At 67.4% G+C, this 56,064-nt stretch carries 53 protein-coding genes, 1 tRNA gene and 1 pseudogene (1 of these 55 only partly in view); 17 read left to right on the top strand and 38 right to left on the bottom strand.

Going from position 1 to position 56,064, the window contains the following annotated elements:
• From hisB to hisS, 6 genes are all read right to left on the bottom strand, one after another.
• Positions 1–287, bottom strand: the beginning of a protein-coding gene (hisB, locus tag WDC87_RS08960; RefSeq protein ID WP_252744941.1) for a bifunctional histidinol-phosphatase/imidazoleglycerol-phosphate dehydratase HisB. Its footprint begins 787 nt before the window's first position; 287 of the gene's 1,074 nt are visible here — the first part of the coding sequence; the start codon lies at positions 285–287; its stop codon lies off the left edge, out of view.
• Complete coding sequence (hisC, locus tag WDC87_RS08955) at positions 284–1,378, bottom strand: histidinol-phosphate transaminase (RefSeq protein ID WP_188241337.1); 1,095 nt, start codon at positions 1,376–1,378, stop codon at positions 284–286. Before hisC ends, hisB begins: the two co-directional genes overlap by 4 nt.
• A complete protein-coding gene (gene hisD / locus WDC87_RS08950; RefSeq protein WP_252744940.1) occupies positions 1,375–2,670 on the bottom strand; it encodes a histidinol dehydrogenase in 1,296 nt (431 codons plus the stop codon). The genes hisC and hisD overlap by 4 nt, the downstream gene beginning before the upstream one ends.
• Complete coding sequence (hisG, locus tag WDC87_RS08945) at positions 2,667–3,578, bottom strand: ATP phosphoribosyltransferase (RefSeq protein WP_049438529.1); 912 nt, start codon at positions 3,576–3,578, stop codon at positions 2,667–2,669. Before hisG ends, hisD begins: the two co-directional genes overlap by 4 nt.
• A gap of 34 nt (positions 3,579–3,612) precedes the next feature.
• Entirely contained in the window at positions 3,613–3,921 is a 309-nt protein-coding gene (locus WDC87_RS08940) for a YerC/YecD family TrpR-related protein (protein WP_088497315.1), read from the bottom strand.
• Positions 3,922–4,361: 440 nt separating this feature from the next.
• The gene (gene hisS, locus WDC87_RS08935; protein WP_072169064.1) at positions 4,362–5,756 is read right to left on the bottom strand and encodes a histidine--tRNA ligase; all 1,395 of its coding nucleotides are present in this window, start codon (positions 5,754–5,756) and stop codon (positions 4,362–4,364) included.
• Positions 5,757–5,883: 127 nt separating this feature from the next.
• Between hisS and WDC87_RS08930 the strand changes: the two genes are divergently transcribed.
• Positions 5,884–6,636 (top strand): helix-turn-helix domain-containing protein, encoded by a 753-nt coding sequence (locus WDC87_RS08930; RefSeq protein ID WP_005416324.1) that lies wholly within the window; start codon positions 5,884–5,886, stop codon positions 6,634–6,636.
• 57 nt (positions 6,637–6,693) lie between these two features.
• On the opposite strand, the gene thrC is transcribed toward WDC87_RS08930, so the two are convergent.
• The 6 genes from thrC to WDC87_RS08900 form a co-directional block, all read right to left on the bottom strand.
• The gene (thrC, locus tag WDC87_RS08925; protein WP_252744528.1) at positions 6,694–7,980 is read right to left on the bottom strand and encodes a threonine synthase; all 1,287 of its coding nucleotides are present in this window, start codon (positions 7,978–7,980) and stop codon (positions 6,694–6,696) included.
• A gap of 29 nt (positions 7,981–8,009) precedes the next feature.
• Positions 8,010–8,924, bottom strand: a complete 915-nt coding sequence (locus WDC87_RS08920) for a homoserine kinase (RefSeq protein ID WP_072169062.1) — start codon at positions 8,922–8,924, stop codon at positions 8,010–8,012.
• Positions 8,921–11,425 (bottom strand): bifunctional aspartate kinase/homoserine dehydrogenase I, encoded by a 2,505-nt coding sequence (gene thrA / locus WDC87_RS08915; protein ID WP_252744529.1) that lies wholly within the window; start codon positions 11,423–11,425, stop codon positions 8,921–8,923. The genes WDC87_RS08920 and thrA overlap by 4 nt, the downstream gene beginning before the upstream one ends.
• Before the next feature lie 84 nt (positions 11,426–11,509).
• A complete protein-coding gene (locus tag WDC87_RS08910; protein WP_172412145.1) occupies positions 11,510–11,647 on the bottom strand; it encodes a hypothetical protein in 138 nt (45 codons plus the stop codon).
• 137 nt (positions 11,648–11,784) lie between these two features.
• Entirely contained in the window at positions 11,785–12,735 is a 951-nt protein-coding gene (locus tag WDC87_RS08905; RefSeq protein WP_252744530.1) for a DMT family transporter, read from the bottom strand.
• 167 nt (positions 12,736–12,902) lie between these two features.
• A complete protein-coding gene (locus WDC87_RS08900; protein ID WP_252744531.1) occupies positions 12,903–13,598 on the bottom strand; it encodes an AraC family transcriptional regulator in 696 nt (231 codons plus the stop codon).
• A gap of 81 nt (positions 13,599–13,679) precedes the next feature.
• Here WDC87_RS08900 and WDC87_RS08895 point away from each other — a divergent pair, with 81 nt between their 5' ends.
• Entirely contained in the window at positions 13,680–14,459 is a 780-nt protein-coding gene (locus WDC87_RS08895; RefSeq protein WP_227837194.1) for a DUF6491 family protein, read from the top strand.
• On the opposite strand, the gene WDC87_RS08890 is transcribed toward WDC87_RS08895, so the two are convergent.
• The 3 genes and pseudogenes from WDC87_RS08890 to WDC87_RS08880 all read right to left on the bottom strand — a co-directional run.
• Entirely contained in the window at positions 14,456–15,520 is a 1,065-nt protein-coding gene (locus tag WDC87_RS08890) for a linear amide C-N hydrolase (RefSeq protein ID WP_252744532.1), read from the bottom strand. The two genes, WDC87_RS08895 and WDC87_RS08890, sit on opposite strands and share 4 nt — an antisense overlap.
• Positions 15,521–15,563: 43 nt before the next feature.
• Positions 15,564–16,001 carry a DUF6691 family protein gene (locus tag WDC87_RS08885; RefSeq protein ID WP_252744533.1) on the bottom strand — a complete coding sequence of 146 codons (438 nt, stop codon included), beginning with the start codon at positions 15,999–16,001 and terminating at the stop codon, positions 15,564–15,566.
• Positions 15,998–16,444, bottom strand: a pseudogene (locus WDC87_RS08880) (hypothetical protein); the annotation flags it as partial. The pseudogene WDC87_RS08880 and the gene WDC87_RS08885, both read right to left, overlap by 4 nt.
• A 77-nt stretch (positions 16,445–16,521) precedes the next feature.
• Here WDC87_RS08880 and WDC87_RS08875 point away from each other — a divergent pair.
• Positions 16,522–16,842 carry a metalloregulator ArsR/SmtB family transcription factor gene (locus WDC87_RS08875; protein WP_252744535.1) on the top strand — a complete coding sequence of 107 codons (321 nt, stop codon included), beginning with the start codon at positions 16,522–16,524 and terminating at the stop codon, positions 16,840–16,842.
• A 15-nt stretch (positions 16,843–16,857) separates the two neighbouring features.
• On the opposite strand, the gene WDC87_RS08870 is transcribed toward WDC87_RS08875, so the two are convergent.
• The 5 genes from WDC87_RS08870 to WDC87_RS08850 form a co-directional block, all read right to left on the bottom strand.
• On the bottom strand, positions 16,858–17,286 hold the full coding sequence (locus WDC87_RS08870) for a BLUF domain-containing protein (RefSeq protein ID WP_252744536.1): 429 nt from the start codon (positions 17,284–17,286) through the stop codon (positions 16,858–16,860).
• Between the two features lie 83 nt (positions 17,287–17,369).
• Positions 17,370–18,503, bottom strand: a complete 1,134-nt coding sequence (locus WDC87_RS08865) for a hybrid sensor histidine kinase/response regulator (protein ID WP_252744537.1) — start codon at positions 18,501–18,503, stop codon at positions 17,370–17,372.
• Positions 18,500–19,075 carry a chemotaxis protein CheB gene (locus WDC87_RS08860; protein ID WP_252744538.1) on the bottom strand — a complete coding sequence of 192 codons (576 nt, stop codon included), beginning with the start codon at positions 19,073–19,075 and terminating at the stop codon, positions 18,500–18,502. Before WDC87_RS08860 ends, WDC87_RS08865 begins: the two co-directional genes overlap by 4 nt.
• The gene (locus WDC87_RS08855) at positions 19,075–19,899 is read right to left on the bottom strand and encodes a CheR family methyltransferase (protein WP_053499919.1); all 825 of its coding nucleotides are present in this window, start codon (positions 19,897–19,899) and stop codon (positions 19,075–19,077) included. The genes WDC87_RS08860 and WDC87_RS08855 overlap by 1 nt, the downstream gene beginning before the upstream one ends.
• Entirely contained in the window at positions 19,896–23,003 is a 3,108-nt protein-coding gene (locus tag WDC87_RS08850) for a response regulator (protein ID WP_088497308.1), read from the bottom strand. The genes WDC87_RS08855 and WDC87_RS08850 overlap by 4 nt, the downstream gene beginning before the upstream one ends.
• A 178-nt stretch (positions 23,004–23,181) precedes the next feature.
• Here WDC87_RS08850 and WDC87_RS08845 point away from each other — a divergent pair, with 178 nt between their 5' ends.
• Positions 23,182–24,318 (top strand): PAS domain-containing sensor histidine kinase, encoded by a 1,137-nt coding sequence (locus WDC87_RS08845; protein WP_072168927.1) that lies wholly within the window; start codon positions 23,182–23,184, stop codon positions 24,316–24,318.
• Positions 24,308–24,667 (top strand): response regulator, encoded by a 360-nt coding sequence (locus WDC87_RS08840; RefSeq protein WP_069139920.1) that lies wholly within the window; start codon positions 24,308–24,310, stop codon positions 24,665–24,667. Before WDC87_RS08845 ends, WDC87_RS08840 begins: the two co-directional genes overlap by 11 nt.
• A gap of 26 nt (positions 24,668–24,693) precedes the next feature.
• Here the strand turns inward: WDC87_RS08840 and WDC87_RS08835 are convergent, their stop codons facing one another.
• Both WDC87_RS08835 and WDC87_RS08830 read right to left on the bottom strand, forming a co-directional pair.
• A complete protein-coding gene (locus WDC87_RS08835; protein ID WP_072168928.1) occupies positions 24,694–25,158 on the bottom strand; it encodes a GNAT family N-acetyltransferase in 465 nt (154 codons plus the stop codon).
• Positions 25,159–25,234: 76 nt separating this feature from the next.
• Positions 25,235–25,311: transfer RNA gene (locus WDC87_RS08830), tRNA-Arg, on the bottom strand.
• 183 nt (positions 25,312–25,494) lie between these two features.
• Here WDC87_RS08830 and WDC87_RS08825 point away from each other — a divergent pair.
• From WDC87_RS08825 to WDC87_RS08795, 7 genes are all read left to right on the top strand, one after another.
• On the top strand, positions 25,495–27,027 hold the full coding sequence (locus WDC87_RS08825) for an aldehyde dehydrogenase family protein (protein ID WP_252744539.1): 1,533 nt from the start codon (positions 25,495–25,497) through the stop codon (positions 27,025–27,027).
• Complete coding sequence (locus WDC87_RS08820) at positions 27,027–27,866, top strand: SDR family NAD(P)-dependent oxidoreductase (protein ID WP_072168929.1); 840 nt, start codon at positions 27,027–27,029, stop codon at positions 27,864–27,866. The genes WDC87_RS08825 and WDC87_RS08820 overlap by 1 nt, the downstream gene beginning before the upstream one ends.
• A 160-nt stretch (positions 27,867–28,026) precedes the next feature.
• The gene (locus WDC87_RS08815) at positions 28,027–28,311 is read left to right on the top strand and encodes a DUF4190 domain-containing protein (protein WP_005413144.1); all 285 of its coding nucleotides are present in this window, start codon (positions 28,027–28,029) and stop codon (positions 28,309–28,311) included.
• A gap of 4 nt (positions 28,312–28,315) precedes the next feature.
• Positions 28,316–29,086: a class I SAM-dependent methyltransferase gene (locus tag WDC87_RS08810; RefSeq protein ID WP_252744540.1), complete on the top strand. Its 771-nt coding sequence runs from the start codon at positions 28,316–28,318 to the stop codon at positions 29,084–29,086.
• Between the two features lie 8 nt (positions 29,087–29,094).
• Positions 29,095–30,150, top strand: coding sequence for a quinone-dependent dihydroorotate dehydrogenase (locus WDC87_RS08805; protein WP_061477858.1), 1,056 nt, complete (start codon positions 29,095–29,097; stop codon positions 30,148–30,150).
• A gap of 8 nt (positions 30,151–30,158) precedes the next feature.
• Positions 30,159–31,220, top strand: a complete 1,062-nt coding sequence (gene murB / locus WDC87_RS08800) for a UDP-N-acetylmuramate dehydrogenase (protein WP_252744541.1) — start codon at positions 30,159–30,161, stop codon at positions 31,218–31,220.
• Between the two features lie 29 nt (positions 31,221–31,249).
• The gene (locus WDC87_RS08795) at positions 31,250–32,137 is read left to right on the top strand and encodes a DMT family transporter (RefSeq protein WP_005416295.1); all 888 of its coding nucleotides are present in this window, start codon (positions 31,250–31,252) and stop codon (positions 32,135–32,137) included.
• 141 nt (positions 32,138–32,278) lie between these two features.
• Here the strand turns inward: WDC87_RS08795 and WDC87_RS08790 are convergent, their stop codons facing one another.
• The 3 genes from WDC87_RS08790 to WDC87_RS08780 all read right to left on the bottom strand — a co-directional run bounded on the left by WDC87_RS08790 (position 32,279) and on the right by WDC87_RS08780 (position 35,007).
• A complete protein-coding gene (locus tag WDC87_RS08790) occupies positions 32,279–33,286 on the bottom strand; it encodes an aminoglycoside phosphotransferase family protein (protein ID WP_252744542.1) in 1,008 nt (335 codons plus the stop codon).
• 99 nt (positions 33,287–33,385) lie between these two features.
• Entirely contained in the window at positions 33,386–34,420 is a 1,035-nt protein-coding gene (locus WDC87_RS08785; RefSeq protein ID WP_252744543.1) for a heparan-alpha-glucosaminide N-acetyltransferase domain-containing protein, read from the bottom strand.
• Entirely contained in the window at positions 34,417–35,007 is a 591-nt protein-coding gene (locus WDC87_RS08780; protein WP_252744544.1) for a TetR/AcrR family transcriptional regulator, read from the bottom strand. The genes WDC87_RS08785 and WDC87_RS08780 overlap by 4 nt, the downstream gene beginning before the upstream one ends.
• Positions 35,008–35,151: 144 nt before the next feature.
• Between WDC87_RS08780 and WDC87_RS08775 the strand changes: the two genes are divergently transcribed.
• Positions 35,152–35,577 (top strand): DoxX family protein, encoded by a 426-nt coding sequence (locus WDC87_RS08775; RefSeq protein WP_252744545.1) that lies wholly within the window; start codon positions 35,152–35,154, stop codon positions 35,575–35,577.
• Here WDC87_RS08775 and WDC87_RS08770 read toward each other — a convergent pair.
• Complete coding sequence (locus tag WDC87_RS08770) at positions 35,550–36,353, bottom strand: APH(3')-II family aminoglycoside O-phosphotransferase (RefSeq protein WP_072168935.1); 804 nt, start codon at positions 36,351–36,353, stop codon at positions 35,550–35,552. The two genes, WDC87_RS08775 and WDC87_RS08770, sit on opposite strands and share 28 nt — an antisense overlap.
• A gap of 278 nt (positions 36,354–36,631) precedes the next feature.
• On the opposite strand from WDC87_RS08770, the gene WDC87_RS08765 reads away from it, so the two are divergent.
• The gene (locus tag WDC87_RS08765; RefSeq protein WP_072168936.1) at positions 36,632–37,348 is read left to right on the top strand and encodes an SDR family NAD(P)-dependent oxidoreductase; all 717 of its coding nucleotides are present in this window, start codon (positions 36,632–36,634) and stop codon (positions 37,346–37,348) included.
• 96 nt (positions 37,349–37,444) lie between these two features.
• Positions 37,445–39,391 (top strand): EAL domain-containing protein, encoded by a 1,947-nt coding sequence (locus WDC87_RS08760; protein ID WP_252744546.1) that lies wholly within the window; start codon positions 37,445–37,447, stop codon positions 39,389–39,391.
• On the opposite strand, the gene WDC87_RS08755 is transcribed toward WDC87_RS08760, so the two are convergent.
• Positions 39,388–39,999 (bottom strand): TetR/AcrR family transcriptional regulator, encoded by a 612-nt coding sequence (locus tag WDC87_RS08755; protein ID WP_252744547.1) that lies wholly within the window; start codon positions 39,997–39,999, stop codon positions 39,388–39,390. The two genes, WDC87_RS08760 and WDC87_RS08755, sit on opposite strands and share 4 nt — an antisense overlap.
• 104 nt (positions 40,000–40,103) lie before the next feature.
• Here WDC87_RS08755 and WDC87_RS08750 point away from each other — a divergent pair, with 104 nt between their 5' ends.
• Complete coding sequence (locus WDC87_RS08750) at positions 40,104–41,180, top strand: MBL fold metallo-hydrolase (protein WP_252744548.1); 1,077 nt, start codon at positions 40,104–40,106, stop codon at positions 41,178–41,180.
• Positions 41,181–41,207: 27 nt separating this feature from the next.
• Here WDC87_RS08750 and WDC87_RS08745 read toward each other — a convergent pair whose 3' ends face one another.
• Together WDC87_RS08745 and WDC87_RS08740 are read right to left on the bottom strand one after the other, a co-directional pair.
• Positions 41,208–41,705 (bottom strand): hypothetical protein, encoded by a 498-nt coding sequence (locus tag WDC87_RS08745; RefSeq protein WP_005416285.1) that lies wholly within the window; start codon positions 41,703–41,705, stop codon positions 41,208–41,210.
• Between the two features lie 34 nt (positions 41,706–41,739).
• The gene (locus tag WDC87_RS08740; protein ID WP_252744555.1) at positions 41,740–41,952 is read right to left on the bottom strand and encodes a hypothetical protein; all 213 of its coding nucleotides are present in this window, start codon (positions 41,950–41,952) and stop codon (positions 41,740–41,742) included.
• Positions 41,953–42,220: 268 nt separating this feature from the next.
• On the opposite strand from WDC87_RS08740, the gene WDC87_RS08735 reads away from it, so the two are divergent.
• Positions 42,221–45,340: a discoidin domain-containing protein gene (locus WDC87_RS08735; protein WP_252744549.1), complete on the top strand. Its 3,120-nt coding sequence runs from the start codon at positions 42,221–42,223 to the stop codon at positions 45,338–45,340.
• Between the two features lie 59 nt (positions 45,341–45,399).
• Here WDC87_RS08735 and WDC87_RS08730 read toward each other — a convergent pair whose 3' ends face one another.
• The 9 genes from WDC87_RS08730 to WDC87_RS08690 form a co-directional block, all read right to left on the bottom strand.
• Positions 45,400–46,377: an ABC transporter substrate-binding protein gene (locus tag WDC87_RS08730; protein WP_252744550.1), complete on the bottom strand. Its 978-nt coding sequence runs from the start codon at positions 46,375–46,377 to the stop codon at positions 45,400–45,402.
• Positions 46,378–46,393: 16 nt separating this feature from the next.
• Entirely contained in the window at positions 46,394–48,145 is a 1,752-nt protein-coding gene (locus WDC87_RS08725) for an amino acid ABC transporter permease/ATP-binding protein (RefSeq protein WP_301655200.1), read from the bottom strand.
• The gene (locus WDC87_RS08720) at positions 48,142–48,693 is read right to left on the bottom strand and encodes a GNAT family N-acetyltransferase (RefSeq protein WP_065185134.1); all 552 of its coding nucleotides are present in this window, start codon (positions 48,691–48,693) and stop codon (positions 48,142–48,144) included. The genes WDC87_RS08725 and WDC87_RS08720 overlap by 4 nt, the downstream gene beginning before the upstream one ends.
• A complete protein-coding gene (locus WDC87_RS08715; RefSeq protein WP_088497294.1) occupies positions 48,690–49,910 on the bottom strand; it encodes a M20 aminoacylase family protein in 1,221 nt (406 codons plus the stop codon). Before WDC87_RS08715 ends, WDC87_RS08720 begins: the two co-directional genes overlap by 4 nt.
• Before the next feature lie 4 nt (positions 49,911–49,914).
• Positions 49,915–51,258 (bottom strand): LLM class flavin-dependent oxidoreductase, encoded by a 1,344-nt coding sequence (locus tag WDC87_RS08710; RefSeq protein ID WP_252744551.1) that lies wholly within the window; start codon positions 51,256–51,258, stop codon positions 49,915–49,917.
• 19 nt (positions 51,259–51,277) lie between these two features.
• Positions 51,278–52,255 (bottom strand): MsnO8 family LLM class oxidoreductase, encoded by a 978-nt coding sequence (locus tag WDC87_RS08705; RefSeq protein WP_252744552.1) that lies wholly within the window; start codon positions 52,253–52,255, stop codon positions 51,278–51,280.
• Between the two features lie 14 nt (positions 52,256–52,269).
• On the bottom strand, positions 52,270–52,632 hold the full coding sequence (locus tag WDC87_RS08700; RefSeq protein ID WP_061477874.1) for a DUF3088 family protein: 363 nt from the start codon (positions 52,630–52,632) through the stop codon (positions 52,270–52,272).
• Between the two features lie 156 nt (positions 52,633–52,788).
• Positions 52,789–53,370 (bottom strand): FMN reductase, encoded by a 582-nt coding sequence (gene msuE, locus WDC87_RS08695; RefSeq protein ID WP_252744553.1) that lies wholly within the window; start codon positions 53,368–53,370, stop codon positions 52,789–52,791.
• A gap of 116 nt (positions 53,371–53,486) precedes the next feature.
• Entirely contained in the window at positions 53,487–56,063 is a 2,577-nt protein-coding gene (locus WDC87_RS08690) for a TonB-dependent receptor (protein ID WP_301655199.1), read from the bottom strand.
• Between the last annotated feature and the right edge of the window lies 1 nt (position 56,064).

The raw sequence follows: 56,064 nt of genomic DNA, 5'->3' as shown, positions 1-56,064 counted from the left end.
TGCGGCCAGCTGCAGTCGATCAGCACGTCACGGAAGGTGATGCCCTGGCTCTCGAAGATCTGCAGCATCAGGTCGTTGGGGCCATCGAAGCTGGCGCGTGGGTAGCTGTCGCTGCCCAGGCCGTCCTGGTTGGTGACAATCACGAACTGGTAGCCGGCATCACGCAGCTTCAGCAGCGCCGGGATCACCTGCGGCACGAAGCGCAGCTTCTCGTAGGCATCGATCTGGAAATCGGACGGCTCCTCGATGAGGGTGCCGTCGCGGTCTATGAACAGGATCGGGGTCATGCTGCGGCCCTCCGCGCCGACAGGGTCGCAAGCACGCGGTCATTCTCTTCGGGGCTGCCGATGCTGATGCGCAGCGCATCACCCAACTGCGGCGCGGCGCGCTGGTCCCGCACCACCACGCCCGCAGCCAGCAGCGTATCGAACGCGGCCTGGGCATCGGCTAAGCGGACCAGCAGGTAGTTGCCGGATGAGCGGTAGACGCGACGCACGCCGGGCAGGCCCAGCAGCGCCACGCGCAGGCGTTCGCGCTCGGCAATCACCGTGGCTACGCGTTCGGCGGTCCTGGCCAGCGTGGCGGGTTGCAGCGCCTGTACCGCCAGTTCCGCGCACGGCGTCGGCACCGGGTACGGCGCCTGGCAGCGGCGCAGCACAGCAATCAGCTCCGGGGCGGCCATCAGGGTGCCGATACGGGCAGCAGCCAGCGCGTGCGCCTTGGACAAGGTGCGCAGTACCGCCAGGTTGGCGTGTGCGGCCAGAAGCGTGGTGGCCGATGCGCGCCCTGCGTACTCCACATAGGCCTCGTCCACCACCACCAGCGCCTGCCCGCGCAGCGCAACCGCCACACGCTCGACCTCTTCCAAGGCGATGTCACTGCCGGCCGGGTTCGACGGTGCGCACAGGAACACCAGCTTGGCACCCTGCGCCTTGGCCGCATCGATCACCGCATCCAGATCGGCGCGCAGGCCATCCTCGCTGTCCACCAGCGGCACTTCAATCAATGCGGCACCCTGCAGGCGCGCGCAGACGGCGTACATGCCGAACACCGGCGGCGTGACCAGCACGCCATCGCGACCCGGCACGCACAGCGCGCGTACCAGCAGATCAATGGCCTCGTCGCTGCCGCGGCCGACCAGCAGCTGCTGCGGCGTCACGCCGTACAGCGCCGCCAAGCCTTCGCGCAACGCCAACGGTTGCGGCTCCGGATAGCGCCGGCTGCTGCCAGCCGCATCGGCCGGATTGGCCCAGGCCGACTCGTTGGCGTTCAACCAGACCTCGCCCTGCACCGCCGCACTGCGTGCCGAGCTGTAGCCGGCGAACGCCTGCAGATCCGGGCGTACCAGCGCCAGCACATCCTCGATAGCCGCGCTCATGCCGCCACCTCCATGCGCAATGCCACCGCACGCTCGTGGGCATCCAGGCCTTCGGCGCTGGCGATGATGCGCGCGCAGCCGCCGATCGCGGCCAGGCCGGCGGCACTGGCGCTCTGCACGCTGATCAGGTTCTGGAAGCTGGCAACACTCACGCCGCTGTAGGCACGTGCGGCACCGGCGGTGGGCAGTACGTGGTTGGTGCCGCTGCAGTAGTCACCCAGTGCTTCGGGGGTGTAATCACCCAGGAACACCGAGCCGGCCGCCTGCACCTTGTCCAGCCACGCACGCGGATCACGCAGCGCCAGGATCAGGTGCTCCGGCGCATAGCGGTTGCTGATCGCGAAGGCCTCGTCCAACGAATCAACCTGGATCAGGCGCGACGCTGACAGCGCCTGGCGCGCAATCTGCTCGCGCGGCAGCAGGGCCACCTGGCGCTCGACCTCAGCCTCGACCGCCGCCAGCATCCCGGCATCGTCGGTCAGCAGCAGCACCTGCGAATCCGGGCCGTGTTCGGCCTGCGACAGCAGGTCGGCGGCCACGAACGCCGGATTGGCACCGGCATCGGCAATCACCAGCACCTCCGAAGGACCGGCCGGCATGTCGATGGCGGCGGCGCCCTCCTGTGCGACCTGCTGCTTCGCTTCGGTCACGAAGCTGTTGCCCGGCCCGAACAGCTTGTCGCAGGCGGGAATGCTTGCGGTGCCATGGGCCATGGCAGCGATCGCCTGCGCGCCGCCCAGCTTGAACACGCGCTGCACGCCGGTCAGCCGCGCCGCCACCAGTACGGCCGGGTCTGCGCTGCCATCGGCTCGCGGCGGCGTGCACAGCACCACCTGCGGGCAGCCGGCCAGCTGTGCCGGAACGCCCAGCATCAGCGCGGTAGACGGCAGCGGTGCGCTGCCGGCCGGCACGTACAGGCCGACGCGGCCGATCGGCCGCAGCATGCGCTCGCAGACCACGCCTGGCGCGGTTTCAACTGCGTATCCCTTGCCCATGCCGGCGGCGTGGAAGCGGGCGATGCGCTCGGCGGCTTCCACCATGGCCTGGCGCAGTTCGGCGGGGACAGCGGCTTCGGCCGCCGCGAACTCGGCTTCGCTCACTTCAAAGGACCACAGTTCGACACCATCGAAGCGTGCGGTGATCGCACGCAGCGCGTCGTCGCCCTGCGCGCGCACCTGTGCAATCAGCGTCGCCACCGCGTCGCGGGTCTGCTGCGCCACGGTCTGCACCGGGCGGGTCAATGCCGCGCTGCGCGCGGCCTCATCAAGTCGGGACCAGATCAGACGGTTCATGCCAGCGACCGCTCCACGCTCAGTACCATCAGGCCCTGCGCACCCGCGCGCTCGAGTTCCTCCATGCGCTGCCAGCTCAGCGGGCCGGGGCACATGGTCTGCAGGCGCAGCGCACCGCCATCGGCGGGCAACCGCACCAGCGGCTCGGCATCGGCCAGCAACTGCGCCAGCGCGTCGACGCGATCCTCGCTGGCGCGGAACATCAGCAGCTTGCGGTCCTGGCGCTGCACCACGCCATCGAGTCGGCGCAGCAGCATCGCGCGCAGCGAAGCGCGTGCATCATCCGGCACTCGTACTGCACCGGCCAGCACCGCCTCGCTGTCGAGCAGGTTGTGTACCGGGGTCAACTGGTTGGCGCGCAGCGTGGCACCGCTCGAGACCAGATCACAGATCAGGTCGGCAGTGCCCAGGCGCGGGGCGATTTCCACCGAACCGGACAATTCGACCACCTGCGCGTCCACGCCCTGCTCCGCCAGCCACTGCGTGAGGATGGCCGGGTAGCTGGTGGCGATGCGGGTACCGGCCAGCTGCGCCGGACCCTGCCACTGCCATTCCTCCGGCACCGCCAGCATCAGCCGGCACTGGCCGAAGCCCAGCCCGCGCAGCGCCTGATAGGCGTCAGGCAGGCCGATCTGGCGGCGTGCCGCGGCCTGCTCGTCCAGTTCATTGCGGCCGACGATGCCGAGGTCGCAGACGCCGTCAGCGATCAGGCCGGGGATGTCGTCGTCGCGCACCAGCAGGAGGTCTACCGGCAGCGATTCACCGTAGCAGAACAACTTGTCACGGCTTTCGCGCCAGCTCAGGCCACAGGCGCTGAGCAGGTTGCGGGCGGGCTCGGCCAGCCGGCCACTCTTCTGGATGGCGATACGCAGCCGGTCTCGTGCCGGCGCTGCCTGGGTTGCACTCATGGGGGAGGTCTCGAAGTTCGGAACGGGGCGCGGATCAGCGCGAAGCAAGGCGGTCGATGGCAGCGGCATAGCCTCGATGGCCATGCTCAAGCGTGCGTGCCACCCGTCCGGTGGTGGTCACGCTCACGCCGGTGCGCTCGTGGATCTCGCGATACGGCACGCCCTGCTGCAGCAACGGCACCACTTTCCAGCGGTCGGCCATGGCTTCCAGTTCGGCCGGCGTGCACAGATCGCGCAGGAAGGCTTCCACCTGCTCCGGCTCGCGCAGGGCGGCAAAGGCCAGGGCCAGGGCTTCCAGGTCGGCCTTCGGGTCTTTGGCGGCAATCTCGGGGCGGGCTTTCACGGGGCTGTTTCCATGCATCAATGTAATAGCGCGTTAGTACATTAGCGCATTCTTGCGCAGTGCGTCAAATCGTCAGTTGGGGTACGGCAGGGCTGCTGCCCTGCACCCGCAGAGGCAAGAGCCAGAGCAACAGCAAAGCTGGTTTCCGAGGGTTGGCGGGATGGATCCGCTTGAGGGGGGCGCTGCAAGTACCCCTCCGGGGCCCGGCCCAGCCGCTGGCGGCTGGGCGTTCGGGCGCTTGCGAAGCAGTGCTTCGCAAGCAAAGCGCCCTCACCCATGTAAGCTCGGTCGCCGCATTTATGCGGCTCACGCCCCCTCAACCGGACCCACCCCGCCTTCGACGGTTGGCCGCGAGCTGTCGGGACGGCCGGGGCCCGGAAACGAAAACGCCCACCGGTTGGTGGGCGTTTCCTTGAAGTGTTGCATGCTGCCAGTGGCCGTTACATCACCTTGGACTGCTCCAGCTCCACCTGCAAAGTGCTCGCCAGCTCATCGCGGGAGACTTCGAACTGCTGCTCGCGCACCAGGTCCTTCACCGCCACCACGCCGCGCGCCAGCTCGTCCTCACCGGCCAGCACCACGAAGCGGATGCCCGCCTTGGCGGCATACTGGAACTGCTTGCCGATCTTCTTCGGCTCCATCTGCACTTCGGTATTAATGCCACCGGCGCGCAGGCGGCGGGCGATGTCCAGCGACTGCGGCATGCCCTGCTCGTCCATCAGCGCCACCAGCGCCTGCACGCTGCTGGCCTCGATGCCATCGATCAGGCCGGCCTCGCGCAGCTGCCAGAACAGGCGCGACAGGCCGATGGAAATGCCCACGCCCGGCAACTTGGACTTGCTGTAGTGGCTGGCCAGGTCTTCGTAGCGGCCGCCCGAGCAGATCGAGCCGATCTGCGGGTGGTCGGTCAACGTTGTCTCGTAGACGGTGCCGGTGTAGTAGTCCAGGCCGCGCGCAATGGAGAAGTTCAGGCAGTACGCGCTCTCCGGCACACCCAGCGCCTGCACCAGCTGCAGCACTTCGCGCAGCTCGGCCACGCCGGTGCGCAGGATTTCCGAAGAGCCGCCGTCGGCTTCAAGCGTGGCCAGCTGCGCCAGCGCATCGGCATGGCCCTGCGAACGCACGGCCACAAAGGCCAGGATCTTCTCGACCTGCTCGCCCGGGATGTTGAAGCCCTCGCCCACCAGCGTCTCGCGCACGTAATCGGCGCCGCGCTTGTCCAGCTTGTCCACTTCACGCAGCACCGCCAGCTGGCGCTCGCCTTCGGCCACGCCCAGGCTCTCGAAGAAGCCGCGCATGAGCTTGCGGTTGTTCAGCTGGATGCTGAAGTCACCGATGCGCAGTTCCGAGAACACGGCGTGGATGACCGCCAGCACTTCGGCATCATAGCGAACGCTCAGGCTGTCCTTGCCGATCACGTCGATGTCGCACTGGTAGAACTCGCGGAAACGGCCGCGCTGGGCACGCTCGCCGCGGTAAACGCGCTGCATCTGGTAGCGACGGAACGGGAAGGTGAGTTCGTGTTCGTGCTCGGCCACGTAGCGTGCCAGCGGCACGGTCAGGTCGAAGCGCAGCGCCATCTCCGGCAGCGAACGGTCGCCCGATTCGGCCGCATTGGCCAGCGCACCGGTGGACTGCACGAAGTACACCTGGCGCTCGGTCTCGCCGCCGGACTTGGTCAGCAGCACGTCGGACAGCTCGAACACCGGCGTCTCCACCGGCAGGAACCCGAAGCGCTCGTAGTTGCGGCGGATCACGTCCAGCATGCGCTGGAACGCAATCTGCTCGCGCGGCAGCAGTTCAAGGGTGCCGGGCGGGGTACGGGGCTTGATCACGGGTGGAACTCCTGCTGGAACGGGACGTGGGAGGGGGCGACATTCTAGCGCCCCCGCCTCGGGCAGGGTCGAACGGCCGCTTGAAGTATCATAAGGCCCTCCCCCGCCCGCGATACGCCCCCGCAACATGTCACGGCCTTCCGGCGCTCCGCCCGCCACCAACGATCCCGCCTCGCCGTCCTGCACCACGCTGGACTGCCTGCACTGCTCGGTTCGCCACCTTGCGGTGTGCTCGGCGCTGTCGCCCGATGAAGTGCAGGCGCTGGAACAGGTCACCGTTTCGCAGCAGGTCAGCATGGGCAGCACGCTGGCCCGCACGGGTGAAGAACGCGACCATGTCTATACATTGACTGCCGGCGCACTGCGCCTGGTACGCACCCTGGCCGACGGCCGCCGCCAGATCAACGGCTTCGTGTTGCCCGGCGACTACCTGGGCCTGAGCGGCAGCGACCATCACCGCTACGACATCGAAGCCATCGCCGACAGCCGTGTCTGCCGCGTCGCGCTGCCACAGATGAAGGCGCTCCGCAGCCGCTTCCCGCACCTGGAGCGCAAGCTGCTGCAGCGTGCCTGCCAGGAACTGGATGCCGCGCAGGACGCTGCACTGGCGCTGGCACGCCTGCAGCCGGCCGAGAAGCTGGCTGATTTCCTGCTGCGCCTGGCCGCGCGTGAAGCCAGGCTGGGCGGCGACGGCCTGCGCGTGTCGCTGCCGATGGGCCGAGGCGACATCGCCGACCATCTGGGCCTGACCATGGAAACGGTCAGCCGCACCTTCACCAAGCTGCGCCAGCAAGGGCTGATTGCCCTGCCCCACCTGAACGTAGTGGAGATCCTCGACGAGGACGGGCTGCGCACGCTGGCCGGTGAAGGGTTGATCTGACCGCACTGCGGTTGCTGGGATTGCCGGCCAGCGGCCGGCAATCCCATCCATCTCCGATCAACGCAACAACACCTCGCGCAACGCCGCGTAATCGGCGGCCAACGGTTCGGCGTGCGCCGGCCGTTGCAACAACGCATCCAATGCCGGCGGCACGGCCACAGGTTCGCCGATCAACGGCTCGACCACGGCCTCGAACTTGGCCGGATGCGCAGTGGCCACCACCGCCCAGTCGCCCTTGGCACCACGGGCGCGCAGGTCCTGCAGCACCTTCACCGCCGTAGCCGTATGCGGGCATAACAGCTCGCCCCTGCTGGCATGCGCGGCGGCAATGGTGGCCCGGATGGTCACGTCATCCACGGCAAACGCCCGGAAGGCAGCACGCAGTTCGGCATCGTCGCCCTGGTAGAGCCAGCGCAGGCGCTCGAAGTTGCTGGGCGCCCCCACATCCATGGCATTGGCCACGGTCGCCACGCTGGCCTGCGGGTGGTACTCGCCACCGTTGAAGTACGCCGGCAATACGGCGTTGGCATTGGTGGCCAGCACGATCTGTCCGATCGGCACGCCCAGCGCGCGCGCCAGCACTGCGGCCATTGCGTTGCCCAGGTTGCCGGTCGGTACCACCAGGTTGAGCCGGCGACGATGCAACGCGTAGTGGCTCAGTGCCGTATGTGCGTAGTAACTCATCTGCGGCAGCAGGCGACCGAGGCTGATGCTGTTGGCCGAGCTCAGCGGCACCTGTGCCTGCAGTTCGCGGTCGGCCAGCGCCTGCTTGACCATGGCCTGGCAGTCGTCGAAGGCACCGGCCACGCGCAGCGCCTGGATGTTGTCACCGAAGCAGCCGAGCTGGTGCGCCTGGCGCGGTGACACGCGGCCATCCGGATACAGCACCACCACGCGTACGCCTGGCTGGCGATGGAAGGCCGCGGCAACGGCGGCGCCGGTATCGCCAGAGGTGGCGACGACGATGGTCAGTTCGCGGTCCTTGCCGGCCTGCAGCCGCGACAGCGTACCGGCCAGGAAACGCGCACCAATGTCCTTGAACGCCGCCGTCGGTCCATGGAACAGTTCCAGCACGTGGTCACCGTCGCCGAGCGCGCGCAGCGGCACCGGGAAGTCGAACGCCTCGCGGCAGATCGACGGTAATCCGGCCTCCAGCGCATCCCCGGCGAAGAACGGTGCCAGCAGGTCTGCAGCGGTATCGGCCAGGGTCGCACCGGCTTCCAGCTCACGTGGCGCCGGCAGTACCTGGGGCACGTACAGGCCACCATCGGGCGCCAAGCCTGCAGCAATGGCCGCGCTGAGGCCAACGGCCGGGGACCGGCCGCGGGTCGAAACGAATTGCATGGGTTCAGTATCCAAAGAGGGAGAAGGATTCAGCACAGCCGGGCTCCCGGCGCATCCAGCGGCGACACCCAGGCATCGCTGTCGAAGCCGGCAGCAGCGAATGCGGCCTGCACCGGCGCCGCGGCAGCGTGGGCCTGGTCGGCATCTTCGAACCAGGCGAATACGCTGGGGCCGGCACCGGAGATGCCCGCGCCCATTGCACGGGCTGACAACGCCGCATCGCGAGCCATCTCGAAGCCGCCGATCAGACCCGCCCGTCGCGGCTCCACCAGCACATCGCGCAGGCCAGCGCGCACCAGCGCCGCGTCGCTGCGATGGCAGCCGCTGAGCACCAGCGCAAGATTCGCACTCTGCGCCACGAATTCACCCAGCGCATAGCTGCCTTGCAGCGCCTGGCGTGCCAGACGGGTTTCCAGCACCGCGTGCGGGTGCACCAGCAGGCTGTGCCAACTGGCTGGCACAGGGATCGTCAGCAGGCGGTCAGCCGTGCACAACGCCAGCCCGCCGAGCAGCAGCGGCCCCACGTTGTCACCATGGCGGCCCCCACTGGCCACGGCCTCGCCATCCAGTGCAAACGGGTACAGCGCCTCGCGCGAGAGCGGCGCATCCAGCAATGCATTGGCAGCAACCAGCGCAGCGACGGACGAGGCTGCCGAGCCCCCCATGCCGGAGCCGAATGGAATGCCCTTGTCGATCTCCACCGCGAAGCCGAAGTGCAGGCCCAGCCCTGCGCGCAGCGACATCAACGCCGCACCTGCCGTGTTTCCGGCCGCCTCCAGCGGCAGTTCGACCGCACTGCCGCGGATCGCCTCGATGCGCACCACCGGCTCATCGATACGCCGCACGCTCACCGTATCGCCAACGCCTGCAATGGCATGCCCCAGTATGTCGAAGCCCACCGCCACATTGGCCACCGAGGCGGGCGCAAATGCACGTGCGATCACAGGCGTGCTCCCTCGCCAGCGGCTACCCGCAGCAGGTCGGCGAACACGCCCGCCGCCGTCACTTCCGGTCCAGCGCCCGGTCCCTGCACCACCAGCGGGTTGTCGCAGTAGCGGCGGGTACGGAACTGCACCACGTTGTCGGTCAGCCGCAGGTTGGCGAAGGCATGGTCGGCCGGCAGTTCCTGCAGGCCCACCGAGGCGCCGTCGGTGCCCAGCCGTGCCACGTAGCGCAGCACCGCGCCACGCGCCCGTGCATCCTGCAGGCGCTGCAGCAGGCTGGCGTCGGACTCGCCCAGCCGTGCCATGAAGTCATCCACGCTGCCGTCGCGCAGCAGTGCCGGCACCAGGCTTTCCACCTGTACCTGTTCCAGGCCGAGCGCGTGGCCGGCCTCGCGTGCAAGGATCACCAGCTTGCGTGCCACGTCCACACCGGACAGATCATCGCGCGGATCCGGCTCGGTATAGCCCATCGACCGCGCCTGCGCGACCAGCTGCGAGAACGGCTGGCTGCCATCGAAGCGGTTGAACAGCCAGGCCAGCGTGCCGGAGAAGATGCCCTCGATGGCCAGCACCTCGTCACCGGTATCGACCAGATCGCGCAGCGTGGTGATCACCGGCAGGCCCGCGCCCACCGTGGCCTCGTAGCGGAAGCGCGCACCACTGGCCGCTGCGGCGGCGCGGATGCGCTGGTAGCGCGGCAGCGGCCCGGCACCCGCCTGTTTGTTCGGGGTGACCACATGGATGCCTGCCGCCAGCCAGCCCTCGTAGCGCTCGGCCACCTCGGCACTGCCACTGCAGTCGATCACCACCGCATGCGGCAGGTGCGCAGCCAGCAGGTGCTCGGTGAAACGATCAAGATCGCTGGATTCACCCGCGTCCCGCAGGGCCTCGCGCCAGTCCGCATGCAGGCCGTCCACTTCCAGGCGCATGCGCGAACGCGAGGCCAGCGCACGCAGGCGAAGATCCACATTGGCCTTGGCCAGCAGCTGCGGGCGCGCGGCCAGCAACTGGTCCAGCAGTGCGGCGCCAACGTTGCCGGGCCCGATCACACCGACCGCGAAGGTCTGCGGCGACAGCCAGAAGCCTGCATGCGCCGCGCGCAACGCACGGGTGGCATCGGCACTATCCACGGCGACCGAGATGTTGCGTTCGGACGAGCCCTGCGCGATCGCCAGGATGTTCACCTGCGCACGCCCCAGTGCCTCGAACAGGCGCGCCGCCACACCTGGCTGCCCGGCCATGCCGTCACCGACCGCAGCCAGTACGCTGACGCCCTCACTGACCTGCACGCGCTGCACCTGTCCCGCTGACAGCTCGTGCGCAAATGCGTGCAGCAGTGCCTCGCGGCCGCGCGCAGCTTCGGCGGCGCGCACCACGCAGCAGATCGAATGTTCCGAGGAACCCTGCGAGATCATCACCACAGAGACCTGCGCCTGGCGCAGGGCGGCAAACACACGCTCGGCGGTACCCGGCACGCCGATCAGGCCAGTGCCCTCCAGGTTCAGCAGCGCCAGCCCGGGACTCAGGGTCAGGCCCTTCACCGGCCCGCGCGGCGAGCGCTCGGCGCTGATCCGCGTACCCGGATGCGCCGGCTGGAACGTATTGCGGATGAAGATCGGCAGGCCGAGTCGGATCGCCGGCGACATCGTCTGCGGATGCACCACCTTGGCGCCGAAGTACGCCAGTTCGCAGGCCTCGTCGTAGCTCAGCGCTTCCAGCTGCACCGCCTCGGGCACCAGCCGTGGGTCCGCCGACAGCACGCCATCGACATCGGTCCAGATGTGCAGCTCGTCAGCGTTGAACAGCGCGGCAAAGATCGCACCGGAATAGTCGCTGCCGTTGCGACCGAGGGTGGTGATGCGGTCATCGCGATCGCGTGCGACGAATCCGGTGGCAACCAGGCGCGACTGCGGATGCTGCAGGCGCCACTTGGCCAGGCGGTCGGCACTGGCTTCCCAGTCGACATCCACGCCGAGTTCGCCATGCCCGACCACCAGCACATCGCGCGCGTCGAGTACCGCGCAGTCTTCGCCCAGCGCGCGCAGATGCGTGCCGAGCAGCTGTGCGGAAAACACTTCGCCCAAGCCCTGCACACGGTCCAGCACCTCGCGCGGCAGCTCGCCGATCACTTCCAGCGCGGCCAGCACTTCGGCCAGCTGATCGAAGCGGGCGTCGATCCATTCGACCGTCTCGCCCACCTGCTCGCCCAGCAGCGCCACGGCAGCGCCGCGATGGCGTGCGCGCAGGGCATGCCAGGCCTCACGCCAGCCTCCATCGCCCTTGGCCGCCAGCTGGGCCAGTTCGATCAGCGCGTCGGTGACGCCCTTCATCGCCGAGACGACAGTGACCTGCAGCGATTCGGGACGGGCCAGCAACAGGCCGCCCACATGGCGATAGCGTTCGGCATCGGCCACCGAGGTGCCGCCGAACTTGTGCACGACGGTGAACGCGGCAGCCAGGTCGGCCGGGGCAACGGAATGAGCGGGGGCGTGGGGAGACATGCAGACCTCGGTAGGAGGCCCCGTCGCATGCAGGTGTCGAGTTTCCCCGCCACCTGTAGGGTGCGGGGCCGTGGTTTTCGGGAGTTACACGAAGACGACGGGCCGCACCAGGGCAGTGGTGGCGGTGGTGGTGGTAATGGTGGTGATGGTCGCGACCGGCGCAGTCGAACGGCCCGCAATGGCGGGGGCGATCAGGCTGGCGTGGGCGGCATCAAGAACCATGGCGCACAGAAAACACCGTGCGCCTGCCGCTGTCAAGTGCTGCGATGCAAAAAACCGATGCAGCGATCATCGGCCAACGTGCCGACATTTGGTTGCAACTGAGACAAAGCCGGCATCAGCACGCTTGACGACTGCATTCAGCCGGCATGTTCGGCGATCGCCCGTGGTGTGCGATGCGCATGCGCGCACAGCATCACACCGGCCACCAGGAACACGATCGCCAGTGCTTCCAGCAGCGAGGGCCAGCGCTGCTGCCAGGCGAAGGCATAAAGCAACGCGAACAAGGTCTCGAACACGATCATCTGGCCGGTCAGGGTCAGTGGCAGCAGGCGGCTGGCGCGGTTCCAGAATGCGTTGCCGAGGATCGAGGCCACCACTGCCACGCCGGCGCTGATCGCCCAGAACCCGCTCCATTGCGCCGCCGTATGGCTGCCGGTGTGCCCGCTGAAGGCCATCGGCACCAGCAGCAGGGCCAGGCCGCCAGTGGTGACGCCGGTCAGCAGCGACCAGTCATGGCTGGACAGGTCTGGCCTGCGCGCCAGCCAGCGGCTGTTGCCGATCGAGTACAGCGCCCACGAGAACAGCGCACCGAACGCGCACAGCAGCCCGATCAGGCGCTGCCGCCACGGGGTGACCAGGTGCTCGGACATCAGCGCTTCCCAACCCACCAGGGCGACCCCCAGCACGCACAGCCCCAGTGCCGGCAGCAGCTGTTTCAGTGGTACAGCGCCCTGCTCGCGCACGCCAACGAGGGTGACCACCACCGGAATCAGGCCAACGATCAGCGATGCCGCAGCGCCACCGGCCCACTGCACGGCGGTCGCCAGCAGCAGGAAATACACCAGGTTGCCTGCCAGGCTCAGCCACAGCAGGCCGAGCCATTCGGCACGGCCCAGCCGCGGTGCCAGCCGCTTCCATCGCGGCAGCAGCAGGGCGACTGCCATCAGGCCATAGACCAGGTAGCGGCCGGCGGACAGTTGCAACGCATTGAACGACTGAAGCACGGCAGGCGCGAGAAAGACCACGCCCCACAGCGCGCCAGCGGCCACGCCATTGGCGATGCCCACGGCCATCGGGTTGTTGCGCATTCGGATTGTCCGGGCGGATGGAACGGGCCGCGCAGTGTAAGCGCTGGCCGCTGGGCGCTCTTGACCGAGGCTGCTGCCTTGTCACCTCTGTAGAGCCGAGCCCATGCTCGGCTGCGATTCACCGTTGTGCAGACAAGGGCAGCCGAGCATCGGCTCGGCTCTACAACTCAGCCGGCACCCCTGCGCCACGCAGCGGGGGTCTGGCCACATTCGCGGCGCAGCGCACGGGTCAGTGCGCTCTGCTCGGAATAACCTGCAGCCAGTGCGATATCGCTGATCGGCGCGGCAGTGGTGCGCAGCTGATGCTTGGCCCAACGCAAGCGGCACGCACTGAGCCAGGCCTGCGGGCTCAGCCCGAACTCGCGCTGGAACAATGCGTGCAACCGGCCCTCGCTGATACCGACAAATCCGGCCATCCGGGCAACCGGCCAGGCCCGGCCGGGATCGGCCTGCACCGCCGCGCACAGGCCCTGCATGCGCGCCCCACTGCCCGCCGGTGCAAATACCTGCAGCAACTGCGGCAGCAACGCCGGCATCGGCTGCCCTGCCTGCACCTCGGCCAGGCGCCGACGCAATGCCAGCGGCAGATGCAGCCAGCGCTGGCGGCACAGATGCTCCTGCGTGCCGTCATCCAGCACGCCTGGAGGACAATCAACGATCACGAAACCATTGGGGCCGTCCGCCATCTGGTCATGTGCTTCGCCGGCGGCGACAAATGCCCCCTGCAGCAGGTCCAGCCGGCCGCCGCGCCCTTCCATCTCGAACTGCAGTTCGCCCTGCAGCGGAAGCACCCACTGCGCGTAGTCATGGCGGTCCAGGCCGGTGGCCTGCCCGTAGTGCCGCAGATGGAAGATGGCGCCCATCCGGGCAGTGTGCGCGTGTAACAACGGCCGTGCAAACCGCTGCTATAGTCGATGCGTCATCCAACGCAGGGAGTGCAGGTCATGACCCATCAGCAGCTGTCCCTGGTGCTTGCCACCAGCCTCGGCCTGGCGCTCACCGCCTCGGCCTCCGCGCAGGAACGTACGCCACCGGCCCCGCACTGCATGGACGCGGTCGGCGTCCAGGAAGTGGAGCAGGCGTCATCGCGTTCAATCGCCCTGCGAGCCGCCTCGGGCCAGGCCTATCGGATCGACTTCAGCGAAGAGTGTCCCGGCGTCCGCGGTGCCACCACGCTGAAACTTGAAGCACCCGCCGGCTGGGCCTGCGGTCGCCCCAGCGAGCGTTTGGTGGTCGATGGCCGCAGCTGCGCGATCAGCGCGGTGACCCCCGTGCAGGATCGCGACTACGCCAGCGTTGCCCGCGACAGCGATCGCCTGCGCATGGCCACCCTGCCCGCCCTGACCATCCGCGAGCGCAGGGACATCCGCCGCAGTTTCGGTGGTTCGCCGTCGTACTGCTTTGCCACGCGCAACGTGCGCGCGTGGTCGTCCGACCCGCAGGGCATGCTGGTGGAGACCAATCCGCATCGCAATGGGGGTCACCGCTACTATCGCGTGGAGCTTGGCAGCCACTGCCGCCAGCTCGACCGTGCGCCACAGCTGAGCTTCCACTCCGGCATGCAGAACGGCCTGATCTGTGGCAATCCGGGCGATCGCATCCTCACCGCCGGATTCGAGAATGGTGACCTGCGCAACGACGCGCTGGCCCCGCTGCCGCAGTACACCCGCGGCGGCTGCACGATCCAGGCGGTCTATCCGGCTTCCAGCCAGGCGTCGAACTAACCGTCGACGCCGAGGAACGCAAACGGTGCGCTGGGCACGAAGTGGCCCAGCGCGTCGCCGGAAAAGGTATTGCGCTGGTCCGGACCGAGATCGAGCTTGAGCACCTTGCCGCCGAAATCGACCTTGTTCAGGTCGACCCAGAAGGTGTTCGGTGTCAGTGCCGATTCGAAGAAGTACAACCGCCGCTTGTGGTCGGCCACGGTGCGCCAGCGCGTGGATGAAATATTCGGTTCGCCCGGGGTGGTGATGCCATACGGTACCGAGGCGTTGCGGATCACGCTGAACACACTGGCCAGCGCCACCACCGGGTCTTCCGCCTTGGGAATGGCGTTGATGTAGAACGAGGCGCGCGCGAAACGGTCGGCTGAGCGGTTGGTGCCCGGCAGCATCACCGTGCCGCCGATCTGCTGCCAGTAGCTGTTGAGTGCCAGCTGCTGCTCGAAGATCGGTGAGTTGGTCATCACCTGGTAGCGCCGGTCATGGTGGATCACCTGGCGACCGCCGATGTATTCGACGATGGCGCTGTCGCCACTGGCATCTGACAGCGACAGGTGCAGCGTGGCCTGGCGGTCTTCGCCCGGCACCTTGTCGGTGACGATCGAGTACGGCTCGCGCTGCAGCGCCGCGACCGCCTCGTCTACGGTGGCGAAGTTGTCCAGCACATACTGCGCCCATAGTGAGATGGCCAGGCCCGGCTTGTTGCCGCGCTGCTTCGGATACTCCGATTCGACCAGCCACAGCAGGTTGGCCACCAGGCCTTTCTCGTTCATGCCATCGGTGGTCGATACGTCATAACCGGTGGCCACCACCGAGCCGTAGCGCGCCGTCCAGGCCAGCGACTTCGGCCCGGCCTGGCCGGTGCGCGCGATGCCGCGCGGCAGCACGTAGAGGTTGGTCGCCACATCAACCTTCCAGTCCATCGAGCGAGCGGTGATCACATCACCGTTGTCGCCCAGGTAGACCGCGCGCGTGCAGGCCAGCGCCGGTGCCACTGCGGCAGCCAGCGCGGCAGCCAGCGCGACCGCCAGCAGTGCCCTTTCCTTCCACTTCATCCGTGCCATGTCGTTGCGCTCCTTTCCCCGTGATCCGTGGATATGACCCGATTCAGGGTGACACAGCGGTGAAGCCCCGGCGAACCAGGCGATCGTGCAGCCAGAAACCTGCAAGCATCGCCGGCACGAACCAAAGCGCTTCGCGCGATCCCACCGCCAGCCCGGCGATGGCAGGGCCCGGGCAATAGCCTGCCCAGCCCCAACCCATTCCGAACAATGCCGCGCCCAGCACGAGGCGTACATCGACACCGCGCGCAGCGGGCAGTTGCAAGCCCGTTGCGCATGACGGCCGCGGGCGCCGCAGCACCCAGCGCTGGCCGACCGCGCTGACCAGCAGTGCCGAGGCCAGTACCCAGGCCAAGGTGGGATCGAAACCGCCGGCGATGTCTAGGAAACCGAGGATGCGGCGCGGATCGGTCATGCCGGCCAGCGCCAGGCCCGCGCCGAACAGCGCCCCTGCCGCGCCGGCGGCCACCATCACGCGGCTCATGCGAAGCCCCCGCCATGACGGATCAGGAATGTGGTCAACATTGCGCAGGCCATGGACACCACCACCGCCAGCAGTGACCGCATTGAGCCGCGGGCCACGCCGCACACCCCATGACCACTGGTGCAGCCGTTGCCCAACCGCGTACCGAACCCGACCAGCAGGCCGGCGCCAACCAGCTGCCACGCCGGCAAGGCGTCACGCAACAGGTCGCGGGGCGCTTGGCCTGGCACGGCCTGCCAGTACAGCACACCCCCGCCAGCGGCAAGCAGGCCGAGCAGGAATGCCCAGCGCCAGCCGCGATCGCCCGGCGTTGCGCGCACGCTGCCAGCCGCGATGCCGCTGATGCCGGCTACCCGGCCCGTGGTCGCCAGCAACACCACCGCCGCCGCACCGATCAACGCGCCCCCCGCGACGGCGGCCCACGGCACGGTCATGACCTGCCTCCAGTTGTTCCGTTCATTCGCTTGCCTTTTGAATTAGCTTTTTCTAAATTAGCTTCTTCTAAAACAAAAGGTCAACCATGACCCGCATCGAGCTCGACACTGCCGCGATGGCCGGGTATGCCGCCCAGGCCGCGGCGCTGCTCAAAAGCCTGGCCCATCCTGCACGGCTGCGCGTGCTGTGCCGGTTGGTTGAAGGCGAGGCGCCAGTACCGGAACTGCAGGCACTGACCGGGCTCAGCGCATCAGCGCTGTCCCAGCATCTGGCGGTGCTGCGCGGACTTGGCATCGTCGCGACCCGGCGCGAAGCGCAGGCGATCCACTACCGGGTGGTGGAAGGGCCGGCGCTGGGCGTATTGCAGGCGTTGCACGCCGCCTACTGCGGAAATGCAGCGCGCTGAACCTTCCACGCGGGTTCAACCTGCGTGCAGCACCGGTTGCACGACCTGATCGAGCAGATCCACCGGGGTCGGCGCCGACAGGTCACCATGCAACGCGCGGGTGAAACCTGACCAGTCGCTGGAAGACAGTTGCCGCAGCAGCGCCTCCTCCACCGGCAACGCGCGCATCGACCAGTACGGAAACTGGCGCTGGCCGAGGCGGCCACGCGCCAGTTCGATGATGTCGATATGGCTACCGGCCTGCAGGATGCGTTCGTACACCGAATCGATACCATCCGGCGGCCCTTCGATGTACTGCAGGAATCGCCCGCCGTCATGCAGCAGCACACCGGTCACGCCCGCCATCTTGTTGAAACGGGCTGCATCATCGACCAGCGCCCGCAGCCGTTCAGCGGAAAGATCCGGCAGCGACTGGCTGACGTAGGCGATGGCACGCAGTGGCATGGCGCTTCCTTGACAAGATGTACAGCCACGGTAGCAGCTGCGGACGAGTCCGTCTCAGCGCCCGCGGGTGTTTCCTGAAGAATTCAGGTAGCGGCCGCCGGCAGCGCCTCTACGCGCCTCGGCAACCGGGCTTCGAACACCACCTGACCGGCTTCATTGCGCGCTGCGATATGCCCGCCGTGCGCGCGCACGAACTGATCGACGATATACAGGCCCAACCCCAGGCCATTGCTGGGATGGAAGCTGGCCTTGAACGGCTCGAACAGGCGCGGCAGCAGCGCGTCGTCGATCCGTCCCGCGTTGCTCACCCGCAGCAGCACGCTGCGCGGATCACGGCCGTCCACCTCCACCCGCGCCTCACTGCCATGGGTGAGCGCATTGCCGATCAGGTTGGCGGCAACCTGACCCAGCCGATCCAGATCACCCTGCAGGCGTGTATCGCCCTGCATATCCAGATGCAGCCGTGCGTGGCCGTGGGCGCTGCCCGCTTCGGCCACCACCGCACGCGTGACCTCGGCAAGATCACAGGCGCTGGCCTGCAGGCGCAGCCCGCCGCTGCGGATCCGCGAAAAGTCCAGCAGCTGCTCGACCATGCGCGCCATGCGCAGCGTGCTGGCCTCCAGGTGCTTCAGGGTCTGCTGCGCGCCGTCATTGCCCGCAGGAAGCTCCAGCGCCAGCTTGTCGGCACACAGCAGGATCGCCGACAGCGGCGTGCGCAGATCGTGGGTGAGCACCGCCGCCATCGTCTCGTTGAGCTTGAGCGAGCGCTCCAGCGCCTCGTTGCGCGCCTTCAGCAGCTGCCGCTGCTGGTACAGCTCGATGAAGACATTGACCTTGCTCAGGATCACCTGCGGCGCCACCGGCTTGTGCAGGAAGTCGACCGCGCCGGTTTCATAGCCCTTGAACGCGCGCAGCGGATCGTCCGGCGAGGCGGTCAGGAAGATGATCGGCACATCCCGGCTGCGGTGTGACCCGCGCATCAGCTCGGCCAGGGTGAAGCCATCGATCTCCGGCATGTGCACGTCCAGCAGGGCAAGCGCCACCTCATGCTCGAGCAGCAGTTCCAGCGCCTGCGCGCCCGAGCCGGCCAGCAGCAGGTTCACGCCTTCGCGCTGCAGCAGCGCCTGCATGGCCACCAGGTTCTGCGGCACGTCATCGACGATCAGCAGGTTGACCGGGGTCTGCGACTGCGCAGGGTCCGGCGGCAACAGGTTCATGCAAACAGCTCCTTCAGGCGACGGCACATCAGTTCGAGGGGCAGCACGGCATCGGCGCCGGCGTGCTGCAGGGCGGAGGCCGGCATCATCGACGCCTCGGCCTCCTCGGGACATTGCAGCCAGGCGCGGCCGCCGGTGGCGCGCACCGCGGCCACCCCTTCACTACCATCGCTGCTGGCACCGGTCAGCAGCAGGGCCAGCACCTGCGCGCCGAACACGGCCGCAGCCGACTCGAACAATGGATCGATGGCCGGGCGGGAAAACAGCACCGGTGCGTCCACCGACAACGCCAGCGAACCGGCGTCTTCCACCAGCAGGTGATAGTCCGGTGGCGCAAAGGTCACCGTGCCAGGCTGCAGCGGCTGCTTGTCTTCGGCCTCGCGCACCGGCAGCGCGCAGTACGGCGCCAGCACGTCGGCGATGCGGCTGCTGCGGTCGCGTGGCAGGTGCAGCACCGCCAGCACCGGCACCGGCAGAGCCGCGGGCAGCGCGCCGAGCACCGCCTGCAGCGCCGCGACCCCACCCGCCGAGGCCCCGATCACCAGCACCGCCGGTCGTGTCGGCAGTGCCATCAGGCAACCTTCCGGTACAGGCGATGCTCCCGCGAGCAGGTCTCGAACGCGCCGTGGTGGCGCCCGAACTGCAGCGACTCCTTGCTGCCCAGGCCAAGGAATCCGCGATGCACCAGCGCTTCACGGAACAGGCCCACCGCGCGGTCCTGCAGATCGCGGTTGAAATAGATCAGCACATTGCGGCACGACACCAGATGCACCTCGGAGAACACGGTGTCGGTGGCCAGGCTGTGGTCGGCGAACACCACGTTGCGGCGCAGCTGGCGATCGAACACCGCGCCATCGTAGGCTGTGGCGTAGTAGTCAGACAGCGAGGCGCTGCCACCGGCCGCCAGGTAGTTCCGGCTGAACTGGGCCATCCGGTCGATGCCATAGGCGCCGGCCTCGGCGGTGGCCAGGGCTGCCGGATTGATGTCGGTGGCGTAGACGATGCTGCGCTCCAGCAGGCCTTCCTCGTGCAACAGGATCGCCAGCGACCACACTTCCTCGCCGGTACTGCAACCGGCCACCCACAGCTTCACCGACGGGTAGGTGCGCAGCACCGGCACCACCTGCTCGCGCAGCTCACGGAAATAGGCCGGGTCGCGGAACATCTCCGAGACCTGCACGGTGAAGAACTGCATCGCCTGCGCGAACAGGTCCGGCTCGTGCAGCAGGCGGTGCTGCAGGTCGGCCAGCCGCTCGCACTCATAGCGCTGCATGGCCTGGCGGATCCGCCGACGCAGCGACGACACCGCATAACTGCGGAAATCGTAGTGGTAGCGCTGGTAAAGCGCTTCCAGCAGCACCTTCAGCTCGAGGTCGAACAGGGCCTGCTCGTTCATTGCCGCGAGCACCAGACCCGGCACAGCGAGACCAGCTTGTCGACGTCGATGGGTTTGGCGATGTAGTCGTTGGCGCCGGCCTGCAGGCAGCGCTCACGGTCGTCCGGCATGGCCTTGGCGGTCAGCGCGATGATCGGCAGGTCCCGCAGGTGGCGCTGCGCGCGGATTTCGCGCATCGCAGCAAGGCCATCCTTCTCCGGCATCATGATGTCCATCAGCACCAGGTCGACCTCGCGCTCGGCCAGGCGATCCACCGCTTCCTGGCCATTGCGCGCGATCTCCAGCGTGACGCCGAGGGGTTCGAGCACGCTGGACAGTGCGAAGATGTTGCGCACGTCGTCCTCGGCCAGCAGCACCGTCCGACCGTCGAGCACGGTGTCGCGACGGCGGGCCTCGCGCAGCAGGCGCTGCTGGTCGCTGGGCAGGTTGGCCTCCACGCTGTGCAGGAACAGGGTCACCTCGTCCAGCAGGCGCTCGGGCGAACGCGCGCCCTTGATGATGATGCTCTTGGAATAGCGGCGCAGTCGCTGCTCTTCCTCGCGGCTGAGTGCGCGGCCGGTATAGACGATCACCGGCGGGAAACCGACATCGTCGTTGCCGGCCATGTGCTCGAGCAGGTCGTAGCCACTGCCGTCGGGCAGCGACAGGTCCATCACCATGCAGTCGAACGTGACCGTACTGAGCTGTTCCAGTGCGCCGGCCAGGGTGCCTACGGCGACGATCTGCAGCTGGTCGCGGCCCAGCAACAGTTCCAGGTTGTGGCGCAGCTCGTTGTCGTCCTCCACGATCAGCAGCCGCCGCATGTCGCGCTGGCTGGTCTGTTCCAGCTGTTCGATGGCCGTCACCAGCCGCTCGCGCGTGGTCGGCTTGATCGCAAAACCGATCGCGCCCAGCTCACGCGCCACCTGGCTGCGGTCCGTGGCCGAGACCACATGCACCGGGATGTGGCGGGTGTCCGGGTTGCGCTTCAGGCGTTCCAGCACGCTCAGCCCCGACACGTCCGGCAGGCCGATATCGAGCAGGATGCCGTTCGGCCGCAGTTCGCTGGCCAGCGCCAGCGCCTCTTCCGCCGTGCCCGCCACCACGCAGTCGAAGTCCAGTTCATGGGCCAGCGCCACCAGCGCTTCGGCGAACGTGGCATCGTCCTCGACCGCCAGGATCAGGCGCCCGGCACGCTGGCGGCGACCGCGGTCGTCGGCTACGCCGGCCATCGCAGTGACCGGCGCTGCCGCGGTCGCAGCGCGTGCGGGCGCGGCCGGCAGCACGGCCGGCGCCGTCGGCGGCGCAGCCACGGGAACCTCGGCAGCGTCGGCTGCGCTCGCCGCGGGCGCACCCTGCAACGGCAGCTCCAGGATGAAGCAGCTGCCGCGCCCGGGCTCACTGTCGACCTGGATGCCGCCGCCCATGCGCTCGGCCAGATCGCGCGAGATCGACAGGCCCAGGCCGGTGCCGCCGTAGCGACGGCGGGTGCTGCCATCGGCCTGGCGGAACGCTTCGAAGATGACATCCAGCTGCTCGCGGGCAATGCCGATGCCGGTGTCACAGACCTCGAACCGGATGCGGCCGTTGCCGCCGGCACGCACGTGCAGGCTGACCTTGCCATGCTCGGTGAACTTCACCGCGTTGGCCAGCAGGTTCTTCAGGATCTGCTGCAGCCGCTGGCTGTCAACCACCATCTGGGTTGGTGCCAGGGCGTCGGCTTCGATCTGCAGGGCCAGGCCCTTCTGCCGCGCCATCGGCTCGAACGTCTCGCGCAGCCGCTGCAGCGCGCTCTCGACCACCACCACTTCATCGGACAGTTCGACATGACCGGCCTCGATGCGCGACAGGTCGAGGATGTCGTTGATCAGCGCCAGCAGGTCGTTGTTGGACGACAGGATCGCACGCGCGTACTTCACCTGTTCCTCGGTCAGCGTGCCGTCCTTGTTGTCGGCCAGCAGCTTGGCCAGGATCAGCGAGCTGTTCAGCGGCGTGCGCAGCTCATGCGACATGTTGGCCAGGAATTCGGACTTGTAGCGCGAGGTCGCCGCCAGCTCGTTGCTGTTGCGCACCAGCTGGCTCTGCGCAACCAGCAGTGCCTGCTTCTGCGCCTCCAGCTCGTGGGTGCGCTCTTCCAGCTGCACGTTGCTCTGTTCCAGCTCAGCCTGCTGTTCTTCCAGGTGGCTCTGCGACTGCAACAGGCTGCGGCTCTGCTCTTCCAGTTCCTCGTTGGCCACACGCAGCTCTTCCTGCTGGGCCTGCAGCTCCTCGCCCTGGCGCTGCGACTCTTCCAGCAGCACCACCAGCTGCGCACGCAGCAGCGATGCGCGCAGTGCCATGCCGATGGTGTCGGCGCAGCGCTCAAGCAGCTCGCGATCCAGATCACGCTGTTCACCCGCCCGCGCGCGGCCCAGCTCGATGACACCGACCACCGTACCATCGCTGCTGATTGGCGCCAGGATGCGCTCGCGCACCGGCAGCCGGCCCAGGCTGGTCTGCAGTTCGAGCACGGCAGCGTCTTCGCCGTGCAGGTGGCGGATGCGTTCGTCCCGCGCAACCTGCCCGGCCAGTCCTTCGTGCAGGGCCAGGGAGGCCGGCGTCCCAGTGGGCAGCGCCACGCCACCGGTCAGCTGCAGCCGGCCGCCGTCCAGGCGATAGACCGCACCGACCTCTGCATCCAGCTGCCCGGCCAGGCTTGCTGCTGCCGCCTCGGCGATCTGCTCCGGCCCAAGGTCACCGCGCAGGCTCAGCGCCACCGCGTTCTCGGCCTCCTGCAGCCAAAGCGCGCGCATCGCCTGGCGCCGGGCCTGGATCGCGCGCGAGACGATCAGTGCGATCATCAGGAAGGCGCAGCCACCGACGGTACGGTTGACTAGCGAGAACGACGAATTGTTGCTGGCTGGCGCAACGTTGAAGCCGATCACCAGCAGGACACAGGCGATCATCGCGACCACGAACGGCGCGCGTGCACTGCGCTGGAACACCGTCACGCCGACCGCGAGGAAGTAGGCCAGCCATACCGCATAGCCGAGCGGGACGACCAGTTCCAACACGATGGTCGCGGCCAGCAGCACGGCGGACGTCATCCAGATCCAGCGGTCACGCGTAGTCGCACCAGGACGCATGCAGGTCGGTTCCAGAAGGCAAAGGGTGGAAGATGGTACTCCGTGTCGCATTCAGCCGCACAGGACAAATGGCACGTGTCAGGTGTGCACGCATCCTTCACACTTGAGTGCCTAGCTTCACGTCCCTCACAGGGGTAACACTTATTTACACGTGGACGCAGCCGCCTCTACGACGTCCGTGCTGACGGACCCTTCCCGACAACTGCGACTGCTGATCGACAGCGTGCGCGACCATGCGCTGTACCTGCTTGATCCTGAAGGCATCGTGTGCAGCTGGAACCCGGGCGCCGAACGTATCAAAGGCTATTCAGCCGATGAAGTGGTGGGAACGCACTTCAGCCGCTTCTACCTGGCCGCCGACCGCGAGGCCGGCGAACCGCAGCGCCTGCTTCGCGTCGCAGCGCAGCAGGGGCATGTCGCCAGTGAGGGCTGGCGCGTTCGCCGCGATGGATCGTCGTTCCGCGCCAGCGTGGTCATCGAACCGGTCGTGGAAGCCGGCGAACTGCTCGGCTTCGTCAAGATCACCCGTGACATCACCGAGCAGTGGCAAGCGCAGCGGCTGCTGCGCGATGCCCAGCGTGCGCTGCGCAATACCCAGCAGTTCGAGACGGTTGGCCGGCTCAGCCGCGGCCTCTCACATGAGTTCAACAACCTGCTGACCACCATCGGCAACGCCCTGGACCTGCTGTCGCTGCGTGTCAGCAGTGACGATGCACGCGCAGCCGAGCTGCTGGATGCCGCGCAGGCAGCCACCGACCGCGGCGCGCTGCTGACCCGCCAGCTGCTGGCCTTCAGCACCGGCCAGACCCTGATCCGGGAATCGGTGGACATCAATGCACTCGTACGGCAGTGGCTGCCGGACCTGCAACGCGCCTGCCCGCCCACGGTGGTACTGGATGCCGATCTCACCCCGGGCCTGCCGCAGGTGAGCACCGATGCGATGCAGCTCCAGACCGCCCTGGCGAACCTGGTGGCCAATGCCGTGGAGGCCACCGCCGATGGCGGCCGCATCCTGATCGGCACCGCGTTGGAACATCGCCTCGATCCGGATGCGGACACCATGCTGCAACGCGGCTATGTCACCCTCAGCGTCTGCGACGAAGGCCACGGCATGGCCGCCGACGTCGCCGAGCGGGCCAGCGAGCCCTTCTTCACCACCAAGGACATCGGCAAGGGCAGCGGCCTGGGCCTGAGCCAGGTGTTCGGATTCACTACCCAGAGCGGCGGCTTCGTCGATGTGTCCACCACGCCCGGTGTCGGCACCACGGTCAGCCTGCTGCTACCCGCAACCGAGGAATTTACCCATGACCGATGACCCGATCCGCGTACTGATGGTGGAGGACCAGAACGATCTGCGCGAGATGATCGGCATGGCCCTGCGCGATTTCGGCATCGAGGTGTCCACCACCGCCGACGGGCATGAAGCGGCTGCGTTGCTGAAGGGCGACGCACGCTTCGACGTGGTGTTCAGCGATGTCAGCATGCCCAACGGCATGTCCGGCATCGAACTCAGCGAGCACGTCGCGCGTGAGCAGCCGCATGCACGCATGATCCTGTCCTCCGGCTATGCGCGTTCGCAGCTGCCGCCGCTTCCGGAGCAGGTGGAGTTCCTGCCCAAGCCCTATCGCCTGCGCCAGCTGGTTGAACTGCTCAGGCAGGACTGAAGGCGTACCGGCCTGCGTGGCCATGCTCAGCGCCGGGCCCGCTGCATGAACAGCAGCGCCGGCGTGGATGCAGTGTTCACCGGCTCGAAGCCGAGGGTCCGGTACAACGCAACTGCGGCGGCATTGTCCCGATAGACCCGCAAGGTCAGCCGTTCAACGGCATCAGACTGGAACGCCTGCTCGATCAGCGCCTGCACCAACCCACGCCCGAGACCGCGGCCCCGCGCCTGCGGGGCAACCAGCAGACGGCCCAGATGCATCGTACCCGGCTGGGTGCGCCAGGCCTGGCCGAAACCCACGCGCACGCCGTTTTCTGCCAGCAGCAGCCATCCTGGGCGTTCGCGCAGCTGCAATACCTGCTCGAACTGCTCGGGTCGCAGTGGATAGGGCACGCCCGGTCCAGCCCAGCGCAGCGTGCCTGCGGCCGAATCCAGCCACCCGGCGATGAGCGCGTAGTCGTGGGGTTGCACGGGCTGCAGGCGGTGGTCCATGGCGGCCGGATCGAGGTGAGGCGCCAGCATATCCGAGTGACCTCGCGGGCAGCGCGCGGACGTGGCGCCGCGAACATGGTGACCCCGGCCCGATTCGAACGGGCGACCTTCCCCTTAGGAGGGGGACGCTCTATCCAGCTGAGCTACGGGGCCATGCAGCCGGGAAGTTTACAGGCAACGTGCCCTGCCCTCCAAGCATTCATGTTCCACCCGGTTCCCCTGGCGCGTTGCACCATGGCCGGTCGGGGCGCTCTGCTACCATCGGCGATTCAGTTCATCGCGTCCCCCACCTGCCCGCGATGGCGCCAAACAACGTAACGAAACACAGGAGTCTGCATGTCTTCCGAGCTGCTCAAGTCCCTTGGCCTGGACGCGATCAACGCTGGCACGTACCTGGGCAACGGGGAGTGGTCGAGCGCGACCAGCGGTGAGCTGATCACCCCAGTCAACCCGACCACTGGCGAGCCGATTGCGCAGGTCCGCGCCACCACTGAGGCCGAGTACGAGACCGTCGTCGCCCGCGCCCAGGAAGCCTTCAAGGTCTGGCGTACCACGCCGGCGCCGCGCCGCGGTGAAGCCGTGCGCCTGTGCGGTGAAGCACTGCGCAGGCACAAGGACGCCCTGGGTTCGCTGGTTGCCCTGGAAATGGGCAAGAGCAAGCCGGAAGGCGATGGCGAGGTGCAGGAGATGATCGACATCGCCGATTTCGCCGTGGGCCAGAGCCGCATGCTGTACGGCTACACCATGCATTCCGAGCGCCCCGGCCACCGCATGTACGAGCAATACCACCCGCTGGGCCTGGTCGGCATCATCTCGGCCTTCAACTTCCCGGTCGCGGTGTGGAGCTGGAACTCGTTCCTGGCGGCGATCTGTGGCGACGTGTGCATCTGGAAGCCGTCCAACAAGACGCCGCTGACCGCAATCGCCTCGCTGAAGATCTGCAACGATGCCCTGCGCGAAGCGGGCTTCCCGGACATCTTCTTCCTGATCAACGATGCCGGCACCGCGCTGTCGGAAAAGATGGTCGATGACCGCCGCGTGCCGCTGATCAGCTTCACCGGCTCGACCCAGGTCGGCCGCACCGTCAACGAGAAGGTCGCACGCCGCCTCGGCCGCTGCCTGCTGGAACTGGGCGGCAACAACGCGATCATCCTGGACGAAACCGCCGACCTGAAGCTGGCGGTGCCGGGCATCGTGTTCGGCGCCGTGGGTACCGCCGGCCAGCGCTGCACCACCACCCGCCGCCTGATCGTGCACCGCTCGATCTACGCCGACGTGCTGGCCACCCTGGTCAAGGCCTACAAGCAGGTGGAAGGCAAGATCGGCGACCCGACCGATGCCGCCAACCTGATGGGCCCGCTGAACAGCGAAGGCGCCGTGCAGCAGTTCCTCGATGCCATCGCCCAGGCCAAGACGGCCGGCGGCACCATCGAGACCGGCGGCACCCGCATCGACCGCGCCGGCAACTTCGTGCTGCCTGCAATCGTCACGGGCCTGAAGAACAGCGACGCCGTGGTCCAGCACGAGACCTTCGCACCGATCCTGTACGTGATGCCGTACGACACCCTCGACGAAGCCATCGACATGCAGAACGGCGTGCCGCAGGGCCTGTCGTCCTCGATCTTCACCCAGAACCTGAAGACCGCCGAGAAGTTCCTGTCGGCCGCCGGCAGCGACTGCGGCATCGCCAACATCAACATCGGCACGTCCGGTGCGGAGATCGGCGGCGCCTTCGGTGGCGAGAAGGACACCGGCGGTGGCCGCGAGTCCGGTTCGGATGCCTGGAAGGTCTACATGCGCCGCCAGACCAACACCATCAACTATTCGGATTCGCTGCCGCTGGCGCAGGGCATCAAGTTCGACCTGTGATGGCAAACGACGCGGACACGTCTGTGGGTCAGAGTCCCTCCGGGGATCTGACCCGTGCCCAGGGTCGGATCCCCGCAGGGGCTCCGATCCTCGATCTCAGCGGCCGCCGCGTGCTCATTGCCGGCGGCAGCAAGGGCATTGGTCGTGAAATGGCACTGGCCTTTGCTGGTGCCGGTGCACAGGTCTCGGTCTGCGCGCGCGGCCAGGCCGGCCTGGAGGCCCTGCGCGCCGATGCACAGGCGCAGGGCACGCCATTGCATGCGTTTTCCACCGATCTGGCCGATCCCGGCCAGATCCAGGCCTGGCTGCAGGCCGCCGCCGATGCCCTCGGCGGCATCGATGTGCTCGTCAACAATGCCACCGGCTACGGCATGGCCGACAATGAGGAGGGCTGGGCCGCCAGCCTGCAGATCGACCTGATGGCGGCCGTGCGTGCCTCGCGCCTGGCCCTGCCCTGGCTGCGTGCGTCCGGCGATGCCTGCATCCTCAATCTGTCGTCGATTGCCGCGCAGCAGCCGCGTCCCGGCGGCGCACCCTACGCCGCTGCCAAGGCCGCGCTTTCGCACTACACCACCTCGCAGGCGCTGGCACTGGCCAAGGACCGGATCCGGGTCAACGCCATCGCACCGGGCTCGATCGAGTTCGATGACGGGCTCTGGGACCGTCGCCGCATCGAGGATCCAGCGCTGTACCACGGCACCCTGGCGAAGATCCCGTTCGGCCGCTTCGGCCATCCGCGCGAGATAGCCGACGCGGCCCTGTTCCTGTGCTCGCCACTGGCGCGCTGGGTTACCGGCAGTGTGCTCAACGTGGATGGCGGTCAGGTGTTGATGGGCTGAATTTGTAAAGCCGAGCCCATGCTCGGCTTGCACGCAAGACGCGGTCGATCCCGCATCAGCCCAAGGGGGCAGCCGAGCATGGGCTCGGCTCTACAGGGCACTGCCCATGGGATTGCCCGGGCAGAGGCACTATCATGTGCACACTGCCAAGGAGGACCCGATGAGCGTGGCACCCCGACAGACAAGCGCCCTGGCCGTGGTCAGCCTGGTCATGGGCATCGCCAGCTGGACCGTCCTGCCCTTCGTGGCCAGCATCGTCGCCATCATCACCGGCCACATGGCCCGCGCCGAGATCCGCCGCCGTCCGCATGAACTGGAAGGCGACGGCCTGGCCGTTACCGGCCTGGTGCTGGGCTGGGTCATGGTCGGCGCCGTGCTTGCCGCCATCCTGGTCTTCATCCTGTTCTTCGGCGGCCTGGCATGGCTGGCGGCAGTGTCGAACTGACGCCATGACCGCCTCCGACAGCACTGAACGCTTCAGCAGCCGCGTCGCCGACTACGTCCGCTATCGGCCCGATTATCCGCCCGCCCTGTTGGAGTGGCTGCATGGCCCGATGGGCGTCAGCCGCGAGGCCGTGGTCGCCGACATCGGCGCCGGCACCGGTATTTCCAGTCGCCTGTTTCTGGCCAGCGGTCATCCGCTGGTGGCGGTCGAGCCCAACGCTGCCATGCGCGCCGCCGCCGAACAGTGGCTGGCGCCGCAGTATCCGGACTTCTCCGCTGTCGATGGCCGTGCCGAGGCCACCGGCTTGGAGGACGCCAGCATCGATCTGGTCAGCGTCGCGCAGGCCTTCCATTGGTTCGACACCGTGACGGTGCGCGCCGAGTGGCAGCGCATCCTGCGCCCCGGTGGCCAGGCACTGATCTACTGGAACTCGCGCCTGCTCGATGCCAGCCCGTTCCTGATCGGCTACGAACAGTTGCTGCTGGACTACGGCACCGACTACACCGCTGTGGCCGAGCGCTACCAGGACGATGCCACCATGCAGGCCTGGTTCGGCCCCGGCCTGCGCGGCAGGGTAGAGCTGCCGAACGTGCAGCATCTGGACTTCGACGCCCTGCGCGGGCGCCTGCTGTCCTCCTCCTACGCACCCCAATCCGGTCATCCCCGCCACGCGGCGATGATCGACGCTCTGCAGGACCTGTTCGCCGCCCATGCGGTGGACGGCCAGGTCGCTTTTGAATATCGAACCCGAGCCTTCCTCGGCACGCTGGACTGAACCGACGCATGTATTCGCTTGCCCGCCCCTTCCTGTTCTCGCTCGACGCCGAGCGCGCCCACGGCCTCGGCCTGTCCGCACTGGACCTGGCCTATCGCACCGGCACCACGCCGCTGCTGGCCGCACGCATCGCGCCGATGCCCAGCACGGTGTTCGGGCTGACCTTCCCCAATCCGGTCGGCCTGGCCGCCGGCCTGGACAAGAACGGCGAGCACATCGATGCACTGTTCGCGCTCGGCTTCGGCTTCGTCGAAATCGGCACCATCACCCCGCGCCCGCAGGCCGGCAATCCGCAACCGCGCCTGTTCCGCCTGCCGGAACACAACGCGATCATCAACCGCATGGGCTTCAACAATGCGGGCGTGGACGCGCTGGTGCGCAACGTCGAGCGCGCGCGCAACCGCCGCGGCCTGCTCGGCATCAACATCGGCAAGAACAAGGACACCCCCAACGAACAGGCCGTGGACGATTACATCGCCTGCCTGGACAAGGTCTACCCGCTGGCCGATTACATCACCGTCAACATCTCCTCGCCCAACACCGCCGGCCTGCGTGAGCTGCAGGAAGAGACCGCGCTGCGCCAGCTGGTCAGCCAGCTGCGCGACCGCCAGGAAGACCTTGCTGCCCGCCACGGCCGACGCGTGCCGATGCTGGTGAAGGTGGCGCCGGACCTCAGCGAACGCGATATCGACGCCGCCGCCCGCGTGCTGGGCGAACTGCAGGTGGACGGCGTGATCGCCACCAACACCACCATCGACCACAGCAAGGTGGCCGGCGACCCGCTGGCCAATGAGGCTGGCGGCCTGTCCGGTGCACCGGTGCTGGAGCAGTCCACGTTGGTGCTGCGCCGCCTGCGCGCGCGCCTGCCCGAATCGGTGCCGCTGGTCGGCGTCGGCGGCATCCTGTCCGGCGCCGATGCGGTAGCCAAGATGGCGGCCGGTGCCGCACTGGTGCAGTGCTACAGCGGCCTGATCTTCCGTGGACCGGCGCTGGTTTCCGAATGCGTGGAGGCGATCCGTCGCCGCCGTGAAGCGCCGAGCCGCGGCGCGGTGGCCCCGCTGTGAGCGCGCCCATGGATACCATCGACGGCAACGCCCCGCTGCGCTGGACGCTCACCCGCAATGCGCCGCTGCAGGCGCTGAATACCTTCCATGTGCAGGCCAGCGCCGCGCAGCTGCTGGAACTGCACGATGCCGCGCTGCTGCCGGACGTGCTGGCCTTGCCCGAGGTGGCCAGCGGCCCGATGCTGGTGCTGGGCAGCGGCAGCAACGTTCTGATCGCCGAGGACCTGCCCGGCACCGTGCTGGTGTTCGGCAACCGTGACATCAGTTTCCTTGAACACCGCGCCGACCATGCGGTGATCCGTGCCGGTGCCGGCGTGCCGTGGCATGGCCTGGTGATGTGGTCGCTGCAGGAAGGCCTGTCTGGCCTCGAAAACCTGGCCCTGATTCCCGGCACGGCCGGTGCCGCGCCGATCCAGAACATCGGTGCCTATGGCGCGCAGGTCGGCGAGTTCATCCAGGCGGTCGAAGCGTGGGACTGCCAGGAGCAGGCCTGGGTGCGGCTGGACAACGAACAGTGTGGCTTCGCCTACCGCGACAGCGTGTTCAAGCAGCAACCCGATCGCTATCTGATCACCGCCATCGAACTAAAGCTGCCACTGCTGCATGATCTGCGCATGGACTACGCCGGCATCCGCGAGGAATTGCAGGCACAGGGCGTGGAGCTGCCGAGCGCAGTGGACGTGGCCAATGCCGTGATCGCGATCCGCCGCCGCAAGCTGCCCGACCCGGATGTACTGGGCAACGCCGGCAGCTTCTTCAAGAACCCGGTACTGCCGCTGGAACAGGTCGACGTGCTGCGGCAGCATTTCCCCGACCTGCCGGTGTTCCCGGCCGAGCAGGACGACAAGCGCAAGGTCTCCGCTGCCTGGATGATCGAATCCTGCGGCTGGAAGGGCTTCCGCGAAGGTGATGCCGGCGTGGCGCCAAGCCACGCGCTGGTGCTGGTCAACCACGGCAATGCCAGCGGTGCTGAGCTGCTGGCGCTGGCGCGCCGCATTTCGGCCTCGGTGCTGGAGAAGTTCGGCGTGCCGATCGAACCGGAGCCCCGCCTGCTCGGCGCACAGTGGTGAACACCCCCGCCCTTTCCCCAAGCGCCCCGATGCGGGCGGCGCTGCTGATGCTTGGCAGCACGATGGCATTCGGCCTGATGGCGGTCGCGATCCGCTACGCCACCCGGTACGTGCCAACCCAGGAAGTGGCGTTCTTCCGCAATGCCTTCGGCTTGCTGGCGTTGCTGCCGATGCTGCTGCGGCCGGGCCGTGCTCCGCTGAAGACGCAACAGCTGCCGCGCTATTTCGTGCGCAGTGCGATTGGCCTGGGCTCGATGCTGTGCGCGTTCTGGGCACTGGGCCACCTGCCGTTGGCGCAGGCGGTGTCGCTGTCGTACTCCACGCCGCTGTTCGTCACGATTGCCGCCGTGCTGTGGCTGGGTGAAACCGTGCGCGTGCGCCGCTGGGCCGCGGTCGTGGTCGGCTTCATCGGTGTGCTGGTGATCGTGCGACCCGGTACCGCCGGCTTCACTGCGGGCAGCCTGGTCGCCGTGGCCGCCGCGGTGCTCAGTTCGCTGGTGGCGATCCAGATCAAGCAGCTCACCCGCGTCGACAGCGCCGATACCGTGGTGCTCTACACCTACGTGTTCTGGGTGCCGCTGTCGCTGGTTCCGGCGCTGTTCGTCTGGGTCTGGCCGAGCGGCATGGCCTGGCTGTGGCTGCTGGCCACCGGCGTGCTCGGCACCATCGGCCAGCTGTTGTGGACGCGGGCGCTTCGCCTGGGTGAAGTCTCGGCGCTGACCCCGATCAGCTTCCTGCAGCTGCCGCTGGTAACGCTGTTCGGCTGGCTGCTGTTCAATGAAAGCGTGGACCGCTGGACGATCATCGGCGCCGGCATCATCCTCGCCGCCAACGCCTACATTGCCCACCGCGAGGCCGTACTTTCGCGCCGCGCCGCCAGCGCAGCCGCCTCGTCAGCGGCGAAGCCCGCCGAATGAAAACCGCCTCGGTGGACAAGCCCTGGGTAGAGTCGACTGTGAGTCGGCTGCTTTCCGTTCGGAGCTGGAAAATCCCGCGCTGCGCGCGATAGCCGACCAGCAGTCGGCCCTACCCGGCCGATCCTGGCAACGGCGCAGAACCTAATCCAGCGCGTGATACACCCGCTCGGCCGCGTCGAACACATTGCCCGGGGCGAACTGTTCGCTGAGGAAATGCAGCGACTGCCGGCGCAGCTGCGGCGACCGGTCCTCTCCATCGCTGCCCAGCAGGACCTGCTGGAACTCGATCAGGTCCTGCAGGATGCGCCAGTGACGGTACCAGGCGATCCAGCGAGGGTCGCCGCGGTCACTGCCATAGCCCTCCTCGAATCCCACCGGGTTCTCGCGGCCCCAGCGCCCGCCGACAGCGCCACCGATGAACATCAGGTCGCGCTCGCGCGGTGCCAGCGACAGGCCATCCCAGTCGATCAGGTGCAGGCCGCCGTCATTGCCCATCAGCAGATTGCCGGCATGAAGGTCGGTGTGGCACAGGTGCAGCCGCACCGGCACATCCTGCAACGCCGCGTGCAGCTGCAGTGCCTGCGCGTGCAGCGCCGCGATGCGCGCGTGCTGCTGGTCCCAGACGGAGACGAAGGCACGGCCCAGCCCATCCTTGGCAGCCGCCAGGCCTTCGCCGGCCAGCCACTGCCCGACGGTATCAAGCGCTGCGGTTTCCATCCGGATGCTTGGCAGCGCTTCCTGCAGCGCCGGTGGCGGGCACGCCTCGTGCAGGCGCCGCAGCACCTCGCCCAACCGTTGCCATTGCGTGCGGCTCAATGCCGCCTCGAAACCGGACTGGCCTTCCACATACGGGAACAGGGTGAACTGCAGGCCCCAGCGCTGCACCGATGCCCCGCCGGTCAGCGCCGGCCAGGGCGCAACGATTTCCTCGATACCCAGCGTGCCGCGCAGCCAATGCAGGGTGTCCCAGACGGCTGGGGCCACCTGGTAGCTGCGGCATTTCAACCACCACTGCCCGCGCCTTGCATCGATGCGATACACGCTGGCGTTGGCATCGGCGCCAACCGGGCGTGGCACCACAGCGGTCGCGGTGATGCCATAGGACTGCTGGAGGACTTCGCCGAGATGCTGCGCCGAAGCGGATGACATGGATGCAAGCGGAAAGTGTTATCTGCGACAACTATCGCAGATGTGCCCGCCACGACACAGACATGTCCGTCACAACATCGTGCCCGCGCGACCAACGTGCTAGCCGGCGACGCGACGCATCACCGCTTCCAATGGCCCCCGCGTGAACCGCCACGACCACAGCCACGCTGCGCCCGTGGCCAGCATCAGGAACAACAGCGCCCACAGCAGCACGGTCGGTAGCGACGCGCTGCCATCGAGCAGCCCCAACCATTCCAGCGTACCCATGCCCAGCAGGATGTGGCCGACGTAGAGGGTCAGGGTCATTCGCCCTGCTGCAGTCAGCGGTTCCAGCCAATCCCCCGGATAACGGCGGCTGATCCAGAGGCACGCGGCAATCGCGCTGCAGGCTGCCCCCGCACCGGTCAACACGTAGGCCGGTCCCGGCGGCATCGGCTGCGTTCCCAGCCACGGCTGCCAGGGCGTTCCCTGCGCAAGGTGCTGCACGGCCTGGCCTGCGCCGATCAGCAGCAGGCCCACCAGCAGCAACGCACGCTGCACCCGCGGTTGTGACAACGGCAGGCGCGCCAGCAGCATGCCCAGCAGGAAGAAGCACATCCAGGGCAGCAAGGGATGGAAGCCGTTGAACAACAGGTTGCGCGCAACACCCGGCCATTGCCAGAGACCGGCATACTCCAGCGTCTGCCAGTTCCAGCCCTGGCTGTAATTCCAGTGCAGCAGTGCCCAGGACGACCCGGCCGCGAGGCCGGCGATGCTGGCCAGCAGCACCCGTGGCGACGCACGCAGCCACAGCACCGCCAGCGCGAAATGCACCGCGTAGTAGTGCAGGATGTCGGCCGGGAACAGGGTGAGGTTGAGCAGGCCCAGCACCAGCAGGAACAGCGCGCGCCGCCAGGTCTGCGCGCCGGCCGGCATCCAGCCAAGGCGCTGCGTGGCCAGTACCAGGCCAAGTCCGGCCAGGGTGACGAAGGTCGCAGAGGCCTTGCCTTCCAGCAGATGGAAGAAGCCGGCCAGCCAACTCGCACCCTCTGCCGGCACGGCCATCGCCAGGCGGAAATTGACCAGCACCATGCCTGCCAGCGCCAGATACCGTGCCAGATCAAGGCCGTGCAATCGCCGCTCAACCGCGCTCATGCGCGTGCACCGAGCAGCAGCGCGAGCAGGCCTGGGTCCAACGGAGCCTCATCGGTGCCACCGGCTTCGCCCAGCCCCCGGCGCAGCGCATCGCTTTCGATGGCATCCAGCAGCACCTGCGCCTGCAGTGCCGGGGCCAGTACGGGACGCCGACGTTCACGCTGTGCCACCTGCTGCAGGGCTTCGGCCAGCACAGCCTGCAATTGCCTGCGATTGGCCGCAAATGCCTCGGCCACGGCCCGATTGCGTGCGCTCTCGGCCAGCACTTCGACGGCGAGCGTCGCCCATTCCGGCTGGCTGCACAGTGCGTGGAAGTCCTGCAGGAACGCCAGCACCTGCGTGCGATCACCGTCGGCCGCGGCCAGTCGCTGCAGCAACGGCGCCACATCTTCGCCCTCGGCCACGGCCACTGCAAGGATGATCGCTTCCTTGCCGGGGAAGTGATTGTAGAGATTGCCCAGGCTGACGCCGGCCGCCTGCGCGATGTCACGCATGCTGGTCTGGTGGAATCCCTTGGCGAGGAAGCACTGCAGGGCGGCCTGCAGGATCTGCTCGATGCGTTGCGCGTTGCGGTCGGCTCGGTTCATGGCGTCAATAGTGAACGAACGTTCGTCCAACTTGAAGATGGCAACCCGTTCATCAGCGAGTTCCGTTCAGCCGGCCCTTGACCTCAACTGCGGTTGAGGCCCGATGCTGCGTGGCCCGTTCCAAGCCCAACCCGGAGAGACTTCATGCCACGGATGATCACCGCCCTGCTCGACAGCCGCGTGCTGTGGTTCCTGGCCCGCCTGCTGCTGGCGGTGGTGTTCCTGTCATCGGGTCTGGCCAAGCTGCTGGCGTGGGACAACAGCGTGGCCGAAATGCAGGCGGCCGGGCTGCAACCGCCTGTGCTGTTCAACCTCGCCAGCGCCGTGGTGCTGCTGGGTGGCTCACTGTGCCTGCTGCTTGATCGCCTGCTCTGGCTGGGCAGCGGCGCGCTGGCGGTATTCATGCTGCTGACCATTGCCATCGTGCATGCCTTCTGGACCACGCACGGCGCGGAACAGCAGCTGACCCTGTTCTTCGCACTGGAACACCTGAGCGTGGTCGGTGGCCTGATCTGCGCGGCCATCGCCAGCCGCGCGCGGGCTCAGAAGAACTCGTCGAGCAGCCGGTAGAACGCCAACCGGCGCTCGTCGGCCACAGCGCCGTAGCGTTGGAACAACGGCGTGACCCAACGCGTATCTCCGAAGTTGTGGACCAGGCTGCGCGCGGCCAGCGCCAGGTCCTGGTAACGGTCGGCCACGCCCAGCCGCCCACAGTCGATGAACCCGCTGAAACGCCCCTCGGACACCATCAGATTCGGAAGGCAGGCATCGCCATGACTGACCACCAGATCTTCATGATCGGGACGGGTGCTGCACAGTTGGGCGAAGACCTGCTGTGGACTCTGTCCCAGGCGTTCGTCATCGAAGTCATCGGCATCCACGCGCCCCGCCTCGACCCGTGCCTGCGCGGCCGGCAGGCGCGAGGCCAGCCGCTGATCGAACGGACAGGCTGCTACCGGCAACGCATGCAGCCCGCGCAGCGCGTCGGCCAGTATCTCCACCCGTTGCTGCGGCGCGAGTTCCGGCGACGAAGCCAGATCGCGGCCAGGCAGCGCGCTCATCAGCAACCAGTGCCGGCCCGCTTCTTCGGCCGTGGCAATCACCGTTGGCGCTGGTTGTCCCTGTGCCTGCAACCAGCGCAGGCGCGCGATCTCATCGCCCAGCTCACTGAAGGCGTCGATCAGTTCCGACTTGAGGAAGGCATCGGGGCGGCCCGGCCGCAGCACGCGGGCAACGTCGGCCCGCGAAACACCCATCGACTGCCGCTCGATGCGCGCATCGGCCAACGCCTTCTGCCACGCCAACGGCAGCGGCATGCCATCAGGGGTGGCGTTGTGCTCGTCCATGCCAGGAGATTCCTGTTGCCGGTGACCCTGTGCATTCTCGCTCATCCTGGCGCACATCGACCCGCGTGCGGCAGGCAGCCTGAGCGAGCTGACCGGGCGGCCGGCAGCCACTACGCCCCAGCGCCTGCAGCAGCGACGGCTGCTGCCACGGTGCCGGTGCCAGTTCGACGACACGGCCTCGACCCTTACCGCCGAACGCGGCGGCCTGCGCGCGTTCGCCAAGTGGGGCACCGTTCTGGCAGCCGATCGTGGCTGCCGCAGTACAACGAGGAAGCAACATGAAATTGATGGTCATCGGCGCCAGCAAGGGCCTGGGACGCGCGTTCGTGGAAGGCCTCTGTGCTAGGGGTGACACTGTGATTGGTGTCTCGCGCAACCGCCCGTGCGGCATCGCCTGCGCTGACGGCGTCACCCTGCAATGGATCGAAGCAGACCTGTCCCGGCCGACCGTGGCTGCCGACCACATCGCAGCGCAGGCACCGGCCGATATCGATGTGCTGATCCACAACCTGGGTATCTGGGAAGACAAGGCCTTCAGCGACGAGTACGCCTTCCTCGATGAAAGCGATGCTGCACTCACGAAGCTGGTCGACGTCAACATCACCGCGACCCTTTTACTGCTGCAACGCCTGCTGCCCCGCGTACTGGGCGCAGCGCGCCCGCAGCTGGTGCTGACCGGTTCGACCTCGGCCCTGCCTCGCAGTGGCCGCCCGGAAGTGGCGTTCGGCGCCTCGAAGTTCGCCCTCAACGGCATCGCCGATGCGCTGCGCGAAGGCTTCCGCGATCGCCGGCTGGCGGTGACCAGCCTGCAGTTGGGCTACCTCAACACCGATGACGCCTTGTCGGTGCCGGTGGCCGAGGCCGCAGCGCGCGGCGACGGTGAGCAGGTGCCGGTCCACGATGTCGTGGCCATGGTAAGCGCCCTGTTGCAGCTGTCATCCTCCGGCTTCGTGCGCGAACTGGTGCTGCCCGCCATCGCCGACCCGCGCTACTGACCTTGCCGGCCGCGGCAGAGCACCCTCCGTGGCCGCGCGCGCGGTCGTGGTTTACCCTGCTCGTCACTGGCCGTCGGTCACAGGCGGGAACCTGCTATGGATGCGCTTTCACGGGTCTCGGCCCAGGTCCTGGACAGCGCCCTGCCCAGCCTGCCGCTGTATCTGCTGCAGGCCACGGCAGTGATCGGCATGATCGGCGTGCTGCTGATCGCCACCCGTCGCGCCGGGCACGCCATAGAAGGCCGTCGCCTGTATGTCGGCGTAGCGCTGGGCCTGATCTACCTGTTCAATTCCTGGTTCGTGGCCCGTTATTCCCAGGGTGTCGTCAAACTGCACCTGGGCTTCGACATCCTGCTGGTCAGTGGCCTGCTGGGCGGCTGGCGCGGCGGCTTGGCCTGCCTGGCTGCCGCCCTCCTGGCCCGCTACCAGTTCGTCGGTATCCCGTTCTTCCTGCCTGCCAGCCTTGAGGCCGTGTTGCAGATGGTGGCGGGCGTCTGGCTGCGCAGGCACCTGTACCCGCGCATGCTCAACGAGCTCTCGCCGCGCATGATCCTGCAGGCATGGTCCGTGCGCATCGGGGTAACCGCTCTGGGTTTGGCGCTGGGTGTGGCAATCATTGGCGCCGATCAACTGCCGGTGGCCGAGCTGGCGATCCAGCGCGCGCTGGCACTGCCGGTCTCGCTGCTCGTGCTCGGCGCCGTGTTCGCGCTGGTCTACAACGATGCCCAGATCGATGCGCAACGCCAGCGCGGACAGGCCTGGCTCCGCATCGATCCGATCAGCGGGCTGCCCAACATGCGTGCGCTCGGTGAACGCCTGCAGCAGTACTGGCGGGATAACGACGGCACCGGCAAGGCCTGCCTGATCGTGGCCGAGATGGGCAACCTGCGCGATCTGCGCCTGCGCTACGGGCCGTTGCAGGACAACGGCCTGTGGCAGCGCGACAGCACCGAGGAAGTGCATCGGTTGCTGCCGTCGCTGCCGGCTGCGCAGCTGGAGATCTACCAGTTCGGCGATGCCGCGCTGGCGATCCTGGTGCGCGGCCTGACCTTGTCCACACTGCGCACGCAACCGCAGATCACCGAGCTGGCCAGCAACCTGGCCGATCGGGTCGGCCGCGATTGGCCGGGCTTCCGGCCGCTGTTCCGCTGTGCAGTGGTTGAATTGAAGCCCCCTGCTGATGCCGACGAAGGACATCTTCCGTTCCGCGCCATCACCGTGGCACTGAGCGCGATCGAGTCGGGCGTGGTGTTCTTCGATGACCCGATCCAGCGCGACAGCGAGATCGACGCCCTGATCGAGGTTGCCCTTGAGCACTGGCTGCAGCAGGGCAATGCGCCGCTGTGCTACCAGCCCAAGCATCGCCTGCAGGATCGCCAACTGGTCGGCGCCGAAGCACTGCTGCGCATGCGCGACGGCGAAGGCCGGCCGATTGCCCCGATGCGGGTGATCTCGCTGCTGCGCCGCCAGGGGCGGCTGGCAGACCTGGAATGGGCCACGCTGCGGTCGGCGGTGCACTTCCTGCAGCACTGCCGGCGGGACGGCGCGGCGCTGACCATTGCAGTCAATGTTTCAGCCGAATCGCTGCGCCTGCCCGACTTCGGCCTGCGCCTGCAGGAGCTGCTTCAGCTGCATGACATCCCCGGTGCGATGCTGCGCCTGGAGATCGTCGAATGGACCGAAATCGTCGAGCGCGACGTGGTCGATGCCAACATCGCACAGCTGCTGGCAGCCGGGGTCACCCTGTCGCTGGATGATTTCGGCGCCGGCTATTCAACCCTGATCCTGCTTTCGCAGCTGGCCATCGCCGAGGTCAAGATCGAGCAGGCGCTGATCGCCACGCTGTCCGACGCCAAGTCGCAGTCGATCGTGCGCTTCATCGTCGAGGTCGCGCACCGCTGCGGCGCGATCGTGGTGGCCGAGGGTACCGAGACCCTGGCCCAGGAACAGAAGCTGCGCGCACTCGGGGTGGATGTCGGCCAGGGCTACCTGTACTCGGCGGCGCTGCCGGCCGACGAGTTCCGTCGCTTCGCAGCCGGCTAGACCGCGTAGAACCCCAGGAACATCGCCACCGCCGATTCGGCCACGCGCGCACGTTCCTGCGCGGTCAACGGTGGCTGCCCCATCGTGACCTGCGGCCAGAACGCGAAGCTCTTCACCAGCCCATGCAACTGGGCGCCGGCAAAGTCCGGATCCACCTCGCGCAGGCGGCCATCGGCAATTGCTGCGCGGATCCAGGCACTATCGCCGCTTTCCTTCTCGCCCATGCGGCAGACGATGGCCTGCGCGCGCTCCGGTGAATGGATGATCTCGGCCATCGCGACCCGCGCCAGATCGATGAAATTCCCATCGCTGAGCAGGTCCAGCTTCTGGCCCAGCAACTGCAGCAGCTGCGTCTGCAGCGGCTGGTCGGCGCGGTATGGCAGTGCGTCGCTGGCCACGCTGCGCTCCCACAGCTCCTCCAGGATCATCGAGAACAGTGCTTCCTTGCTCGGGAAATGGTTGTAGACGGTGCGCTTGGAGACCCCCGCCGCCTCGGCGATGCGGTCCATGCTGGTCGCCTCGTAGCCCGATGCACGGAACTCCTCCACCGCCGCGCGCACGATGGCGTCACGTTTGCGGTCGGTCAGGCGTTGCGGGGCACGGGACATGGCGGAAACCGGATAACTGAACGGATGCCTCCATTTTACACTCGACAGTGTACTTTTGAAAAACACGAAACTACACTGTGCAGTGTACTCAGCGGACGTCGCCCATGAAGCGCCTGCTCCTTGTCCTCCTGCTCGGAATCCTCGCCGTGACCACCTACACCTTCTGCAAGTCCTGGTCCCTTCCCGACTTCCCCGATTCGCCGCAGTACCGTGATGGCAAGTTCCGCAATGCCCTGCCCCGTCCGGCGATGGGCCTGCGCGACGGCGCGGAGATCTGGTGGACGTTCCTGTTCAACAAGCCCAAGGGCACCGTGCCCGCGCACCCGATTCCGGTGAAGCCGCTGGACCGCGCCACGCTGGACGCCGCACCGGATCGCAGCCTGTTCCGGCTGGGGCACTCCACGATCCTGCTGAAGCTGCGTGGCCAGTACTGGCTGACCGATCCAGTGTTCTCCGAGCGCGCCTCGCCGGTGCAGTGGATGGGGCCGGCACGCTTCCATGCACCGCCGATCAGCATCGACGCGCTGCCGCCGATCGCCGGTGTGATCCTCTCGCACAACCACTATGACCACCTGGACCATGCCGCGGTCATGCAGCTGGCCGGCAAGACCGCGCGCTTCATTGCACCGCTCGGCGTCGGCGACCAGCTGGTCGCGTGGGGGGTGGATGCGCGCAAGGTCGAGCAGCTGGACTGGTGGCAATCCACCGAAGCCAACGGCCTGCGCCTGACCGCGACCCCGGGCCAGCACTTCTCCGGCCGCGGGCTGGGTGACAGCGACCGCAGCCTGTGGGCTTCATGGGTGATCCAGGACGGTGACTTCCGCATTTTCTTCAGCGGCGACACCGGCTACTTCGACGGCTTCAAGGCCATCGGCGAGAAATACGGTCCGTTCGACCTGACCATGATCGAGACCGGCGCCTATGATCCGCGCTGGGCATTCGTGCACATGCAACCGGAACAGACGCTGCAGGCGCACCTGGACCTGCGCGGCAAGTGGCTGCTGCCGATCCACAACGGCACCTTCGATCTGGCCCTGCATGCATGGCAGCAGCCGTTCGAGCGCATCACGGCGCTGGCCGCTGCAAACAATGTTCCAGTGGCTACGCCGATGATGGGCGAAGCACTGGACATGCAGGCGCCGCAGGCGGGTACGCGCTGGTGGGAGACGGTGGAGCTGTAATGCGGTCGGCTCCGATTCTGGCCGCCGCTACGTCTTCGGGTGAAGCCTGCGCCCTTCCCGGGCCAGATTGATCTGTAGCGCAGCGGCGGCGAGCTCGGTCATTTCCGTCGTGACTTTCCCGCTGCCGCGCGCTCGCAGCCAACCGAGAATGTCGACGAGATGCCAGATCGAGGTCGAGCCGTCATGCACGGGGGACGGAAACGACTGCGGGTTGGCCAGCATGAGCTTCCGCATGTTCTGGCGCGACATTCCGAGCAGGTCTGCGACGTCAGTGAGCCCAACCAGATCGGGGCTCACTTCAACCAGTTCGGCACCGGGCACGGCCCGCTGCACATCGTCCAGCGCCGAACGCAGGGCAGCCCCTGCGCTATCTGCTTCGCGGCAGAACGCCAAGGCCAGCCGTCCCGGCAGCCCAAGGCCCACAAGCGCGTCGTCACAGCCGCCTTCGGCCAGGCGCTGCTCGAGGACGCCGATTTCAATACCTGTGTCCGGCAAGCGGTACTTCAGGGTGAAGTTGAACTCCATGATTGACCCCCTTCGCTTCTGACGAAGCGTGATCTCATTGCTCACGACTGCAGTTCTCGACCACACGCCGCAAGGCTCTTGCATGATGGCTGCCGCTACGCGGTGTGCTCCAGATGCTCACGATGCAGAACTCCCCGCATCGGCAATCGGTGTCGTTGCAAGGGCAATACATCCGGCCCCACGCATGGCCGCCCGCCATACGGAGCCTCCACCCACGATCCTCCGCGAACTGCAACGCCGCTTCGATGTCCTTGTCTGGATGACGCGCTCGAGACCTTCCTTGTTCTCCATAGTCTGCACACGGTTCACATTGGTTGTCAGATGACAACCCACTTAAAAGGACTTTCGACGTGACCCTAGCCAATTCGCGCTACACGTCCAGAGCCACATCCGTCAGCCCTCCCGTGATGGCAGCGGCAGCGTCCAGCGGCGCTGCAGTGCGTCATGTAACCGGTTACATCCCTTGCTAGCGTAGCGCTCGCCCGATTCCGGCCGAACCTGCGAGGCTGTCCGTAATGACGTTGCGCGCCGAACGCTCCAAGGTCTCCACACCGCCTTTCCCGTTGCGCCCTGCCGCTGCCCTGCTGTTGGCCACCCTGGCCTCCAGCGCACAGGCACAGACCCTCCCCCCGCGCAGCCAATGGCAGGCCAGCAGTTCCTCGCAGCAGGTGCCGGCGATGGCGATCAGCCACCTGATCGACGGCAACCCGAAGACCGTTACCGGCGGTGCATTCAGTCCGGGCCACTGGTTCCAGATCGATCTCGGCGCGCCTGCAATGCTGGCCGGCGCGCGCCTCACCTGGGATGTCTCCAATCCGGAAGGCTATTCGCTGCAGACCTCACTGGACGGCAGGCAGTGGCAAACCGCGTACACGATGGCCGATTCGCTTGGCGACGTGGAAACGCTGTACTTCGCGCCACGGCAGGCGCGCTACCTGCGGCTGGCCAGCCCGCAGCGCACTTCCGATTGGGGCGTGTCGATCTTCGAGATGGAGCCGCTGGACAGCACGCTCAGCGCACGCGTCAGCGGTATCGATGCAGCGCAGGCGGCGGCGCTCTGGCAAGGCGGCGGCACCGTCGCGATGCCGGCCGGGGCAAATGGATCCCATACGCTCGAGATCACGCTGCCGCAGGCCCAATCAACGGCTGGCCTGGTGGTCGACTGGGCCGATGGCGCACGAGGCGCTGCCCGACTACAGGCGCAGGATGCACAGGGCCGTTGGCAGGACCTCGCACACGATGCACAGGCGGCCAGTCACCGTCAAAGCTGGCTGGCCGCCACTGCAGCACAACCATTGAGTGCTTTCCGCCTGAGCGTGGACGGCGCTGCGCCGCAGATCGCACGCCTGCGCCTGCTCGGTCCGAAAGCCGTGATGACGCCGATGAAGCAGTATCAGATCGTCGCCAGCGGCGCCCAGCGCGCATTGTTCCCGGCCTCGCTGCAGATGCAGCAGACCTACTGGACGGCCGTGGGTGTGCATGCAGGACGACAGAAGTCGATCTTCGACGAGTACGGCAACCTGGAAGCCTTCAAGGGCGCACCGCTGGTGCAGCCCATCTGGCGCAATGCCGATGGCCAAACCGCCGGCGCCGCCGGGCAGGCCATGCAGCATGCCCTGCGCGACGGCTGGAAGCCGATGCCCTCCGCCACCTGGTCACCGCAACCCGGCCTGCAGCTGCGCAGTGAAGTGTTCGCCATTGAGCGCGATGGCCAGCCGGTGACCTTCCTGCGGCATCGCCTGCAGAACACGGGAAGCACGAAGATCGAAGGCACGCTCAGCCTGGTCGTGCGCCCGATGCAGATGAATCCGCCATGGCAGAACGGCGGGCTGTCCCCGATCCGCGAGGTGACCATCGATGGGCAGGCCCTGCGTATCAATGGCCGCACGCTGCTGCAGTCGCTTACTCCAGTGACCGCATCCGGCGCGGCGCCATTCGGCAAGGATGGCGCAACGGAGATCACCGCAAGTCTCGCTGCCGGCCAGCTGCCTTCCACGCAACAGGCGCGTGATGACCAGGGGCTTGCCTCGGCTGCGTTGAACTACCGCGTCTCGTTGGCGCCGGGAAGCAGCGATGCCATCGTGGTCGCGTTCCCGTTGGGCACCGCCGCCGCCGATGCCAATGGCGTGCTGCCCGAAGCGCCTGCGCTGGATCTGGCCACGCTGCCCCGCGATGCCAATGCGGCGTTTGATTCACTGGCCACGCAGGCGTCTGCGGACTGGCAGGCACGGCTGGGCCAGGTCGGCCTGCGCCTGCCCGATCCGTCGCTGGTGGACATGCTGCGCGCGCAGGCCGCCTACATGCTGATCAACCAGACCGGTCCAGCCATGCAGCCCGGCCCGCGCAACTACAACCGTTCCTTCATCCGCGACGGCATGGCCACCTCGGCGGTGCTGCTGCGGATGGGCGAAGCCCGCGTGGCGCGCGACTACCTGGCCTGGTACAGCGAACACGGCGTGCATGCCAACGGCCTGGTCTCACCGATCCTCAACGACGATGGCAGCGTCAACACCGGCTTTGGATCGGACATCGAGTACGACAGTCAGGGCCAGTACGTCGCGCTGGTGGCCGATGTCGCGCGCCTGGACGGCGGACCCGAGTCGGTGCGTGACTACCTGCCGAAGGTGAAGGCCGCGCTGCGCTTCCTGCAGGAGCTGCGCGAGCGCACGCTGGTGCCCGGTTACAAGGCCGACCAGCCTTCGCCGGAACGGTTCGCGGGCATTCTTGCGCCGTCGATCAGCCATGAGGGCTATCCGTCGCCCACCCACAGCTACTGGGACGACTACTGGGGCCTGAAGGGGTGGCACGACGGCGCTTGGCTGGCCGAATCGCTCGGCGACCACCAGACCGCAGCCTGGGCGCGCGAACAATACAAGCTGCTCTACGACGCACTGCATGCCTCGATCCGGGCGACGATGGCGTGGAAGGGCATCGACTTCATTCCCTCCTCGGCCGACCTGGGCGATGGCGATCCCACCGGCGTTTCGATCGCACTGGACCCGACCGGCGCACAGAGCGTGTTGCCCGCCGAGGCGCTGCGGACCACCTTCGCGCGCTATCTGGACGATGTGCGCAAGCGCAGCCAGCCCGGTGCGCTGTACGCCTACACCCCGTACGAGATCCGCAACGTGCTGAGCTATGTGCACCTGGGCCAGCCGCAGGTCGCCGATGAGCTGCTGCAGGGGCTGCTGCATGACCGGCGCCCGCTTCAGTGGCAGGTGCTGGCCGAGGTCGTGCACTCACGCCTGCGCTTTCCTCGCTACCTGGGCGACATGCCGCACACCTGGATCGGTGCCGAATACGGCCGCACGCTGTTCGGCATGCTGATGCGCGAAGACGATGATGCGCTCTCGCTGCTGCCGGGCACGCCGCCATCGTGGGTGGCGGGCGATGGATTGGCCGTGGAAGGCCTGCCCACCGCGTATGGCACGTTGCAGATGCAGGCACGGCAACGCGACGGCACGCTATCGATCACGCTGGGCAATGGCCTGCGCAGTGGGACGGCGGTGAAGGTCTGGTGGCCGGCGCGGACGATGCCGAAGACCGTGCGTGTGGATGGGCGCGACGTTACCGCGTTCGATGCAGAGGGCGTGCGCCTGGCAAGACCATTCAGAACGCTGGAGGCGCGTTGGTAGAGCAGCCGAGCATGGCTCGGCTCTACAGAAGCAGCGGTAGCGCCGGGCCACGCCCGGTGTCATTGCAGCGTCGGCAACCCCGGCGGATTGGTCTGCGATTGCGGCACCGCCTCCTCGGCCACGTTCCAGCGCTTCAATGCCTGCGCATAGGTGCCGCTGCCGATCTGGGTGTTCAACGCCTGCGTCACCGCATCGGCCAGGCCGCTGCCCTTGCGCGTGGCCACCGAGATCGCCGCAGCGTTCGGCCAGCCACCGGGGAACAGGCCCACGCGCCGCACCTTGCCATCGCGTGCCGAGTAGGCGCCGGTGGCATTGGGCTCGAACGAGACATCGGCGCGGCCAGTGATCACCGCCAAGCGGCCGACCACGGCGTCATCGAAGTACTGGTACTCCACCGGTTTCAGGCCGGCCGCAATGTTCTGCCGGTCCCACTGCCGCAGGATCTGGTCCTGGTTGGTGCTGGCGCCCACCACGACCTTCAGCCCGGCCACATCAGCGGGTTTCTCGATCTTCTGGATGGGCCCATCGCTGCGCGTGTAGATGCCCAGAAGATCGTAGCGGTAGCTGGAGAAGTCGAACTTCTTCTTGCGCTCTTCGGTCACCGTCACGTTCGACAGCACCGCATCGTACTTGCCCGATTCCAGCCCCAGCGGCCAGTCCGCCCACGCGACCGGCACGATCACCAGCTTCAGGCCCAACGCATCGGCAATCAGCCGCGCGATGTCGGGCTCGATGCCGACCACGTCCTTGCTGTCCGCGCCGTAGTCGGCCAGCGGTAGCTGCCCCGGATGGGTCGCCACGGTGAATGCGCCCGGCGTGACGAAGCGGTAGCCCGCAGGAATCAGGGCCTGCGCCTTCGGGTCGAGCGTGCCCTTCAGCACGGCGGTGTTGGTACCGGCCAGGCTGGTCGCGGCCACAGTGGCAGCCTCCGGGGCCTGGCGCACGCGCGAGTAGACGATGCCGGCGATGCCGATGACCAGCACCGCCACGATCAACAGGGTGCTGCGCGAGGGGCGACGCGCCGCTGCAGGGCTCATGGTGTTCCTTCCGGGGTTACAGGGTCTTGGCCAGGAAATCGGCGGTGCGTTGCTGGCGCGGGCGCTCGAACAGAGCCTCGGGCGTGCCCTGCTCGATCACCCGGCCCTGGTCCATCATCACCACGTGGTCGGCCACGCGGCGGGCGAAGCTCAATTCATGGGTGACAATTACCAGCGTGGTGCCGGAGCGGGCCAGCTCTTCGATCACACTGAGCACTTCGGCCACCAGTTCCGGGTCCAGCGCAGAGGTGGGTTCGTCGAACAGCAGCACCTTCGGTTGCAGCGCCAGCGCGCGGGCAATCGCGATGCGCTGTTGCTGGCCACCGGACAGCTGGCGCGGGAAAGCATCGGCCCTGTCGGCCAGGCCGACCCGCTCCAGCAGCGTGCGCGCCTGCTGTTCGGCCTGCACACGGGGCACGCCACGCACCGCGATCGGTGCCTCGATGATGTTCTCCAGCGCGGTCAGGTGCGGGAACAGATTGAAGCCCTGGAACACCATGCCCACCTCGGCACGCCGACGGCGGATCTCACGCTCAGGCAGTTCGTACAGGGTGTCACCGTCACGGCGGTAGCCGATCAGCTGGCCGCCGACGGTCACATAGCCGCTGTCGGCACGCTCCAGGTGGTTGATCAGCCGCAGCAGCGTGGACTTGCCGGCGCCCGATGGGCCGATCAGCACCGTCACGCTGCCGGCGCGCAGGTCCAGGTTCACATCCTCCAGCACCGGCTGGTCGCCAAACACCTTGCCTACGCCGTGCAGCGATACCGCCGCGCCCTCGCCCGCTTCGACCTGGGGGGCGATGCGCGGGCGGTGGATCACGCGCGGCGCAGCATCACTCTGCACGCGCAGCAGCGATGACACGTGCGATGCCGAGCGCTCGCGCTGCAGCTGGCCGCGCGCGAAACGCTGCTCCACGCGCCGCTGCAGCAGTGAAAGTACGGTCAGGATCACCAGGTACCAGACCGTGGCCACCATCAGCAGCGGCACCACCTCCAGGTTGCGGCGGTAGATCACCTGCACTGTGTAGAACAGCTCAGGCAGCGCCAGCACGTAGACCACCGACGTGCTCTTGGCGAGGCCGATCACATCGTTGAACGCGGCCGGCAGGATCGAGCGCATCGCCTGCGGCAGGATGATGCGGCGGACCTGGCGGCCACGTGGCAGGCCCAGCGCGGCCGCGGCCTCGTGCTGGCCGTGGTCAACAGACAGAATGCCGCCGCGGATCACTTCGGCCGAGAACGCGGCCTGGTTCAGGGTCAGGCCCAGCACCGCGGCAGTGAACACACCGATCAGCTGCGTGGTCGGGTACGAGAACAGGTTGATGCCGGTGAACGGCACGCTCAGTTCGATGGTGCTGTACAGGTAGCCCAGATTGTTCAGCAGCAGCAACAGCACCAGCAGCGGGATCGAGCGGAACAGCCAAACGTAGCCCCACGACACCGCCGACAGCAGCGGCGAGCCGGAGACGCGGGCCAGCGCAAGCAACGTGCCCAAGGCGAAGCCGAGGCCAGTACCGAGCGCGGTCAGCAGCAGCGTGCGGCCCAGTCCCTCAAGCACCGGGCGCGCGAAGAACCATTCGGCGAAGGTGCCCCAGCCCCAGCGCGGATTGCCCAGCACGGACTGCAGCCCGATCAGGATCAGCGCCAGTGCCAGCACCGTGCCGAAGACCTGCAGCGGATGCCGGGCCGGCACGATCTTCAGCGCCGGCGCTGGCGCTGGCGCCGGCCGGGTTGCAATGCCATCCAGCGCGGTCGAAGGCGTGCTCACGCGTGGGCTCCTTGCAGCTGGGTCTGTGCAGGCACGATGGGGGGCGCCGGTGCCCGCAGGTGCTTTTCGAACGGCAGGTGCGCAATGGTTTCGGGATCCGCATCCAGATCGAACAGCGCGGTGTAACCATGGCTGAGGTACAGGCCAACAGCTTCAGGCTGGCGGAAGCCCGTCGTCAGGAACACCCGCCGATACCCTTGCCGCGCCGCCTGCTCTTCCAGCTCCTGCAGCACGCGCCGCGCAATGCCCTGGCGACGCAGCCCGGGCAGCGTCCAGATGCGCTTGAATTCGGCGGTATCCGGATCACGGTGCGGCATGAACGCACCGCCGGAAATCGCCACCCCGTCGCGCAGCAGCAGCACGAAGGCGCCCACCGGGGCCGCAAAGGCCTGCGCCGGATAGCGCTGCAGCTCCTCGCGGGCGCTGCCACCGATGCGTCGACGCACGTCGGCGTAGCGGCTGTCGTACTCCTGCTCCAGGCCGTCGAACAGCGGCCGCGCCAGTGGGTCATCCACCGAGGTGTAGAGGAAGCGTTCGTTGCTGCTCATGCCACGTCCTTCACCAGATAGTCTTCGGCCAGCCGTGCCCACAGGCTGGCAGCGGGTGCAATGGCGGCGTCGTTGAACACATAGCGTGGGCTGTGCAACGGTGCGCTGTCGCCGTTGCCGACGAACACGAAGCTGCCGGGCCGCGCCTGCAGCAGGAAGGCAAAGTCCTCACTGGCGGTGCGCGGTGCGAAGTCGGGCACCACCTGTTCGGCGCCGAAGCCCTGCACCGCCACCTTGCGGACGTAGGCGGTCTGCTGCGGGTGGTTGATCACGCTGGGGAAGCCGCGCGGGAATTCAATCTCGGCGCGCGCGCCGAACGCGGCGGCGGTCTGCTCGGCAAGTTCCGTGACCCGGCGTCGCAGCGTGTCGCGCACCTCGGGCAGGTAGGCGCGCACGGTCAGCTTCAGCTCGACCACGTCCGGAATCACATTGGCGGCCTGGCCGCCGTGGATCGAGCCGACGGTGACCACGCCCATCTGCCGCGGATCGACATTGCGCGACACCACGCTCTGCAGCGCGGTAACGATGTGCGCTGCCGCCAGGATCGGGTCGATGCTGCCCTGCGGCTCGGCACCGTGGCCGCCCTTGCCGATCACCTTCAGCCGCGCCCAGTCCACCGACGCCATCGCCGGGCCATCGACAAAGCCGAAGTGCCCCACCGGCGCGCCCGGCCAGTTGTGCAGCCCATAGATCGCATCCACCGGGAAGCGTTCGAACAGGCCATCGGCAATCATCTTCGACGCGCCCGAACCCGTCTCCTCTGCAGGCTGGAATACCAGCTGCAGGGTGCCGTCGATATTGCCGTGATGGGCCAGGTAATGCGCGGCGGACAGCAGGATGGCGGTATGGCCATCGTGACCACAGGCATGCATCAGGCCCTCGGTCTGGCTGGCGTAGGCCAGGCCGGAGTCCTCGCGGATCGGCAGCGCATCGATGTCGGCACGCAGCCCCAGCCGACGACTGCCCTGCCCGCGCTGCAACGTACCGACCACGCCGGTACCGCCAAGGCCAGTGGTCACTTCATAACCCCATTGCTGCAGAAGTTCGGCCACACGTGCGCTGGTGCGATGCTCCTCGAAGGCCAGCTCCGGGTGCCGGTGGAGGTCATGGCGGATCGCAATGGCGGCCTCGGCGCGTGCTGCGATTTCGGGCAACACGCCAGTCGCTGGGGAACTCCGCCGGGCCTGGCCCGGTGCTACTGCGGTTTCTCCGCTCATTGCCCTACCCCACCTTCCGCGCCGGTTCGGCGTCGGTCGCATACCGGCTGGCCTTGTACGGCAGGCCCAGATGCTCGCGCAGCGTCTGCCCTTCCAGCGCGCGCTGGTGGTAGCCCCGCGCCTGCAGGATCGGCAATACCTGGGTCACGAAATCGTCCAGGCCCTCGCGCTGCGCGGCAAAGCCGAGAATGAAGCCATCGCTGGCACCGGCATCGAACCAGCGGATCAGCTCATCGGCCACGTGCTCCGGCGTACCGATGAAGTTTGGTCGCGGGCTCACTGCCTCCAATGCCACCTGGCGCAGGCTCAGGCCCTTCTCACGCGCATCCTGCTTGATGCGGTCGGTGGTGGAGCGGAACGAATTGCTGCCAATGTCACCCAGCTCCGGGAAGGGCGCGTCCGGATCGTACTGGCTGAAATCGTGGTGGTCGAAGAACCGGCCGAGATAGGCCAGCGCATCCTCCAGCGTTGCCAGTGCGGCAATCGCCTGGCACTTGGCTTCAGCCTCCTCGGCAGTACGGCCGACGATGGGGCCGATGCCCGGAAAGATCTTCACGTCATTGCCGCTGCGGCCATGCGCGATCGCCGAATTCTTCACCTTCCGGGTGAACGCGCGGGTTTCCTCCAGCGACGGCGAGTGGGTGAACACCGCGTCGGCGTACTTGCCGGCCAGCGCGATGCCGTCGTCGGACGAACCGGCCTGGAAGATCATCGGCTGGCCCTGCGGCGAACGCTGGATGTTGAGCGGCCCTTCCACCTGGAAGAAGCGGCCCTTGTGGTCGAGGCGGCGGAACTTTTCCGGCGCGAAGAAGATACCGCTGTCGCGCTCGCGCACGAAGGCGTCGTCGTCCCAGGAATCCCACAGCCCCTGCACCACCTCCAGATACTCGTCGGCGATCTGGTAGCGCAGCGCATGTTCCGGGTGTGGCCGGCCATAGTTGCGGCCCGAGCCCTCCAGTGGCGAGGTCACCACGTTCCAGCCGGCACGGCCGCCGCTGAGCAGATCCAGCGAGGCGAACTGGCGGGCCACGGTGAACGGATCGCTGTAGGACGTCGACAGCGTACCCGCCAGGCCGATCTTCTTCGTTGCCGCGGCCAGCGCCGACAGCAGCGAGATCGGCTCGAAGCGGTTGAGGAAATGCGGGATCGACTTCTCGTTGATATACAACCCGTCGGCCACGAAGCCGAAGGCGATACCGTTGTCCTCGGCCGTGCGTGCGATGTCGATGTAGAACTGCAGGTTGACGCTGGCATCAGCCGGATTGGACGGATGCTTCCAGGCATGCATGTGGCTGCCGGGGCCCTGCAGCATGATGCCGAACGGAATGTGGCGCGGGGTCGTGCTCATTGGGAATCGCTCCTGCAGGTCAGGCCACCGCCGCGCGCGGCGCAGGCGACAGCAGTTCGAGGGATGTCAGGCGTGCGTCAAGGTCGGCCACCGGCGCGTCGAGGATGAATTCGCCCACGCCGAAACGCCGGTGCAGCGCGTCCAGTTCGCCGCGCACATGCTGCGCATCACCGGACAGCACGCCGGGGCGCGTTTCCTCGATGCGGAAGTCGGCCACGCCCACCTGGCGCGCGTACTCGGCAGCCGCCTCGGGGCTGGGCAGGTTCACCGCCTGCCCCGGACCGAGGTGCAGCTTGTAGACGCGCAGCGCGCCGATATGACGCGCTGCTGCTTCGGCAGTCGGTGCGGCGAAGGCCACCGTGGCCAGCAGCGGGGGCTGCGAGGAGACGCTGCGGTAAGCGTCGAACGCAGCCTCGATATGTTTCGGGTCGCCATCGAAGTGCGCGGCGTACACGAAGCGCCAGCCCAGCTCGGCTGCTTGCTTCGCGCTCTGTGGGCTGGCCCCGAGCAGGAAGCGCTCAGGCGCCTGCTGTGGAATCGGGCGCGCCAGCGCCTCGGTCGCGACACCGGACAGATCGCCCTCCAGGTCGCGCAGCTGCTGGTCGAAATCGGCGAATGCCGGGCGTCCCGCCGCCAGCGCGGCGGTCGACGCTGGCAGGCCACCGGGCGCCTTGCCCACCCCCAGATCCACGCGCCCCGGCGCCAACGCCGCCAGCAGGTTGAAGCTCTCTGCAACCTTGTACGGCGCATAGTGGCGCAGCATCACCCCGCCACTGCCGATGCGGATGCGCCGGGTCTGCGCCAGCACCCAGGCTGCCAGCACTTCCGGCGCCGGGCTGGCAAGCGCCGGGGCAGCATGGTGCTCGGCGAACCAGTACCGGTGGTAACCCAGCTGCTCGGCACGCTGCGCCAGCTGCAGGCTGTTGCGCAGCGCCTGTTCGGGCGAAGCACCTTCGGCCACCGGGCTCTTGTCCAGCACACTGATGAGATAGCTCACGGTCGCGTCCTCGCTCAGGGGTGGGCTACAGGAATGCCAAGCAAGCCGTTCAGCGCGGCCAGGATCGGCTCGGCACCGGAGATGTACTGGCGGTCCTGATGCACGCCACTGGCCAGCTCGCTGCGCACACCCTGCGGCAGCACCAGCTTGGGCAACGACTGGTCCTGCTCGCCGATCTCGGCAATCACCTCGCGGCGTGGCCGCGCGAAGCCGATGCGGCGCACATCCAGCTGCGCGTCGAGGCCGTCGATACTCGACAGTGCCCCTTCCAGCAGCAGGCTGTGCCGGCAGAAGAAACGCTGGCCAGGAATCTGGCCATCCTCGAACTCGCGGTCGAGCAGGAACAGGATGGGTTTGCTTGCTGCGTCCAACGCCACGGGAGTGTCCTCATCAGGGCCGGCAATGCGATGCCGCTTCGATTTCGATGCTAGGGATGCCGGTGCTTGCGGTGGCGATACCAGGCGACAATCGGCGGTCAGATCCGGCCATGCAGATGCGCCTTGGCCATAAGCAAAGCGCCGTCGGTTATGCCGTCAGGCAATGCGTCGCAGCGGCGCCGGTACCGCCGGCGCCTGCACGGCCAGATGCCCGGCCGCACGCTCGGTCGCCAGCGCGATGCGGGCCTGCAACGCTGCACTGTTGATGTGCTCGCCATCAAAGTCGGCAGGCGTGGCATACACCCCGATCGGCAGCGTGTGCGCCTGCAGGAAACTGAACAACGGCCGCAACTGATGGTCGATCACCAGTGCATGGCGCTCGCTGCCCCCGGTCGCCGCCAGCAGCACCGGTGTATCCACCAGCGCCTCCAGCTCGATGAAGTCGACCAGGTGCTTGAACAGCCCCGGATACGACCCCCGATACACCGGCGCGGCCACCACCAGCAGCTCGGCCGCCTCGATCGTCTGCAACGCCTGCTCCACCGCAGGCTCCGCCTCATCGCGAGACAACGACTGCCCCAGCGAGCGCGCGATCGGCGCCAGCTCCACCACCTCCACGCTGGCGTGTACCCGCTGCTGCAACGACGCCAACAGGTGCCGCACCAGCAGCAACGTGCGCGACGTCGCCGAGCTGGTCGGTGACCCTACCACTGCAACCACCTTCAATGCAGAAGACATGAACTGCTCCTCGATGATGCCGAACCCCGTCCGGCCGCCTTTCGCGTTCTGTAGAGCCGAGCCATGCTCGGCTGCTGTTGCCTTTGTAGAGCCGAGCCATGCTCGGCTGCTCCACCTCAGAACCGGTAATTGATCCGCCCGTACCAGAACGTCCCGATCCGGCTCAGCACATCGCCCGAATCCCACGTCGTCTCGATGCTGGCCACATCGGTAGCACTGCGCGCGTACTCCGGCACCTTGCGCGTGCGCTTGTCGAACACGTTGTTGACGCCCAGCGCCGCGCTCCAGCCCGCACCCAGCTCCACCGCACCTGAAAGGTTGGTCACCAGCACCGGCGGCTGCCTGTATTCCACGCCGTTGTTCAGGCGCTTGATCGGGCCGTAGTAGGTGAAGTCGACATTCGAGCGCCAGCGCCCGTTCTGCCAGCCCAAGCCCGCCACCTGGGTGTAGCTGGGCGTGCGGAAGCGCAGTGCGTACTCGCTGGATTTGGTCAGCAGGTTGATGTTGGGCAGCCCCTGCAGCGCCGCCGGAATATCACTGACCTTCCGGATCGTGGTGCGGCCGACGTTGGCCGCGTAGCTCCAGCGCAGCTTGCCCCACACGGTTTCCTGGTTGGCCTCCAGGGTCAGCTCGACACCGCGTGTGCGGGTATTGCCAACGTTGGTGAAGTAGCTGGCATAGAACGCATCACCCGGCAGGATGCTGATGCCGGCCGAGCCCAGCAGCGCATCGATGGTGTTCTTCTGCGCCGCAGTCAGCACCGTGCCGCTGTTGTCGGTGATGCGCGCTGGATCCTGCGCGTTGTAGCCGATCTGGCTGGACTGGCCGAGCTGGCCACGGATGTCGATCTGGTAGGCATCCACGGCCAGGTGGAACGCCGGGCTCGGGTCCCAGGTCACGCCCAGGCTGTAGTTGGTGGCCTTTTCCGGCTTCAGCGGTGTGGCACCCAGCGCAATCGCCGCCGGCGAAGACACCTGTGCCACCAGCGTGGTGCCGCACGGGCAGCTGCCGGTGGCCTGGTAGAACTGCGCGCCCAGGCTGGGCGCATGGAAGCCATTGCTGACCGTCGCGCGTACACCCAACGCGTCGGTGAAGTCGAAGCGCGTGGTCAGGCGGCCCGTGGACACGCTGCCGAAGTCGGAATGATCTTCCCAGCGTGCAGCGGCATCCAGGTACCAGCGCGCGGTGATGTTGGTGGCCGCGCCCACATAGACCGCCTTGCTGTTGCGCGTCGCCTTCACCGCATCGGCGGTGGAATAGCCCACGAACGCGGCGGCACCGAAGCCGGTGTACGACTCCCACTGCCCGGCGCCGCGTTCGTACTGTTCGTGCTGGTACTCGGCACCTGCGCTCACTTCCAGCGGCGAAGCGAATGCCGCCACCTCGAAGCCACGGCGCAGGTCGAGGTTGGCGATACCCTGCTGGTAGTCCAGCTTGCCGTCGTAGAAGTCGGTAGGCGAACCGGGGTATGGCAGCGAGTAGTTCACCGAGTTGCGCGTATAGGTGCGCACCGTGCTGCGGTTGCCGGTCAGGCTGGCGTCGTAGTCCCAGCCTGCGATCTGGCCTTTCACGCCCGCGGTGCCGGTGTACTGCTTCTCCTTGGTTTCCAGCACCGGCAGGAAGCCATCGGGAAACACGCTCAGCACGCCTGGAGCCTTGTAAGTGGTGAAGATGGTCGCCGGCAGACGGAAGTTCTGGATCGCCTGCGCGGTGCGGTCACTGGCCGTAGCGTTAGCGTAGAACTGCGCGCTTTCGCCCAGGCCATGGCCCACGTTCACCGCGAAGGCCTTCAGCGCATACGATGGCGAACTGAGGATGGTGTTGGCCTCGGCATTGCGGCTGGCTTCGGCCGGGTTCAGTGATGCGCCGGCCGGCAACCGGTTGTTCGGGCGCAGTGCGACCAGGTTGCCGTTGGCGTCCACCGCCGGATAGCTCAGGTAGCCATCGATGTAACGGCGGGTACGGATCGCGTGGTGCTGCCGCGTGGTTTCGCCCGACAGGTTGACGAAGCCATCGGCGCCCCACGGCAGGCCCACGTTGGCACGCACGCTGGTGCGCGCGCCATCGCCATCAATGCTCTGCCCGCTTTCCACGGAAAGCTCGCCACCGTGTGCCTGCGATTTCAGGATCACGTTGACCACGCCGGTGATCGCGTCCGAACCATAGATGGCCGACGCGCCATCGCGCAGCACTTCCACATGGTCGATCGCCGAGACTGGAATCAACGCCAGGTCAGCCCAGGCATGGCCGGGGAAACCGCCGCCGTTGGCACCGCTCACATAGGCACTGGCATTGCGGCGCTTGCCGTTCACCAGCACCAGCGTGTAACCCGGCGAGAGATTGCGCAGCTGGTAGCCACGGATCAGGCTCTCCTGGTCGCTCTGGTAGCCACCGATCTGGCTCAGCGACGGCAGGCTGCGCTGCAACGCTTCCAGCAGGTTGGCCTGGCCGGTCGCAGCAAGGTCCTCTGCGGAAATCACATCGATCGGGGTGGAACTGTTCTTCACCGTGCGCGTGCTGGTGCGCGACCCGGTAACGACCACCGCATCCAGCGTGGACGCTGCCACGTTGGCCGTTGCAGCGGTGGCAGCAGGATCCGCATCGGCGTCAGCCGCATGGCCAGGCGATGCGGCCAGAACGCTGGCGATCAGGACGGCGAGAGTGTTCAGCTCAGGGGCGTGGGCAGCAGGCATG

The organism is Stenotrophomonas maltophilia group sp. Smal12 (genome assembly GCF_037079935.1).
Classification (GTDB): domain Bacteria; phylum Pseudomonadota; class Gammaproteobacteria; order Xanthomonadales; family Xanthomonadaceae; genus Stenotrophomonas; species Stenotrophomonas sepilia.
This window is presented reverse-complemented; position numbering and strand designations above follow the sequence as displayed.

Excerpts from the sequence above, each read along its gene's own strand:
- WDC87_RS08825 (WP_252744539.1), top strand. The coding sequence starts at position 25,495 with ATGTCTTCCGAGCTGCTCAAGTCCCTTGGCCTGGACGCGATCAACGCT.
- WDC87_RS08760 (WP_252744546.1), top strand. The coding sequence starts at position 37,445 with ATGGATGCGCTTTCACGGGTCTCGGCCCAGGTCCTGGACAGCGCCCTG.
- WDC87_RS08890 (WP_252744532.1), bottom strand. The coding sequence starts at position 15,520 with ATGGCACGGATGAAGTGGAAGGAAAGGGCACTGCTGGCGGTCGCGCTG.
- WDC87_RS08850 (WP_088497308.1), bottom strand. The coding sequence starts at position 23,003 with ATGCGTCCTGGTGCGACTACGCGTGACCGCTGGATCTGGATGACGTCC.
- WDC87_RS08860 (WP_252744538.1), bottom strand. The coding sequence starts at position 19,075 with ATGGCACTGCCGACACGACCGGCGGTGCTGGTGATCGGGGCCTCGGCG.
- WDC87_RS08930 (WP_005416324.1), top strand. The coding sequence starts at position 5,884 with ATGTCACGGCCTTCCGGCGCTCCGCCCGCCACCAACGATCCCGCCTCG.
- thrA (WP_252744529.1), bottom strand. The coding sequence starts at position 11,425 with ATGTCTCCCCACGCCCCCGCTCATTCCGTTGCCCCGGCCGACCTGGCT.
- msuE (WP_252744553.1), bottom strand. The coding sequence starts at position 53,370 with ATGTCTTCTGCATTGAAGGTGGTTGCAGTGGTAGGGTCACCGACCAGC.
- WDC87_RS08745 (WP_005416285.1), bottom strand. The coding sequence starts at position 41,705 with ATGGAGTTCAACTTCACCCTGAAGTACCGCTTGCCGGACACAGGTATT.
- WDC87_RS08870 (WP_252744536.1), bottom strand. The coding sequence starts at position 17,286 with ATGCCACTGCGTGCCATCGCCTACGTCAGCCAGTCGCTGCCGGATCTT.
- WDC87_RS08885 (WP_252744533.1), bottom strand. The coding sequence starts at position 16,001 with ATGAGCCGCGTGATGGTGGCCGCCGGCGCGGCAGGGGCGCTGTTCGGC.
- WDC87_RS08720 (WP_065185134.1), bottom strand. The coding sequence starts at position 48,693 with ATGAGCAGCAACGAACGCTTCCTCTACACCTCGGTGGATGACCCACTG.
- WDC87_RS08750 (WP_252744548.1), top strand. The coding sequence starts at position 40,104 with ATGAAGCGCCTGCTCCTTGTCCTCCTGCTCGGAATCCTCGCCGTGACC.
- WDC87_RS08840 (WP_069139920.1), top strand. The coding sequence starts at position 24,308 with ATGACCGATGACCCGATCCGCGTACTGATGGTGGAGGACCAGAACGAT.
- WDC87_RS08765 (WP_072168936.1), top strand. The coding sequence starts at position 36,632 with ATGAAATTGATGGTCATCGGCGCCAGCAAGGGCCTGGGACGCGCGTTC.
- WDC87_RS08795 (WP_005416295.1), top strand. The coding sequence starts at position 31,250 with ATGCGGGCGGCGCTGCTGATGCTTGGCAGCACGATGGCATTCGGCCTG.
- WDC87_RS08710 (WP_252744551.1), bottom strand. The coding sequence starts at position 51,258 with ATGAGCACGACCCCGCGCCACATTCCGTTCGGCATCATGCTGCAGGGC.
- WDC87_RS08835 (WP_072168928.1), bottom strand. The coding sequence starts at position 25,158 with ATGGACCACCGCCTGCAGCCCGTGCAACCCCACGACTACGCGCTCATC.
- murB (WP_252744541.1), top strand. The coding sequence starts at position 30,159 with ATGGATACCATCGACGGCAACGCCCCGCTGCGCTGGACGCTCACCCGC.
- WDC87_RS08900 (WP_252744531.1), bottom strand. The coding sequence starts at position 13,598 with ATGGGCGCCATCTTCCATCTGCGGCACTACGGGCAGGCCACCGGCCTG.
- WDC87_RS08770 (WP_072168935.1), bottom strand. The coding sequence starts at position 36,353 with ATGGACGAGCACAACGCCACCCCTGATGGCATGCCGCTGCCGTTGGCG.
- WDC87_RS08820 (WP_072168929.1), top strand. The coding sequence starts at position 27,027 with ATGGCAAACGACGCGGACACGTCTGTGGGTCAGAGTCCCTCCGGGGAT.
- WDC87_RS08735 (WP_252744549.1), top strand. The coding sequence starts at position 42,221 with ATGACGTTGCGCGCCGAACGCTCCAAGGTCTCCACACCGCCTTTCCCG.
- WDC87_RS08755 (WP_252744547.1), bottom strand. The coding sequence starts at position 39,999 with ATGTCCCGTGCCCCGCAACGCCTGACCGACCGCAAACGTGACGCCATC.
- thrC (WP_252744528.1), bottom strand. The coding sequence starts at position 7,980 with ATGCAATTCGTTTCGACCCGCGGCCGGTCCCCGGCCGTTGGCCTCAGC.
- WDC87_RS08775 (WP_252744545.1), top strand. The coding sequence starts at position 35,152 with ATGCCACGGATGATCACCGCCCTGCTCGACAGCCGCGTGCTGTGGTTC.
- hisG (WP_049438529.1), bottom strand. The coding sequence starts at position 3,578 with ATGAGTGCAACCCAGGCAGCGCCGGCACGAGACCGGCTGCGTATCGCC.
- WDC87_RS08895 (WP_227837194.1), top strand. The coding sequence starts at position 13,680 with ATGACCCATCAGCAGCTGTCCCTGGTGCTTGCCACCAGCCTCGGCCTG.
- WDC87_RS08865 (WP_252744537.1), bottom strand. The coding sequence starts at position 18,503 with ATGAACCTGTTGCCGCCGGACCCTGCGCAGTCGCAGACCCCGGTCAAC.
- hisC (WP_188241337.1), bottom strand. The coding sequence starts at position 1,378 with ATGAGCGCGGCTATCGAGGATGTGCTGGCGCTGGTACGCCCGGATCTG.
- WDC87_RS08855 (WP_053499919.1), bottom strand. The coding sequence starts at position 19,899 with ATGAACGAGCAGGCCCTGTTCGACCTCGAGCTGAAGGTGCTGCTGGAA.
- WDC87_RS08790 (WP_252744542.1), bottom strand. The coding sequence starts at position 33,286 with ATGTCATCCGCTTCGGCGCAGCATCTCGGCGAAGTCCTCCAGCAGTCC.
- WDC87_RS08715 (WP_088497294.1), bottom strand. The coding sequence starts at position 49,910 with ATGAGCGGAGAAACCGCAGTAGCACCGGGCCAGGCCCGGCGGAGTTCC.
- WDC87_RS08805 (WP_061477858.1), top strand. The coding sequence starts at position 29,095 with ATGTATTCGCTTGCCCGCCCCTTCCTGTTCTCGCTCGACGCCGAGCGC.
- hisD (WP_252744940.1), bottom strand. The coding sequence starts at position 2,670 with ATGAACCGTCTGATCTGGTCCCGACTTGATGAGGCCGCGCGCAGCGCG.
- WDC87_RS08910 (WP_172412145.1), bottom strand. The coding sequence starts at position 11,647 with ATGGTTCTTGATGCCGCCCACGCCAGCCTGATCGCCCCCGCCATTGCG.
- WDC87_RS08815 (WP_005413144.1), top strand. The coding sequence starts at position 28,027 with ATGAGCGTGGCACCCCGACAGACAAGCGCCCTGGCCGTGGTCAGCCTG.
- WDC87_RS08730 (WP_252744550.1), bottom strand. The coding sequence starts at position 46,377 with ATGAGCCCTGCAGCGGCGCGTCGCCCCTCGCGCAGCACCCTGTTGATC.
- WDC87_RS08785 (WP_252744543.1), bottom strand. The coding sequence starts at position 34,420 with ATGAGCGCGGTTGAGCGGCGATTGCACGGCCTTGATCTGGCACGGTAT.
- WDC87_RS08690 (WP_301655199.1), bottom strand. The coding sequence starts at position 56,063 with ATGCCTGCTGCCCACGCCCCTGAGCTGAACACTCTCGCCGTCCTGATC.
- WDC87_RS08780 (WP_252744544.1), bottom strand. The coding sequence starts at position 35,007 with ATGAACCGAGCCGACCGCAACGCGCAACGCATCGAGCAGATCCTGCAG.
- WDC87_RS08875 (WP_252744535.1), top strand. The coding sequence starts at position 16,522 with ATGACCCGCATCGAGCTCGACACTGCCGCGATGGCCGGGTATGCCGCC.
- WDC87_RS08810 (WP_252744540.1), top strand. The coding sequence starts at position 28,316 with ATGACCGCCTCCGACAGCACTGAACGCTTCAGCAGCCGCGTCGCCGAC.
- WDC87_RS08905 (WP_252744530.1), bottom strand. The coding sequence starts at position 12,735 with ATGCGCAACAACCCGATGGCCGTGGGCATCGCCAATGGCGTGGCCGCT.